The sequence below is a fragment of the SAR86 cluster bacterium genome (assembly GCA_023703615.1).
Taxonomy (GTDB): Bacteria; Pseudomonadota; Gammaproteobacteria; order Magnimaribacterales; family D2472; genus MED-G85.
In genome coordinates, this window is sequence record CP097971.1 from 115,344 (window position 1) to 173,014 (window position 57,671).

At 32.2% G+C, this 57,671-nt stretch carries 52 protein-coding genes, 2 tRNA genes, 3 rRNA genes and 1 pseudogene (1 of these 58 only partly in view); 33 read left to right on the forward strand and 25 right to left on the reverse strand.

The window, feature by feature from the left end:
* A protein-coding gene (locus M9C80_00600) for an aspartate aminotransferase family protein (GenBank protein ID URQ69693.1) crosses the window boundary here: on the reverse strand, nucleotides 1-350 show its 5' end (the start). 841 nt of this gene lie to the left of the window's left edge; only the first 350 of its 1,191 coding nucleotides appear in the window; its start codon is at nucleotides 348-350; its stop codon lies off the left edge, out of view.
* A gap of 14 nt (nucleotides 351-364) precedes the next feature.
* Between M9C80_00600 and M9C80_00605 the strand changes: the two genes are divergently transcribed.
* On the forward strand, nucleotides 365-847 hold the full coding sequence (locus M9C80_00605; GenBank protein ID URQ69694.1) for a DUF2244 domain-containing protein: 483 nt from the start codon (nucleotides 365-367) through the stop codon (nucleotides 845-847).
* A gap of 2 nt (nucleotides 848-849) precedes the next feature.
* On the opposite strand, the gene M9C80_00610 is transcribed toward M9C80_00605, so the two are convergent.
* Complete coding sequence (locus M9C80_00610; GenBank protein ID URQ69695.1) at nucleotides 850-2,103, reverse strand: 6-phosphofructokinase; 1,254 nt, start codon at nucleotides 2,101-2,103, stop codon at nucleotides 850-852.
* Between the two features lie 89 nt (nucleotides 2,104-2,192).
* Here M9C80_00610 and mpl point away from each other — a divergent pair, with 89 nt between their 5' ends.
* A complete protein-coding gene (gene mpl / locus M9C80_00615) occupies nucleotides 2,193-3,458 on the forward strand; it encodes a UDP-N-acetylmuramate:L-alanyl-gamma-D-glutamyl-meso-diaminopimelate ligase (protein ID URQ70182.1) in 1,266 nt (421 codons plus the stop codon).
* Nucleotides 3,445-4,035 (forward strand): LON peptidase substrate-binding domain-containing protein, encoded by a 591-nt coding sequence (locus M9C80_00620; GenBank protein ID URQ69696.1) that lies wholly within the window; start codon nucleotides 3,445-3,447, stop codon nucleotides 4,033-4,035. Before mpl ends, M9C80_00620 begins: the two co-directional genes overlap by 14 nt.
* A gap of 2 nt (nucleotides 4,036-4,037) precedes the next feature.
* Here the strand turns inward: M9C80_00620 and M9C80_00625 are convergent, their stop codons facing one another.
* Nucleotides 4,038-4,466: a PGPGW domain-containing protein gene (locus tag M9C80_00625; protein URQ69697.1), complete on the reverse strand. Its 429-nt coding sequence runs from the start codon at nucleotides 4,464-4,466 to the stop codon at nucleotides 4,038-4,040.
* A gap of 72 nt (nucleotides 4,467-4,538) precedes the next feature.
* Between M9C80_00625 and rsfS the strand changes: the two genes are divergently transcribed.
* Genes rsfS through M9C80_00660 form a run of 7 tightly spaced genes read left to right on the forward strand, consistent with a single transcriptional unit; the run spans nucleotide 4,539 to nucleotide 11,138 of the window.
* Complete coding sequence (gene rsfS / locus M9C80_00630; protein URQ69698.1) at nucleotides 4,539-4,883, forward strand: ribosome silencing factor; 345 nt, start codon at nucleotides 4,539-4,541, stop codon at nucleotides 4,881-4,883.
* Complete coding sequence (locus M9C80_00635) at nucleotides 4,884-5,348, forward strand: 23S rRNA (pseudouridine(1915)-N(3))-methyltransferase RlmH (GenBank protein ID URQ69699.1); 465 nt, start codon at nucleotides 4,884-4,886, stop codon at nucleotides 5,346-5,348.
* Complete coding sequence (mrdA, locus tag M9C80_00640) at nucleotides 5,345-7,183, forward strand: penicillin-binding protein 2 (protein URQ69700.1); 1,839 nt, start codon at nucleotides 5,345-5,347, stop codon at nucleotides 7,181-7,183. Before M9C80_00635 ends, mrdA begins: the two co-directional genes overlap by 4 nt.
* Nucleotides 7,180-8,277, forward strand: coding sequence for a rod shape-determining protein RodA (gene rodA, locus M9C80_00645; GenBank protein ID URQ69701.1), 1,098 nt, complete (start codon nucleotides 7,180-7,182; stop codon nucleotides 8,275-8,277). Before mrdA ends, rodA begins: the two co-directional genes overlap by 4 nt.
* A complete protein-coding gene (gene mltB / locus M9C80_00650) occupies nucleotides 8,274-9,158 on the forward strand; it encodes a lytic murein transglycosylase B (protein URQ69702.1) in 885 nt (294 codons plus the stop codon). The genes rodA and mltB overlap by 4 nt, the downstream gene beginning before the upstream one ends.
* On the forward strand, nucleotides 9,155-10,324 hold the full coding sequence (locus M9C80_00655; protein URQ69703.1) for a D-alanyl-D-alanine carboxypeptidase: 1,170 nt from the start codon (nucleotides 9,155-9,157) through the stop codon (nucleotides 10,322-10,324). Before mltB ends, M9C80_00655 begins: the two co-directional genes overlap by 4 nt.
* Nucleotides 10,311-11,138, forward strand: coding sequence for an aminotransferase class IV (locus M9C80_00660; protein ID URQ69704.1), 828 nt, complete (start codon nucleotides 10,311-10,313; stop codon nucleotides 11,136-11,138). The genes M9C80_00655 and M9C80_00660 overlap by 14 nt, the downstream gene beginning before the upstream one ends.
* Here the strand turns inward: M9C80_00660 and M9C80_00665 are convergent.
* The 6 genes and pseudogenes from M9C80_00665 to M9C80_00690 form a co-directional block, all read right to left on the reverse strand.
* Nucleotides 11,131-12,006: a DNA-directed DNA polymerase gene (locus tag M9C80_00665; GenBank protein ID URQ69705.1), complete on the reverse strand. Its 876-nt coding sequence runs from the start codon at nucleotides 12,004-12,006 to the stop codon at nucleotides 11,131-11,133. The genes M9C80_00660 and M9C80_00665 overlap by 8 nt on opposite strands.
* 91 nt (nucleotides 12,007-12,097) lie before the next feature.
* Nucleotides 12,098-12,541 carry a hypothetical protein gene (locus M9C80_00670; protein ID URQ69706.1) on the reverse strand — a complete coding sequence of 148 codons (444 nt, stop codon included), beginning with the start codon at nucleotides 12,539-12,541 and terminating at the stop codon, nucleotides 12,098-12,100.
* 23 nt (nucleotides 12,542-12,564) lie between these two features.
* Nucleotides 12,565-14,982: a leucine--tRNA ligase gene (gene leuS / locus M9C80_00675; protein ID URQ69707.1), complete on the reverse strand. Its 2,418-nt coding sequence runs from the start codon at nucleotides 14,980-14,982 to the stop codon at nucleotides 12,565-12,567.
* A gap of 94 nt (nucleotides 14,983-15,076) precedes the next feature.
* Nucleotides 15,077-15,178: pseudogene (locus M9C80_00680) on the reverse strand (acetyl-CoA carboxylase).
* A 4-nt stretch (nucleotides 15,179-15,182) separates the two neighbouring features.
* Nucleotides 15,183-15,617: a type II 3-dehydroquinate dehydratase gene (gene aroQ, locus M9C80_00685; GenBank protein ID URQ69708.1), complete on the reverse strand. Its 435-nt coding sequence runs from the start codon at nucleotides 15,615-15,617 to the stop codon at nucleotides 15,183-15,185.
* Nucleotides 15,618-15,657: 40 nt separating this feature from the next.
* Nucleotides 15,658-16,071, reverse strand: a complete 414-nt coding sequence (locus M9C80_00690; GenBank protein URQ69709.1) for a protein-disulfide reductase DsbD N-terminal domain-containing protein — start codon at nucleotides 16,069-16,071, stop codon at nucleotides 15,658-15,660.
* Between the two features lie 90 nt (nucleotides 16,072-16,161).
* On the opposite strand from M9C80_00690, the gene M9C80_00695 reads away from it, so the two are divergent.
* From M9C80_00695 to rho, 6 genes are all read left to right on the forward strand, one after another.
* On the forward strand, nucleotides 16,162-17,133 hold the full coding sequence (locus tag M9C80_00695) for an alpha/beta hydrolase (GenBank protein URQ69710.1): 972 nt from the start codon (nucleotides 16,162-16,164) through the stop codon (nucleotides 17,131-17,133).
* Entirely contained in the window at nucleotides 17,130-18,725 is a 1,596-nt protein-coding gene (locus M9C80_00700; protein ID URQ69711.1) for an ABC transporter ATP-binding protein, read from the forward strand. The genes M9C80_00695 and M9C80_00700 overlap by 4 nt, the downstream gene beginning before the upstream one ends.
* Before the next feature lie 24 nt (nucleotides 18,726-18,749).
* Entirely contained in the window at nucleotides 18,750-20,411 is a 1,662-nt protein-coding gene (ilvD, locus tag M9C80_00705) for a dihydroxy-acid dehydratase (protein URQ69712.1), read from the forward strand.
* A gap of 4 nt (nucleotides 20,412-20,415) precedes the next feature.
* Nucleotides 20,416-21,411, forward strand: coding sequence for a porphobilinogen synthase (gene hemB / locus M9C80_00710; protein URQ69713.1), 996 nt, complete (start codon nucleotides 20,416-20,418; stop codon nucleotides 21,409-21,411).
* A complete protein-coding gene (gene trxA / locus M9C80_00715) occupies nucleotides 21,404-21,730 on the forward strand; it encodes a thioredoxin (protein URQ69714.1) in 327 nt (108 codons plus the stop codon). The genes hemB and trxA overlap by 8 nt, the downstream gene beginning before the upstream one ends.
* A gap of 114 nt (nucleotides 21,731-21,844) precedes the next feature.
* On the forward strand, nucleotides 21,845-23,125 hold the full coding sequence (rho, locus tag M9C80_00720) for a transcription termination factor Rho (protein ID URQ69715.1): 1,281 nt from the start codon (nucleotides 21,845-21,847) through the stop codon (nucleotides 23,123-23,125).
* On the opposite strand, the gene M9C80_00725 is transcribed toward rho, so the two are convergent.
* Genes M9C80_00725 through rsmD form a run of 3 tightly spaced genes read right to left on the reverse strand, consistent with a single transcriptional unit; the run spans nucleotide 23,114 to nucleotide 25,215 of the window.
* Complete coding sequence (locus tag M9C80_00725; GenBank protein ID URQ69716.1) at nucleotides 23,114-23,770, reverse strand: uroporphyrinogen-III synthase; 657 nt, start codon at nucleotides 23,768-23,770, stop codon at nucleotides 23,114-23,116. The genes rho and M9C80_00725 overlap by 12 nt on opposite strands.
* The gene (gene hemC / locus M9C80_00730; protein ID URQ69717.1) at nucleotides 23,757-24,665 is read right to left on the reverse strand and encodes a hydroxymethylbilane synthase; all 909 of its coding nucleotides are present in this window, start codon (nucleotides 24,663-24,665) and stop codon (nucleotides 23,757-23,759) included. The genes M9C80_00725 and hemC overlap by 14 nt, the downstream gene beginning before the upstream one ends.
* Complete coding sequence (gene rsmD / locus M9C80_00735) at nucleotides 24,655-25,215, reverse strand: 16S rRNA (guanine(966)-N(2))-methyltransferase RsmD (GenBank protein ID URQ69718.1); 561 nt, start codon at nucleotides 25,213-25,215, stop codon at nucleotides 24,655-24,657. The genes hemC and rsmD overlap by 11 nt, the downstream gene beginning before the upstream one ends.
* 51 nt (nucleotides 25,216-25,266) lie before the next feature.
* Here rsmD and M9C80_00740 point away from each other — a divergent pair, with 51 nt between their 5' ends.
* Nucleotides 25,267-25,731, forward strand: a complete 465-nt coding sequence (locus M9C80_00740; protein URQ69719.1) for a flavin reductase family protein — start codon at nucleotides 25,267-25,269, stop codon at nucleotides 25,729-25,731.
* Nucleotides 25,732-25,765: 34 nt separating this feature from the next.
* Nucleotides 25,766-26,170: a DUF4399 domain-containing protein gene (locus M9C80_00745; protein ID URQ69720.1), complete on the forward strand. Its 405-nt coding sequence runs from the start codon at nucleotides 25,766-25,768 to the stop codon at nucleotides 26,168-26,170.
* Here M9C80_00745 and M9C80_00750 read toward each other — a convergent pair.
* Nucleotides 26,160-26,774, reverse strand: coding sequence for a TetR/AcrR family transcriptional regulator (locus M9C80_00750; GenBank protein URQ69721.1), 615 nt, complete (start codon nucleotides 26,772-26,774; stop codon nucleotides 26,160-26,162). The two genes, M9C80_00745 and M9C80_00750, sit on opposite strands and share 11 nt — an antisense overlap.
* A 103-nt stretch (nucleotides 26,775-26,877) precedes the next feature.
* Here M9C80_00750 and M9C80_00755 point away from each other — a divergent pair, with 103 nt between their 5' ends.
* Complete coding sequence (locus M9C80_00755; protein ID URQ69722.1) at nucleotides 26,878-27,843, forward strand: efflux RND transporter periplasmic adaptor subunit; 966 nt, start codon at nucleotides 26,878-26,880, stop codon at nucleotides 27,841-27,843.
* A 5-nt stretch (nucleotides 27,844-27,848) separates the two neighbouring features.
* On the forward strand, nucleotides 27,849-30,911 hold the full coding sequence (locus tag M9C80_00760) for an efflux RND transporter permease subunit (protein URQ69723.1): 3,063 nt from the start codon (nucleotides 27,849-27,851) through the stop codon (nucleotides 30,909-30,911).
* Between the two features lie 220 nt (nucleotides 30,912-31,131).
* Here the strand turns inward: M9C80_00760 and M9C80_00765 are convergent, their stop codons facing one another.
* Nucleotides 31,132-31,941 (reverse strand): outer membrane protein assembly factor BamD, encoded by an 810-nt coding sequence (locus M9C80_00765; protein ID URQ69724.1) that lies wholly within the window; start codon nucleotides 31,939-31,941, stop codon nucleotides 31,132-31,134.
* Between the two features lie 79 nt (nucleotides 31,942-32,020).
* On the opposite strand from M9C80_00765, the gene M9C80_00770 reads away from it, so the two are divergent.
* The 9 genes from M9C80_00770 to M9C80_00810 all read left to right on the forward strand — a co-directional run bounded on the left by M9C80_00770 (nucleotide 32,021) and on the right by M9C80_00810 (nucleotide 41,890).
* Nucleotides 32,021-32,956: an RluA family pseudouridine synthase gene (locus tag M9C80_00770; GenBank protein URQ69725.1), complete on the forward strand. Its 936-nt coding sequence runs from the start codon at nucleotides 32,021-32,023 to the stop codon at nucleotides 32,954-32,956.
* Between the two features lie 75 nt (nucleotides 32,957-33,031).
* Complete coding sequence (locus M9C80_00775) at nucleotides 33,032-34,768, forward strand: acetolactate synthase 3 large subunit (protein URQ69726.1); 1,737 nt, start codon at nucleotides 33,032-33,034, stop codon at nucleotides 34,766-34,768.
* On the forward strand, nucleotides 34,768-35,055 hold the full coding sequence (locus tag M9C80_00780; GenBank protein URQ69727.1) for an ACT domain-containing protein: 288 nt from the start codon (nucleotides 34,768-34,770) through the stop codon (nucleotides 35,053-35,055). The genes M9C80_00775 and M9C80_00780 overlap by 1 nt, the downstream gene beginning before the upstream one ends.
* 19 nt (nucleotides 35,056-35,074) lie before the next feature.
* Nucleotides 35,075-36,118: a ketol-acid reductoisomerase gene (gene ilvC / locus M9C80_00785; protein ID URQ69728.1), complete on the forward strand. Its 1,044-nt coding sequence runs from the start codon at nucleotides 35,075-35,077 to the stop codon at nucleotides 36,116-36,118.
* A gap of 163 nt (nucleotides 36,119-36,281) precedes the next feature.
* Nucleotides 36,282-37,816, forward strand: a 16S ribosomal RNA gene (locus tag M9C80_00790).
* A 192-nt stretch (nucleotides 37,817-38,008) separates the two neighbouring features.
* Nucleotides 38,009-40,896 (forward strand): 23S ribosomal RNA (locus tag M9C80_00795).
* Nucleotides 40,897-40,960: 64 nt separating this feature from the next.
* Nucleotides 40,961-41,076, forward strand: a 5S ribosomal RNA gene (rrf, locus tag M9C80_00800).
* The 16S, 23S and 5S rRNA genes sit together here, the layout of an rRNA operon.
* Nucleotides 41,077-41,132: 56 nt before the next feature.
* Nucleotides 41,133-41,729 (forward strand): dephospho-CoA kinase, encoded by a 597-nt coding sequence (gene coaE / locus M9C80_00805; protein URQ69729.1) that lies wholly within the window; start codon nucleotides 41,133-41,135, stop codon nucleotides 41,727-41,729.
* On the forward strand, nucleotides 41,726-41,890 hold the full coding sequence (locus M9C80_00810) for a DNA gyrase inhibitor YacG (protein URQ69730.1): 165 nt from the start codon (nucleotides 41,726-41,728) through the stop codon (nucleotides 41,888-41,890). Before coaE ends, M9C80_00810 begins: the two co-directional genes overlap by 4 nt.
* Nucleotides 41,891-41,906: 16 nt before the next feature.
* Here the strand turns inward: M9C80_00810 and secA are convergent, their stop codons facing one another.
* From secA to M9C80_00850, 8 genes are all read right to left on the reverse strand, one after another.
* Nucleotides 41,907-44,630, reverse strand: coding sequence for a preprotein translocase subunit SecA (gene secA / locus M9C80_00815; GenBank protein ID URQ70183.1), 2,724 nt, complete (start codon nucleotides 44,628-44,630; stop codon nucleotides 41,907-41,909).
* 20 nt (nucleotides 44,631-44,650) lie between these two features.
* A complete protein-coding gene (lpxC, locus tag M9C80_00820; protein ID URQ69731.1) occupies nucleotides 44,651-45,568 on the reverse strand; it encodes a UDP-3-O-acyl-N-acetylglucosamine deacetylase in 918 nt (305 codons plus the stop codon).
* A gap of 12 nt (nucleotides 45,569-45,580) precedes the next feature.
* Nucleotides 45,581-46,309 (reverse strand): 23S rRNA (guanosine(2251)-2'-O)-methyltransferase RlmB, encoded by a 729-nt coding sequence (gene rlmB, locus M9C80_00825; protein URQ69732.1) that lies wholly within the window; start codon nucleotides 46,307-46,309, stop codon nucleotides 45,581-45,583.
* Nucleotides 46,306-47,784 carry a VacB/RNase II family 3'-5' exoribonuclease gene (locus tag M9C80_00830; GenBank protein ID URQ69733.1) on the reverse strand — a complete coding sequence of 493 codons (1,479 nt, stop codon included), beginning with the start codon at nucleotides 47,782-47,784 and terminating at the stop codon, nucleotides 46,306-46,308. The genes rlmB and M9C80_00830 overlap by 4 nt, the downstream gene beginning before the upstream one ends.
* Nucleotides 47,785-47,789: 5 nt before the next feature.
* Nucleotides 47,790-50,384, reverse strand: a complete 2,595-nt coding sequence (locus tag M9C80_00835; protein ID URQ69734.1) for a TonB-dependent receptor — start codon at nucleotides 50,382-50,384, stop codon at nucleotides 47,790-47,792.
* 109 nt (nucleotides 50,385-50,493) lie between these two features.
* On the reverse strand, nucleotides 50,494-52,650 hold the full coding sequence (locus tag M9C80_00840) for a TonB-dependent receptor (GenBank protein URQ69735.1): 2,157 nt from the start codon (nucleotides 52,648-52,650) through the stop codon (nucleotides 50,494-50,496).
* Nucleotides 52,651-52,689: 39 nt separating this feature from the next.
* Nucleotides 52,690-52,947, reverse strand: a complete 258-nt coding sequence (locus M9C80_00845; protein ID URQ69736.1) for a hypothetical protein — start codon at nucleotides 52,945-52,947, stop codon at nucleotides 52,690-52,692.
* A 48-nt stretch (nucleotides 52,948-52,995) separates the two neighbouring features.
* Nucleotides 52,996-54,126: an iron-containing alcohol dehydrogenase gene (locus M9C80_00850; protein URQ69737.1), complete on the reverse strand. Its 1,131-nt coding sequence runs from the start codon at nucleotides 54,124-54,126 to the stop codon at nucleotides 52,996-52,998.
* 43 nt (nucleotides 54,127-54,169) lie between these two features.
* Between M9C80_00850 and M9C80_00855 the strand changes: the two genes are divergently transcribed.
* On the forward strand, nucleotides 54,170-54,613 hold the full coding sequence (locus M9C80_00855) for an HPP family protein (GenBank protein ID URQ69738.1): 444 nt from the start codon (nucleotides 54,170-54,172) through the stop codon (nucleotides 54,611-54,613).
* 16 nt (nucleotides 54,614-54,629) lie between these two features.
* Here M9C80_00855 and M9C80_00860 read toward each other — a convergent pair.
* Nucleotides 54,630-54,706 (reverse strand) — tRNA-Thr (locus M9C80_00860).
* 92 nt (nucleotides 54,707-54,798) lie between these two features.
* On the opposite strand from M9C80_00860, the gene M9C80_00865 reads away from it, so the two are divergent.
* Together M9C80_00865 and M9C80_00870 are read left to right on the forward strand one after the other, a co-directional pair.
* Nucleotides 54,799-55,515: a hypothetical protein gene (locus M9C80_00865; GenBank protein ID URQ69739.1), complete on the forward strand. Its 717-nt coding sequence runs from the start codon at nucleotides 54,799-54,801 to the stop codon at nucleotides 55,513-55,515.
* 76 nt (nucleotides 55,516-55,591) lie between these two features.
* Entirely contained in the window at nucleotides 55,592-56,221 is a 630-nt protein-coding gene (locus tag M9C80_00870) for a hypothetical protein (GenBank protein URQ69740.1), read from the forward strand.
* A 5-nt stretch (nucleotides 56,222-56,226) separates the two neighbouring features.
* Here the strand turns inward: M9C80_00870 and msrA are convergent, their stop codons facing one another.
* Both msrA and M9C80_00880 read right to left on the reverse strand, forming a co-directional pair.
* Nucleotides 56,227-56,781, reverse strand: a complete 555-nt coding sequence (gene msrA / locus M9C80_00875; GenBank protein ID URQ69741.1) for a peptide-methionine (S)-S-oxide reductase MsrA — start codon at nucleotides 56,779-56,781, stop codon at nucleotides 56,227-56,229.
* Entirely contained in the window at nucleotides 56,778-57,524 is a 747-nt protein-coding gene (locus M9C80_00880; GenBank protein ID URQ69742.1) for a biotin--[acetyl-CoA-carboxylase] ligase, read from the reverse strand. The genes msrA and M9C80_00880 overlap by 4 nt, the downstream gene beginning before the upstream one ends.
* Nucleotides 57,525-57,581: 57 nt before the next feature.
* Between M9C80_00880 and M9C80_00885 the strand changes: the two genes are divergently transcribed.
* A tRNA-Tyr gene (locus M9C80_00885) sits at nucleotides 57,582-57,665 on the forward strand.
* The last annotated feature ends 6 nt before the right edge of the window (nucleotides 57,666-57,671 follow it).

Below are 57,671 nucleotides of genomic sequence, written 5' to 3' on the forward strand. Positions count from 1 at the left end.
TAAAATTTTCTTGCAGTTTTTATTGATGCTTCGACAGCCTCTGCTCCAGAATTACAAAAAAAGACTTTTTCAGCAAAAGTTTTTTTACATAGCTTTTTGGCTAAATTTATTGAAGGCTCATTTATATAAAGATTTGATAAATGTATAACTTTTTTTGATTGATCAGCAATAATTGATGATAAAGTTTTGTTGCTATGTCCAAGATTAGTAACGGCGATTCCAGCGGTAAAGTCTATGTATTTTTTATTATTTTTGTCCCAAACCAATGATCCTAGTGCTTTTTTAACTTTAAAGCTTGCAGGTGCATAAAAAGGCACCATATATTTAGTATAATCATTGATCTCATTCATAAGTAAATTGTAACGTGGTTTCAGTAGAAAATATTAATCAAAAAGATTTTTTAATTACATTAAGTCCAAATAATTCATTAACAAATTTTCAGAGAATTATTTTTTTATCTAGCATATCTTTTTTATGTATATTCATTGCAATTATTTTTTTTATACTAGGAGCAACTTTAATATTGCCATTTGCTGGTTTAGAAGTTTTTTTTGTATTACTAGCTTTTTACTTAAATTTTAAGTGGAGTAGCAAAAGAGAAAAAATATTCTTGTCACAAGAAAAAGTTAAAATTGAAAAAGGGAGAAAACATATAGAATTTAGCTGGGAAGAATTTAGAACTTTTGCGTATTTTAATGTTAACAAAAAAGACATGGATTCTCTAAAATTAAGTTTCACATCTAAAGGAAAAGAAATAGAAATCGGCAGCTTTTTAAATGAAGAGGACAAAAAAAGCTTAAAAAATAATATAAGCGATATTATCAACACTTTAAATTCTCACAACTGAAATTAACACCAATTAGGTAGTTTTTTCTTAATCTCAATTAACTTCAATTTTTTAATTTCTGGTATTCCATTTTTGAATTTAGGAAAAGACTCTCCTTTAATCAAAGGTAATAAATAATTAATAGCTTTTTTTGTGACGTCAAAACCGTTTTTTGAAATATAGGAGCTAGGTAGTTTTTTTTCAACATTAGCAATCTTAGATAATTTTTCTGGCTTAACAGCCCATGAATAATTTTTTTTATTTGTTCGCACAATAATTGGCATCACACCATTTAATCCATTAATAGCATACCTTACTGCATACTTACCTACAGCTTTTGCATGCTCGAAATCTGTTTCTGATGCAATATGTCTTGCACTTCTTTGAAGATAATCAGATACAGCCCAATGATTTTTTAATTTTAATTTTTTAGTAATCAAGTCAGATAAATATGGGGCAACTCCACCTAATTGAGCATGCCCAAAAGCATCTTTTGTTGACGATTCGGATAGAAATTTTCCTTCCACATTTTTTATGCCTTCAGATGCAACGATAACGCAGTATTTATTTTTTTTAACGATCTTAGTAATTTCTTGTAAGAATTTCTTTTGATTAAAAATTATTTCTGGCATAAGAATAATATGTGGAGCATCATTTGAATCTGATCTTGCAAGGGCAGAAGATGCAGCCATCCAACCTGCATGTCGACCCATCACTTCTAAAATAAATACTTTTGTAGAAGTTTCAGCCATTGATTTAACATCTAATGAAGCCTCTTGTATTGATGTTGCAATGTATTTAGCCGCCGAGCCAAAACCTGGACAGCAATCCGTATATGCTAGATCATTATCAACAGTTTTTGGAATTGCAATACAATTTAAATCATAATTCAATTTTTTGCTTATCTGAGAAACTTTTAGAGCCGTATCCGCTGAATCATTGCCTCCATTATAAAAAAAATAACCAATATTGTGAGCTTTAAAAACTTCTATTAATCTCTGGTACTGTTTTTTATCTTCTTCAATTGTACTTAATTTATATCTGCATGACCCAAAAGCACCGCCTGGAATATATTGCAAAGATTTAATATTGGATATCGATTCTTTTGATGTATCAATTAATTCTTCATTTAAAGCCCCGAGAATTCCATTTTTACCAGCATAGACTTTACCGATATGTTTTTTATTTTTTCTAGCTTCAATAATTAATGAGCTTGCTGTTGCATTTATTACAGCCGTAACACCACCAGATTGTGCATAAAAAGCATTTTTCTTCATTTATTTAGTCTCATAAGTTTTGAAATAAAATTAGGTATCGTATTATAACTAATATGAAGATACATATCTTAGGTATTTGTGGTACTTTTATGGGAGGCCTTGCTCAAATACTCCAGGAGTCTGGACATGAAGTATCTGGTACAGATCTTCAATTTTATCCACCGATGTCAGATCAATTAAATTCTATGGGAATTACTTTAATTTCTGGATATGAATCTTCAAATCTTCCTAAAGCAGATTTGTATGTGATAGGAAATGCACTTTCAAGAGGAAACGAATCAGTAGAATATATTTTAAATGAGAAGCTGCCTTTTAAATCTGGCCCAGAAATCTTAGGAGAAATTTTAAAAGAAAAAAATGTTATCGCAGTTTCTGGAACACATGGCAAAACAACCACTGCATATATGATAGCTCATATTTTAAAACAAAATAAGAAGGATATTGGTTACCTAGTTGGAGGCATTTCACCAAATTTTAAGGATTCTGCATCATTAGGTTCAGACAATATTTTTGTTATAGAGGCCGATGAATATGATTCAGCTTTTTTTGATAAAAGATCTAAATTTATTCATTATTCTCCAAATACTTTATTAATAAATAATATCGAATTTGATCATGCTGATATTTTTAAGAACATAGACGACATAAAAAAACAATTTCATCATTTAATTAAAATAATTCCATCACAAGGAAACGTAATCTACTTTGCAGAAGACAAAAATAGTCATGAGCTAATTAAAATGGGATCTTGGTCAAAAAAATTAATGGTAGGAGAAGGCAACAATAAGATCGATTATAAAAATAAAGATTTTTATTATAAAAATAAAAAATATTCTTTATCTGAATTACCTCTTATAGGTGATCATAACTTTAAGAATTATGTATCTGCAATTATTGCAGCAAGCTTGCATTCAATTCCAATTGAAAACTCTATAAATGCTCTAAAAAACTTTGAAGGCGTAAAAAGAAGACTTGAGTTTAAGGGAGCTTTCAAAAATATAAAAATTTATGATGATTTTGCACATCATCCAACTGCCATAGCATATACATCCAACGCAATAAGAACCAAATATAAAAATAAAAAAATTTTAGCTTTAATAGAGCTGGGCTCTAATACAATGTCATCTGGATATCACGGAAATTCAATCATTGATCAAACTCGTAAACTTGATAATACGTTGTGGCTAGACTATAAAAATGTTTTATCAAATAATAAAAAAACTTTTAATAATGATAAAGATTTTATAGAATCTGTTAAAAAAATTGTTTTTGATTATGATATTATTTTGTTGATGACTAATAAAAATAGTCAAAAATTATTAACACCTTTAATTAAGTATATTGAAAAAGAATAATATTCCGTTATTTCCTCTTGGTTTAGTTTCTCTACCAGGAACAATGCAATCTCTCCAGATTTTTGAACCTAGATATATAAATATGGTTAAGTCATGCATGCAAAATAATAGTGGCTTTGTTATTACTTTGAGTACTCAAAAAAATAATGAAACAAATTATGGAATATCCAAAAATGGCACTTATGTTGAGATTATAGATTTTAATAACTTGCCTAATGGATTATTAGGTATAACTGTAAAGTCAATACATAAAGTAAAAATAAATAATATCACTGAGTTGGATGATGGCCTGCATATGGCAGATGCAGAGGCGTTAATTGACCCAGAAGTTGATGACCAGGCTATTTTAGCTGAACATCCTGATTTAATTAATATACTAATGCAATTGGTTAAGCATCCAAAAATCAATGATAAGTATTTAAAAGTAGATTTTAATTCAGCTGATTCTGTAAGTTATCATCTTGCTGGGCTGATACCACTTACTTCAAATGAAAAGCAAAGTTTATTAGAAGCTTTTGATGCAAATCAAAGAATGAAAATTCTATCAAGTTATATAAAAAAACTTTCATCTCAATAGCATCAATTAAACTTAAGAGATTTTTTACCAGATTTTTTTCTTATAGAGTTTATAGTTCTTAATATTATTGATGATTGAATAATTTTTTTTTCTATATTATATTTGCCTGGATAATCGCTCAGAATCATGCCTATAAAAATCGTTAGAATACCTTGGCCTGGTAACACAAGCATTAAAATACCCCCAATTATCAATAAGTAACCAAGTGAGTTTTTAATAAATTTAAAAGCAATCCAATAAAGAAAATATTTTTCTTTTAAGACAGAGCTTTTCTTTTCTTTAAAGTAATTTTCAGGTATCAATAAAACAAGCCATCTAATACTTAGAATGCTAATGATAAATATAGTCAAGGAAACTAGACTTATCCAAAAAATAAAGTTTTTATATGTATTCGTATATTCAAGTAGATTATTTAATAAGCTAATTTCCAAATTACTTACCTTTTTTTTAAAATATGATTTAGTATTAACATTAGAATAAATTGTTTAATTTATAAATCAACTTTGCCAAATAATAAGCTTAAAAAAATCTGCATTAAATCATTAGAAGAAAATAAAGCTAAAAATTTACTTGTTCTTGATGTAAAAAAAATATCTGCTTTTGCAGACTCATTAATAATTGTTTCAGCAACTTCTAATAGACATGCAAAAACTCTTTCTAACAAATTGGTTGATTTAATAAAACTAAACCAACTTTGTATTTTAGGCATTGAAGGAGACGTAGAATCAGGATGGGTGCTTGTAGATTGCGGAGAGATTGTTATAAATATAATGACTAAAGAGACAAGGGATTATTATGACCTTGAAGGACTTTGGGGTGAAAAAACTCTTTTGAACACTTCAGCCTAAATGGTCATCAAAATAATTTCAATTACTAACAAATTATCTAATTGGGAGCATCAAGGCTTGAAACATTTCACAAAACAATTTCCAAAAAGTATAAAAATAGATTTTATAAACTTAAAGAGTCAACAACATGTAAAAAGATCAAAGAAAGAAATTATGCATCTTGAAGAGAAGCTTATTTTGCCAAAATTAGCTAACGTAGACTCTATTATTTCATGGGATTGCTCTGGACAGCAGATAAATTCATTTGAATTTAGTAATTTCATTAAAACAAACATTATAAGTAAAAAAAATATTACATTTATAATTGGGGGTTCTTTTGGTTTAACTAAAAAAATTATTAAAGAATCAGATTTAGTTTTTTCTGCATCAAACTTAACCTTCCCACATAAAATCTTTAAAATATTGGTTGTAGAGCAAATATACAGAGCCTTATCAATAATAAATAATTCGCCTTATCACAAATGATTGATCTTGATGAAAGAAGAATCGAAAAAAAAAGTTTTTTTAATAGACTTCTTTTCATTTATTTAATTTTTGCTCTGCTATTTTTATTTTTTCTAGTAAGAATATATTCATTACAAATCTCAAGCTATTCAAGTTATGAATTAGCATCTTTGCAAAATAAAACAAGAGATTTATTAGTTCAGCCTATTAGAGGTCAAATATATGATAGGAATGGCAATGTGCTTGTAAAAAATGTTTCAAGTTACAACTTAATTATTAAAGCCTCAGAAATACAAAATATTGAAAAATTCATAATAAATATTAAAGAAATCTTGCCATTAAATGATCAAGAAATTGAATATATAAATAAAAATTTTGCAAAAAAAGCTCTTTTTAATAGGGAGCTAACCATAAAGAAAAATCTCTCAAAGGAAGATATTGCAAAATTCGAAGTTAGAAAATTTAATTTTCCTAATGCTTTTATTGATGTTAGATACTCTAGATTTAATATGTATCCATATTTATTTGCACATTCTTTGGGTTATGTTGGTGTAACTAGTGATGAAGAAATAAATTCAATTTTGGATGCTCAAAATTTAACTCAAGTTGAAACTATCTTTAAATATTCAAATGGATTTCTTAAAGGAAAAACAGGAATTGAGAGCACATATGATAATACTTTAAGAGGTGATTTTGGAAAAATAACATATGAGGTTGACGCTACTGGAAGATTTTTAGATGAGGTGAGCTTCTTACCTCCAAATAATGGAAAAAATATATATCTTGCGCTCGACTTAGAAGCCCAGCAAGAAGCTTTTAATCAAATAGATGGAAGAAGAGGTGCAATTGTTGCGGTTGAAATTAATACAGGAAAAATTGTAACTTATTTAAGTTCGCCAACATTTTCAATTAACAAAATTACCAGTGGTATATCAACAAAAGAATTTAATGATTTGCTAAATGATTTAAGTAAACCTTTTTTTGATAGAGCTGGACAAGGTAGATATTCACCTGCCTCAACAATCAAACCCGCAATTGGTTTATATGGTATTGATAATAAAATTATTGATTGGAATTATACAATTGATGATCCAGGATATTTTATTTTACCCGAAGATCAAAGAGTTTATAGGGGCTGGAAAGAAGGTGGTCACGGCATAATAAATTTAAATGATGCAATTGTTGAGAGCTCTAACACTTTTTTCTTTTCACTAGCATACAATTCAGATATTAACTCTTTAATTGAACATTTATCTAACTTTGGTTTTGGTAAAAATGTTTGCGCAGATTGTTTCTACCCAGATAATGCGCTGTTGCCAAGCCCGCAATGGAAAATAAATAACATTAATAGCAGTTGGTTTAAGGGCGACACGGTAAATTTAGGAGTTGGGCAAGGCTATCTTAGCGCTACTCCATTACAATTGTCCTACTATGCTGCTTTCCTTGCAAACAAAGGAAAGTTAAAAAAACTATCCTTTTTAAGTGATTTAGATCAACAAGAGACTCATTCATTAGTTCCAAAGAATATTACAAATAGCGATTGGAACAATCTTCATCAAAGCATGATTGATGTAATAGAGCATCCCAAAGGAACTGCAAAAAGACTTAAAAAAAACAAAGAATTTATTGTAGCTGCAAAATCTGGAACCGTAGAACTAGTAAGTTTAGATAGTAAAGAAGATTATGAAATTGTTAGAGAAAACAAAGGTAAAAGGGATCATGCAATAATTGTAGCATTTGGCCCAATGCCAGATCCTAAATATGCAGTAAGTGTTGTAATTGAGAATGGTGAAAGTGGTGGTTCTGTCGCAGGCCCAGTTGCAATAGAAGTTTTGAAAAAATTGATAAAAGAATGAAAATATTAAAATTTAAAAATTTTACAATTTATTTTGATCAGTATTTGTTTATTACGATATCTTTAATTTCTGTAATGGGATTATTTTTTCTCTACAGTGCTTCTCAAGGAAACTTAAATATCGTTATTAAGCAGGCTATGTTTGTCGCATTTGGTTTATTCTTAATGTTTTTTGTTAGTCAGCCCGATCCAGATTTTTATAAGAATACTTCTAGCTTATTCTTATTAATATCTTTCATATTAATTATTATGACAATTTTTTTTGGCAAGGAAATGAATGGAGCAAAAAGATGGCTTAACTTTGGTTTTTTTACTCTTCAAACTTCTGAGATAATAAAAATATCTCTCCCAATTTTTTTAGCATCTTATTTATATAGCAAAAAACTTCCCATTAGTTTAAAAAACGCATCTATTTCAATAACCTTAATAGTTATAATTTTTTTATTGGTTGCAAGCCAACCAGATCTAGGAACCAGCATAGTAATTTTTTTAGCTGGTATGTATATATTATTTTTGGCAGGATTAAGTTGGAGGTTTATTGGCGCAGCATTTGGAATTTTAATTTTATCAACGCCTTTTTTATGGAATAACTTCTTAGAGCCTTTTCAGAGGCAACGTATCCTTACTTTATTAAATCCAAATGAAGATCCTTATGGAACTGGATGGAATATAACTCAATCAAAAATTGCAATAGGCTCTGGAGGAATAAATGGCAAAGGATATCAAGAAGGCTCTCAAGCATATTTAGATTTTCTGCCGGAAACAGAAACAGACTTTATTTTTGCTGTAATTGCGGAGGAATTTGGTTTTCTTGGAGTTTCAGTAATTTGTTTATTGTTTTTCTTTATTTTAGTTAGGTGTTTATATTTAGCATATAACGCTCGTGATAGATTTTGTAGATTGAGTATTGGAGGGCTTAGCTTAATTTTTGCTTCAACGCTTTTTATAAATCTAGGTATGGTGGTTGGCATTATTCCAGTTGTAGGCATGCCATTGCCATTTATAAGCAAAGGAGGGTCATCTTTGCTATCATTCTATATTGCTTTTGGAATAATTATTTCGATGGCAACACATAAGAAGTTAATGCAAAGATGAGAATAATTCTAATAACAATTTTTTTTATATCTCAGCTTCAATCTGATTATTCCAATCATCCAGAAGCTGAAGCTATAATTGAAGAGCTTGTAAACAAACATAATTTTGAGAGCACTTACGTCATAGAAGTCTTATCCAAAGCTAAAAAACAACAAAAAATATTAGATGCCATCTCTAGTCCAGCTGAATTCACACTAACTTGGGATAGATACAAAAAAATATTTATTGAAGAAAAGAGAATTAGAAATGGAAAAAAATTCATTAATGATAATTTGCTGATACTTAACAAGGCCGAAAAAGAATTTGGTGTCCCAAAAGAAATTATTACAGCTATTATTGGAGTTGAAACTAGATACGGATCAATACAAGGAAGGCATAAAGTTCTAGACAGCTTAACAACTCTTGGTTTTGATTATCCAAAAAGAGCAAAGTTTTTTAAAAGTGAATTAATAAATTTTTTTCTATTAACAAGAGAAAATGATATAGATATTTTAAATGTAAAAGGATCTTATGCAGGTGCCATGGGTTATGGTCAATTCATATCATCTAGCTATAGAGCATATTCAGTTGATTATAATAATGATGGGATTAGTGATTTATTTTCTTCGACTGAGGATGCAATTGGAAGTGTTGCAAATTATTTATATGTCCATGGATGGAAAAGGGAAGGTAAAATTGTTACAAAAGTTTATCCAAATAATGTTAGAAAAGTATATAAACCAAATAAAAATCTTTCAAAATTTATTCCATTAAGTTTTAATGAGGACGAAAAAGAAATTTATTTTGTAGGAGATGATAATTTTGTTGCTATAACCAAATATAATATAAGTCATTTTTATGCAATGGCTGTTTATTATTTGTCAGAAGAGTTGAAATTATGAAATATTTACTATTAGTTTTTTTATCCTTTGGGAATTTTTTATTTTCTCAAAATTTTATTCCTAATTCTCCTGAATTAGACGTTAAAAGTTATATCCTCTATGAGCCTAATACTGGAAAAATAATTGCAGAATATAACTCTGACGAATTAATTGAGCCTGCAAGCATGACAAAAATTATGACAAGCTATGTTCTTGCAGAACAAATTGAGACTAATTTATTGGATTTGAATGAAGAAGTAAAAATTAGTGAGAGAGCATGGAAAGTTGGGGGATCTTCAAATTATTTAGAACCAAGAGATAAAGTAAATGTAGACCAACTAATTAAAGGAATGATCGTAGCATCAGGAAATGATGCTGCAGTAGCTTTGGCTGAAAAGGCTGGTGGAACTGAAGATGGGTTTGTAGACATCATGAATGCTTACGCAAAATCAATGAACTTATCAAATACTAATTATGTAAATTCTACTGGTATGCCAGAACCTAACCATTATACTAGCGCCAAAGATCTTTCTATTTTGACAGCAAACTTGATAAAGGATTATCCTGAGCACTATTCATTATATAAAGAAAAATATTTCACTTGTGAAACATGCAGATGGGGTAAAAGACAAAAATCAACGAATATACTTTTATGGCAAGATGATTCTGTTGATGGAGTTAAAACTGGTTTCACAGAATCAGCTGGCTGGTGTTTAGTTTCATCAGCCGAAAGAGGATCAATGAGATTGATTTCAGTTATTGCCGGAGCTGAGGACGAAACATCAAGAATTCAATCAACAAGAAGGCTTCTTGAGTATGGGTTTAAATTTTTTGTTACTCAAAAAATATTAGATGCAAATGAAGAATACAAAGAGGTCACTGTATGGGGAGGTCAAGATGATACGCTAGCTTTGGGCGTGGCAGATAATGTCTCTATTACAATTCCAAGAACTAGTTTTAAAGATCTTAAAATAAACTACACATTTAAAAATAACATTCAAGCTCCAATAAGCTTTGGTCAAAAAATTGGTACAGTAGATATACTAAGCAATGATCAAATTATTTTATCTAAAGATTTAGTTGCATTAAAAGATATTCAAGCAAAAGGTTTTTTTGGAAGACTATGGTCTAAATTTGTTTTATGGATATTTAGTTTATTTGGAATGACAGATAGTGAATCAAATTAATGCTTTCTACAATGGAGTATTTGATTTACTCGAAAATATCAAGGTATCGCCTTTAAGTAGAGCATATACATTTTCTGATAGTGTCTATGAAGTAGTTCCATTTGTGAGAGGTAAATCAATCGCGCACTCATTGCATATGGATAGATTAAAAAAAAGTTCTAAAAATTTAAATATTACTTTTAACTTGAACTTAGTAAGTTCTGAAATAAAAACTTTAATTGACAATTGCAAAAGCAAAAATGGATACGTTTACTATCAAATTTCTCGAGGAATAGATGAAATAAGGTCGCACATTCACTCTTCAAATATTACTAATGAAACTTTTGGATATGCAAAGCCATATGAATTTAAAATAAAAGGAATTAAAGTTCTGATGTGTGATGATTTGAGATGGGGTAGATGCGATATAAAATCAACTTCTTTGCTTGGAAATGTAATGCAAATGAATGAGGCAAGTAAATATAATTGTGAGGAAGTAATAATGTTTAAAGGAAAAAATATTACAGAGGGCGGTGCGTCTAATGTATTTTTTGTTAAAAATAATGAAATATGTACTCCTTCTTTATCTTCAAATATTTTGCCTGGCATAACAAGATCTTTGCTTATTGAAAATCTCAAGAAAAAAAATATAGTTGTAAATGAGAGTAAATACACACTCAAAGACATAAAGGAAGCGTCATCAATTTGGTTTACTAGCTCAACCAAACCAATTGCGCCAGTCATAGAAGTTCGAGATATTAATAAATCATTTGATCTAAACGATGATCTTTATTTAGAAAGTTTAGACATCCTAAAGGAAATCTACTTTATTTAGCAGTCAGCTTAAGAACCAACATGCTTATTTCATTCCAAAAATTCTTTTGACTTAAGCCTTTAACTGCAAGATCGAGTTCGAAAACTTTTTTTTGAATTTTGATTAGTTCATTATGGTTAAATCCATTGATAAAATTTAAATATAGAGTAATTTTATTTTGCCAAACTCCAGATTCTTGTAAGCTTTTTTTGGGATAGCTGCTTGTTACAGCACTTATAGATGTATTAATAATTTTTCCAATTATCCAAATTAAAAGAGGGCCATAATGATCTTCATTCTTTTTTATAGTATTGAGTATTCTTAAAGAAGATTTAGCATTTTTGTTAATGATTGCGTCTTCCAATTCAAATGGAACAAATTCTGAAGAGTCATTGAATTGTTTTATAGGAATTTCTGACTTAGAAAGATTAAGCAGTTTAAGCACTTCAATTTCATTTTTTTGTGCTGCTAAATTCCCAACATTCATATTTGAAATAATTTCAACGTATTCATTTACTTTAGTATCTTGCAAAAAATTTAACTTGCTTTTAAGCCAAATTTTTTCTTCGAAGGATTTTAATTTTTTGCATTCAATTATTAAGCCTTGAGCATCAATCTTTTTTATGAGTTTAGTTGTTTTAGATATTTTTTCAGCTTGTGAATTGATTATGATGGCAATATTTTTAGATACTAACCCCTTTTTTTCAAAAACCATATTTAAAGAATCTGGTAATCTACCCTTAGCAAGCTCAATATCAATTATCGTTTTTGATCCAAACAATGAGCCACTAGAATTCTCAATAATAGTTTTTTCAATCTCATTAATCTGACTTGAATCTAAAAAAATCTTTTCAGAAAAACCTGATTTCTCCAAAAATTTTTTAATCATCTTTTTTGATTCATTTTTTAGAACTATCTCAGACCCGTAAATAAAATATATTAAAGGTGATTTATCAATATATTTATTTAACGATGTAGCTTCACAAATCAAATGTATCGACCTCTATTATAATTTTTTTTATAACATCATTTTGTAGTTCTTTTTCTAAAATTTTTATCATTTCATTTTCTGCAAGTGGATTTAGCTCATTTGTTTTATACCTTCGAATTGAAACGATACTTTTTCTAATCTCTTTTTTATTATTTTTAATTAACAGATTCACTGAAAGTTTTATTTCACCCTCTAATGCTCTTATAGATGGACTTCCAAATACTTCATATTTACTCATACGATAGTCATTTATTTCTGCATCCAGTAAATTAGAATAAGTATTATTTGATTTAAAAGCTGAAGAGATACTCAATGGAATTGAATTATCAAAATTAAAATTAACAAAGTTTGAAGAAGTTCCAATTTCTAATTGTTTATAGTTACAACCAAATAATAGGAATAATGAAAATAAAGAAATAAAAATAAACTTCATAAATATATATTAAAGCCGATTTCTCAGATAACAAAATTTAATATCTTTTCTTCAATGTAGATAACTTTTTTAATTTTTTTGTTTTGAAGATTTGAACCAACATTTTCTATTTTTTTAGCAAGCTCTTCAATTTGATTCTGACTTGTATCTTTCATAATCTTAATCTTTCCCCTTACTTTTCCATTTATCTGAACTACTAATAAAAAATCCTCTTTTTTAATTAAATCTTCATCAAATACTGGCCAAGAGCTTTCAATATTTCCTAGTTCTTTTTCGTCAAAAAATCCATCCCACAGATGTTCTGATATGTGAGGTGAAATTGGGTAAAGCATTTTTAATATTGAAATTATAAGTTCATTTAAACAATATTTTTGATTTTCATTGGCATCATCTTTTTTGAAATCATCCGGTATATAATTTAGTAACTCCATTATTGATGCGATAGCTGTATTAAAACCAAATCTGCTCTCAAAATCATTTGTTACTTTTCTTATTGTTTCATGTGTTTTACGCCGCAAATCTCTCTCATTTTGTGTAAAAGACTTTGGTATTGAAATTTCACTATACTTTTTAGTGACTACCAGCGACCATATTCTTTTTAAAAATCTATATGCACCTTCAACTGATGATTCAGACCACTCTAAGCTTTGTTCGGGCGGAGCAGTAAACATCATATAAAGTCGTATCGTATCAGCCCCATATTTATCAATGTAAGACTGAGGATCAACAGTATTCCCCTTTGATTTTGACATTTTTGCACTATCTTTAAGAACCATACCTTGCGTAAGTAATTTTTTGAAAGGTTCATCTCCCTTAACCAAACCAAGATCTCTCATTGCTTTGTGAAAAAATCTTGAATATAACAAATGAAGAATGGCATGTTCTATCCCTCCTATATAGAGATCTACGGGAAGCCAGTATTTTGAATTATCATCAAATATTGAGGATTTATTTTCAGAAGAGGTAAATCTAGCATAATACCAAGACGAATCCATAAATGTGTCAAATGTATCTGTTTCTCTTTCAATATTTGAAGAGATTTTTTTAAATGAGTCATTTTGGCTTAGTGGAATTGGCCCAGTTCCTTTTTTAAGTTTAGGAAGCTTAATTGGTATATTGTCATCCTCAACAAGTTTAGGTATTCCATCTTCATAAATCACAGGTATTGGACAACCCCAGTATCTTTGTCTACTTATACCCCAATCCCTCAATCTGAATTGTATTAATGGATTTCCAAGATTTTTATTTATTAAGTCACTAATAATTTTTTCAGACGCATCGTCAGAAGTCATACCATCATAAATATCAGAATTAATTAAAATACCTTTATTAATAATTGGAATAACCTCCTCTTTATTATTTGTTGTAATTACTTGTGGTATTTCAATATCATACTTTTTTGCAAATTCATAATCCCTTTGATCATGACCAGGCACACCCATTACAACACCAGTCCCATATTCTAATAAAACAAAGTTACCAATCCATAGAGGCAATTTATTACCTGTTAATGGATGAATAGCATTTATTTGAGTTTTAATACCTAACTTTTCAGCTTTAGCCATGTCTGCCTCAGCAACTTTTTGTTTTTTACATTTCTCTAAGAACTTTTTTATATCTTTATTTTCTTTTGCTAGCTGTATGGATATTTCGTGATTTGGAGAAATTGCGAGAAAGCTCACCCCAAAAATAGTGTCTGGTCTTGTGGAGAAAACTTTTAGGGGACTATCTGATTTATCTACCTTATATATTATTTCTGCACCTTTTGACTTACCTATCCAATTTCTTTGCATTAATTTTACTCTTTCCGGCCAGTCAACGTCATCAAGAGAACTTAATAATTCTTCAGCATAATCAGTAATTTTTATAAACCATTGATCAATTTCCTTAATTACAACTTTTGCGCCTGATCTCCATCCTAAACCATCTATGACCTGTTCATTCGCTAGAACAGTTTCATCGACGGGATCCCAATTAACCAAAGCTTTTTTTCTGTAAATCAAATTATTTTCATAAAATTTCTTAAATAAATGCTGTTCCCATTTAAAATAATTTGGGTCGCAAGTACTTAGCTCTTTAGACCAGTCGTAGCCAAGACCCAGAGAAATCATCTGTTTTTTCATATATTTTATGTTCTCATTAGTCCATTCTTGTGGAGTTACATTATTTGCAATTGCTGCGTTTTCTGCAGGTAGACCAAATGCATCCCAACCCATAGGCTGGAATACATTGTAATTATTCATTCTTTTAAATCTTGAAATTACATCACCAATTGTATAATTCCTCACATGGCCCATATGTAATTTACCAGATGGATAAGGAAACATTGAAAGACAATAAAATTTTTCTCTGTCGTCAGGTTTGGCTTTAAACCTTTCTTCCTTGATCCATTTGTCTTGAACAAGAGCTTCTATTTTTTTGAAATTATATTCAGGAACCATATTTTTATAAGTTATTTGACAATATCTATTGTTCGAATTTCTTTATCACTATTTCTTCTTCAGTTGATTTAGATTCATCATTTTTAATATTTTTTTTACTTAATCTAACTGACGTATCTCCATCTTTTACTTCAATTTCTGCCAAGTTAGACTCTTGAAGCATTTCTATTAAAGTTTTTATCTTTCTTATATCCATATTTTTATCTAAAGTTTCCTATAACTTCTTTTAGGGCATTTTCATAACCATCGACGCCTTCTCCAATAAAAGACTTTTCAGCAATATCTGAAAAAAATGAATTATGTCTAAATTTTTCTCTTTTATATATATCAGTAATATGAACCTCATAAAAAGGTATTTTGGTTGCCAAAAATGCATCTCTCATTGCAATACTGGTATGCGTAAATGCCCCAGGATTTATAATTATTGCTGAATAACCTGATGTTTTCGCATCTTGTATCTTGTTAATTAACTCATGTTCTGCATTAGACTGAAAAGACTCAACTACGCAATCATTCTCCTTTGCAGTTTTCTCAAGTTTTGATATGACTTGCTCAAGAGACTTCTCACCATAAATATCATTTTCTCTTTTTCCCAAAAGATTTAAGTTTGGTCCGTTTAAAACTAAAATTTTCATAATGTTGACTTTAACAGATTTTAAATAGATTTAAGAGATTTTAGGATTGAATAAGTATCTTTTGCATGGGATAACAAAAACCTGATTCAGAACATCCTTGAAAATGAATTTCAAATTTTGCTTTTAAATTTTGTTCAGGTTTGATTTGAATTATAAGCTTATTCTTAATAATCTCGGTTTCACCAAAAAATGGATCTGTGTACATAATTTTATTATCATCAAGAATGTCAAAATTTACTGAACCAGTCTCTAAACTTTTAACTTTTATGGAGTCACTGTAGAGGTAATAGCCTTTCTTTATTTGCCATTCAACTGCAATCTTATTTTTATTAATTATTTTTTTTACCACAAATGCTTCATTGGCTGGTAATATCTCTCCCTCTTTAAATATATTTTCTCCAATTATTGGAAGAATTAATGTATAAGATAAGAGAATAAAAATTACATTTCGCATTTATGCTAAAAGAATAAGCTTGTATTTCCATAAATGAAAGAATTTTTAAAAAAAATGTTACGTAAATTTATATTAAAGAATTTCTTTTATATGCCAAACTGGGTATTTAATTTAATTCCTTTTTTTAAAGCGCCATCGAGAAGAAATCAGTTTCTTGATAATCAATCCTTCGTATTTCTTAAATTAATGCCAAAGATTAAATTTAAAGAAATGTCTTATGAAGCTATAAAAAAAATGAGAGATCTTATTATTGACAGAAGAACAAAATATCCTATATCAGAAGAAATTCAAAATGAATTAAAAAAGACAGATCATTTAATTGAAAATAAACAATTAACCATAAGAGAGTACGAACCTGAAAAAATTAAGTCAAAAAAAGTAATTCTATATTTTCATGGAGGTGGTTACGTTCTAAATTCAATTGATACTAATGACCCTATGGTCAGTTATTTTTCTGAAATTTTGGGAGTAAAAATTTTCTCATTGGGATATAGTCTTTCGCCAGAATCAAAATTTCCAAAAGCAACTTTAGAAGCCGAATCTGCATTTCAATGGTTAATAGACCAAGGTTATTCTAGTAAGGATATAAGCTTATGTGGAGATAGTGCCGGAGCTCATTTGGCTGCATCCTTAGTGCATAAACTTCTCGAAGAAAAAAAGTCACTGCCTTGCAACCAATTTTTAATTTATCCGATGTGCGATCCTAATTGTAAATCAGATTCACATAAGGTTTTAAATGATGGATACGTTCTTGATCAAGAATCAATGTTATGGTTTTGGGATAAATTAAAAAACTCTGATGATGATTTAATAGATCCTAAATTCAATTTGTTAAAGATAAATAAATGGGATGAAATGCCTAAAACTATAATTATTACAGCTGGTTTTGATCCACTATGGGATGAAGCAGAAGACTATGCTTCGATTTTGTTAGAGATGGGCGCAGATGTAAAACAATTTCATTATCCTGGTATGTTTCATGGATTTGTATCAATGACTAAATTACATGAACCAAAAGCAGCTGTTTTAGACTTCTTGAATGAATATAAAAAAATATTATGACGCTATTAGATATAAAAAATTTAAGTGTTGAATTCCATACAAGACAAGGTAATTTTATAGCTGTAGATGATATATCTTTTGAAATTAATACTAATGAGACTTTAGCGCTTGTAGGTGAATCAGGTTCAGGAAAATCAGTTACAGCAATGTCTATACTTCAATTACTTCCTAGACCTCAGGCTGAGTATTCTAAACTTTCTTCAATTCAATTTCAGGGAGATGAAATTATAAATGCGTCTGAAGAGAAACTTTTAAGTATTAGAGGAAATATTGTTTCAATGATCTTTCAAGAACCAATGACTTCTTTAAACCCTTATCACAAAATTGGCAATCAAATATCAGAGTCAATATTGTTGCATTCAGACATTTCAAAAAAAGATGCAAAAATAAAAACACTTAATTTAATGAAATTAGTAGAAATAGATTCAGTTGAGAGACGATATGATTCATATCCTCATGAGCTTTCTGGAGGACAAAGACAAAGGGTTATGATTGCAATGGCATTGGTCAATGAACCTAAATTATTGATTGCAGATGAACCTACAACAGCATTGGATGTAACCATTCAGGCACAGATACTAGATTTAATGAATAAACTTAAAAATGAGCTAGGAATGTCAATATTATTTATAACTCATGATCTTGGATTAGTTGAAGAGTTTTCAGACAAAGTTTGTGTTATGAAAGATGGAAAAATAGTTGAAAAAGGGCAAACAAAAGAAGTTTTTAATAATCCAAGCCATTTTTATACACAAAAACTTTTAAATGCTGAACCAAAAGAAAAACAAGAGCTAGTAATGAATGAGCAAAGTTTAATACAAATAAATAATTTAAATGTCTATTATCCAATCGTTTCAAAAAATTTATTCAAAAAAGAAAATTTTCATGCATTAAAAAATATTTCACTCAACATTCAAAAGAATTCTACAGTAGGCATAGTTGGTGAGTCTGGTTCAGGAAAATCTACTCTAGGCAAAGCAATAGCAAATTTAGTAAATTATGAAGGAAGTATTATTTTCAACAATACTGAACTCAATTCAAGATTATCTAAACAATCTAAGAGCGTTAAAAAGCATATTCAGATTGTATTTCAAGATCCATATGGATCATTATCTCCCAGAATGACTATTAATGAGATTGTTGGCGAAGGACTTGATGTTCACTTCAATTTATCAAAAAAAGATAGAAATATAAGAATTGATAGCGCACTTGATGATGTTGGAATTGAAAATTCATCAAAAAATAAATATCCTCACGAATTTTCTGGAGGTCAAAGACAAAGAATAGCAATAGCTAGATCGCTAGTAATGAATCCTGACTTTATAATTCTTGATGAACCAACTTCAGCACTTGATAGATCAATTCAAATCCAAGTTATAAATTTACTTAAAAATTTACAAGAGGAATATGGCTTAACTTATTTATTTATTAGTCATGATTTAAAAGTAATAAGGTCAATGTCGGATTATATTTTTGTAATGAAGGATGGAATGATAGTAGAATCTGGTTCCTCGGATAGCGTATTTGAAGAACCTAAAGAGGATTACACTAAAAAATTGCTATCAGCTGCGTTAAAATATGCAGCTAACTAAAGATAAAATTAGAAAATTATAGAAATGGCTAATAGAAAATATTCAAAAACTCTGGTTGATGGACCAAGCCAAGCTGCATCTCGATCAATGCTCAGAGGAGTTGGTTTCAAATCAGAGGATTTTGAAAAATCTTTTGTTGGAATTGCTTCAACTGGAGCAAAGGTAACTCCGTGTAATATGCATATCAATGAGCTAGCTGAAATTGTAGAGGAATCTATTAATTTAAATAATGGTAAAGGTGTTCTTTTTAACACAATTACCGTATCAGATGGAATTTCGATGGGAACTCAAGGCATGAAATACTCTTTAGTCTCAAGAGAAGTTATTGCTGATTCTATTGAAACAGTTGTAAATTGCTTGGGTTATGATGGTCTAATTGCAATTGGAGGCTGTGATAAAAATATGCCTGGTTGCTTGATAGGTATTGCAAGATTAAATAGACCTTCAATTTTTGTTTATGGCGGCTCTATAAAACCAAGCGAAGAAAATACAGATTATGTTACAGTTTGTGAAAAAACTGGTGAATTTTCAAAGGGTAGCATTCCAGAATCTGATCTAATTCATGTTGAAAAAGTTTCCGTCAAGGGTCCAGGATCTTGTGGTGGCATGTATACAGCAAATACAATGGCATCTGCTATTGAAGCTTTAGGTATGAGCCTTCCAGGAAGTAGCAGTCAAGATGCAATATCATCTGAAAAAAAACAAGATTGTGAAGATGCTGGATTAGCAATAATGAAACTTTTAGAAAAAGATATTAAGCCAAAAGATATAATGACAAAAAAAGCATTTGAAAATGCAATTACAATGGTAATTGCACTTGGTGGATCGACTAATGCAGTTCTTCACTTACTAGCAATGGCAGACGCTATTGGAGTAGACCTTTCATTAGATGACTTCACAAGAATTGGAAAAAATACTCCTGTTCTTGCCAATCTGAAACCTTTTGGTGATTATTTTATGTCTGAATTAAATGCAAAAGGTGGTATTCAACCTTTGATGAAAATGTTGCTTGATCATGACATGCTTCATGGTGATTGCTTAACTGTCACAGGTGAAACATTATCAAAAAATCTTGAGACCATAAAAAGTTATGATCAAAACCAAGAGATCATAAGTACTTTGGATAGTCCTATAAAAGCATCAAGTCATCTGAGAATTTTATATGGTAATTTAGCTGAAGAGGGAGCTGTTGCAAAAATCACTGGAAAAGAAGGAACTTCATTTGAAGGTAAAGCTAGAGTATTTAATTCTGAAGAAGAAGGAGTAAACGCAATCCTTTCAAAAGAAATTAAGGAAGGAGATGTAGTTGTAATTAGATATGAGGGTCCAAAGGGAGGTCCAGGAATGAGAGAAATGCTTAAACCAACCTCGGCAATCATGGGTCAAGGATTGGGAGACAAGGTTGCCTTTATAACTGATGGAAGATTTTCTGGAGGAACACATGGTTTTGTTGTTGGCCATATAACTCCAGAGGCAGCAGATGGTGGAAATATAGCTTTGATTGAAGATGGAGATGTCATTTTAATTGATGCAAAGAATGATCAATTAAGTCTTAAAGTTTCAGATGAGGAAATAAAGAAAAGAAGAAATAGCTGGAAAAACCCAAAAGACACGCCCACCAAAGGTGTTTTAGCAAAATATGCAAAAAGTGTAAAATCTGCAAGCCTTGGTGCTATAACTGATTAAAAAAATGAAAAGAAAATTCCCTAACTCAAGACTCAGAAGGCTCAGACTTAATTCTTCAATAATTGATCTTGTAAGTGAAAATACTCTTAACTCAGCTGATTTAATTCAACCAGTTTTCGTAAAAGAAAATCTAAATGGTTCTGAGCCAATTGAATCAATGCCAAACGTTAATAGGTATGGTATTGATAATATTTTAAAAGAAGTTGAATCAGTAATATCTTCTGGTATTAAAACTATTGCTATATTTCCAGTCATTGATTCAAATAAAAAAGATGATCTTGGCAAAGAGGCGTTAAATGAAGAAAATATTATTTCAAAAACAATAAAACTAATAAAAAAAGAATTTCCTGAATTAGTAATAATTGCTGATGTTGCATTAGATCCATACACATCTCATGGGCATGATGGGTTGCTAATCAATAATTATGTTGATAATGATGCAACTTTAGAATCATTAGTTTCACAATCCTTAATACTTGCAGCTTCTGGAGCAGATATCATTGCACCTTCAGATATGATGGATGGAAGGATAGGAAAAATAAGAGAAGCTCTAGAAAATTCAAATTTTAAAAATACTTTGATTTTGTCTTATGCTGCAAAATATAATTCGAAATTTTATGGACCTTTTAGAGACGCAGTGAATTCCTCATCAAATCTTGGCAAATCCTCTAAATCATCCTATCAAATGTCTCCAGCAAATAAATCTGAAGCTATGCACGAAGTAGCAATGGATATTGAAGAGGGCGCAGACATTGTGATGATAAAACCCGGCATGCCATATTTAGATATTTTATCTTCAGTAAAAGAGACTTTTAAGATACCAACATTTGCTTATCAAGTAAGTGGAGAATACAGCATGTTAAAACTTGCTATAGAAAAAGGTTGGCTTGATAAAGATGTTATACTAGAAACATTAGTATGTTTCAAAAGGGCTGGTGCGGATGCAATACTTACATATTTCGCAAAAGAAATTTCAATGGAGATAAATAAAAATGAGTGACGTAACTGCTATTATTAATGAAGAACAATTTACATCAGATGTCTTGCAATCTGAAAAACCAGTTTTAGTTGATTTTTGGGCTGAGTGGTGCGGTCCCTGTAAACAACTATCTCCAACAGTTGAAGAAGTTGCGTCTGAACAAAAAGATAATCTCAAGGTATGTAAAATGGATGTAGATACTAATAGAGAGGTTGCTGCAAAATATGGTATTAGATCAATTCCAACACTTATAATTTTTAAAAATGGGGAACCTGCGGGCACAGAAATTGGAGCTTTAACTAAAGAACAGCTTGAAGTATTTATAAAAACAATAGTTTAAATTTATGCAATAAACTTTGCATCTTAATAAAAAAAGTTCTATTATTTTGATATCTAGGACTAATAGGCTCCCAAACACTCAGTATTTATACGTTAAGAACACTTTATATAATTAATGAATCTTACAGAAATAAAAATTAAATCAATTAACGAATTGGTAGGTATTGCTACCGATCTTGGTATTGAAGATGTTGGTCGCTTAAAGAAACAAGACATAATTTTTAAAATTTTTAAACACAAAGCCTCAGAGGGAATCGATATTTATGGTGGCGGTGTTTTAGAAATTTTAAATGATGGCTTTGGTTTTTTAAGATCACCAGAAGGGTCATATTGTGCTGGGCCTGATGATATTTACGTTTCGCCAAGTCAAATTAGAAAATTTAGTCTTAGAAAGGGTGATTCTGTTGCAGGAAAAATTCGAACCCCTAAAGATCAAGAAAGATATTTTGCGATGGTGCAAGTTGACACTATTAATGGTGAGGAGCCTACTAAAACTAAAAATAAAATTCTTTATGAAAATTTAACACCTCTTTTTCCAAATGAAAGACTTTTACTTGAGCAAGGCACTGGTTCAAATGAAGACCTTTCATCAAGAATAATTGATTTAATAGCTCCAATAGGTAAAGGTCAGCGTGGTTTGATTGTATCGCCCCCAAAGGCTGGTAAAACGCTGATGCTTCAAAGTATCGCACATTCAATTAAAAGTAATAATCCTGAAGTTGAGTTAATAGTTTTATTGATTGATGAAAGACCTGAGGAAGTTACTGAAATGTCTAGAACTGTTAAAGGCGAGGTTGTAGCCAGTACATTTGACGAACCGCCTTCAAGGCATGTTCAAGTTGCAAATATGGTAATTGAGAAGGCAAAAAGACTTGTGGAACATAAAAAAGACGTTGTTATACTTTTAGATTCGATCACCAGATTGGGACGTGCATATAATTCTGTGCAGCCAGCATCAGGAAAGATATTAAGTGGTGGTGTTGACTCTAATGCTCTAGAAAGACCAAAAAGGTTTTTTGGTGCTGCTAGAAACTTAGAGGAGGGTGGAAGTTTAACAATCATTGCAACCGCATTAGTAGAAACTGGTTCGAAAATGGACGAAGTCATTTATGAAGAATTTAAAGGAACAGGTAACATGGAAATTCATCTTGAAAGAAAAATTGCTGAAAAAAGAATTTTTCCAGCCATCAATATTAGAAGATCTGGGACAAGAAGAGAGGATCTTTTAACTGCAGAAGATGAATTGCAAAGAATGTGGGTTCTCAGAAAAATTCTCGACGATATGGAGGATGCGCAAGCAATTCAGTTTTTAATCGATAGATTAAAATCGCATAAAACAAATGACGAGTTCTTTTCATCAATGAAAAATGGCAATGGTAAGAAATCAACTAAGTAAATTTTTTATTGATTTCTCAACATCATCAGAAAAATAGTCTATTAAGTAAGCTTCGAATCCTAAAGTATTAATAAAACTTTTAATTCTTTCAGATATCACAAAATATCTAGCCCTTAAATCTCGAGAAAATATCTCTTCAAAAAAAATTTTTGCAGCAAAAGTACTTGGAAATATAATCGCATCTGATTTCTTAAATAATTTTTTTATTTCTTCATAACTATCAAATTTCATTCTTTGGTAGCAAATAATTTCGTGAACTTGCGCATCATTTTTTATTAAATAATTAAATATTTTATTTAGTCCGCCCAAACCTTTAACAATTAAAAACTTTCTATTTGATAGATTTTCCTTTAGTAGCTCACTAAGAGCAAAAGATCCAGGAAAAACAGGACTTACAGAATCAATCCCTTTGTCTGCAAGAGATTTTTTTGTAGATACTCCCATCGAAAAAACTCTTTTATGCTTTAATAAATTAATGTCATTAAAAAATTCTACAGACGGAGTACTTTGAAAAATAATATCCGTGTAATTCTTTGATTTCAATTCATAACTTAATGGCTCAAGCTTAAAAAGAGGAATGTTCTTTATGGCGCCCTTGTTATAAGGACTTAAAGTATTTACTGTTCGTGTATCAATTATGTTCATTTAACAATTCTAAGCCGCCTTTTTCTTTAATTGTTTTTATTGCATCACTCACTTTGTTTGCATAAAAATAAATATATCTATTTCTACCGTATATTTCTCCAACAATATCTGTTGAAGATTCATCACATTTTACTTCTAAAGCAATAGCAGAATTACAATCGGCATTTAATTCTTTTAAGACCTCATGGCCAGTTTTTATTTCTTTAGTTCTGTTTATATCGTAAGTAGACATATCTAAATTGTATTTTTCTTTCATTTCTCTCATAGCGCCACTCCACATTTCTCTTACATGCTCTGATTCAGTTTTCCATTGCACAGCCAAAGTACCCTGAGCAAAGTTTGTGTAATGTTGTAATCTTATAAAATTTAATTCTTTATTTATCAAATCTAATCTTCTTAATCCAGCTTCAGCAAGAATAATACAATCACATATGCCATCTTCAAGTTTTTTCAGTCTAGTTGTAACGTTGCCATTAAGAGAAACAATATTTGAAGCATTTAGATGATGCTTAGCCTGCATTTGTCTTCTTAAGCTTGATGTCCCAATTCTTAAATGCTCTTTAAAAATTGGATCCAAATCTTTTCGAAAGATTAAAACATCGTTTCCTATTTGTTTTTCTTGAGAAAAATAGGATTGAGCAATTGTAGGAGATTGGATTGCAGGAAGGTCTTTTGCAGAATGAATAGCAACATCGACTTCTCCTTTTAGAATTAATTTTTCAATGTCCGATATAAAATTAAGTTTATCGAATTGAGTTTTTCCCTCATTACTTAATTTATCGCCTTTTGTTGTAACTTTTATAATTTCAAAATCTTTAATTGATTGATAATCAAGAAATTCATCAACCTGCAGTAATGCTAATTTTGAGGATCTAGTAGCTATTTTAATTGTCATTTTTTTGAATCAATATTGCTCTTACATCTCCAATATTTTTCTCTTTTAATATTGAAAAATTATCAGGCATATTTATGTTTATGAACTTACTATGTTCTAGATAGATTTTACAGGAAGATTTTAATTTATTATATTTTGAAAAAAATTTTAAAATTTTTTCTTCATAGTTTGCACTGAAAGGAGGATCTAAAAAAATGAAATCAAAATCAGATAAATCAAAGTTTTTAATCCAAATAAAAGCATCCTTCAGAAATATTTTTGGTAAATTTTTTAATTGAAGTTCTTTAATTGTCTTATTTAAGTTTAAGAAGTTTTTTTTATTTATTTCAACGAAGACCAGCTTTTTAGCGCCCCTTGAAATAGCTTCAATACCTATAGAACCAGAGCCTGCAAAAAGATCTAAGCAATTAGTACCTGAAATTTCAAACTGAAGCCAATCAAATAAAATTTCTTTTAATTTGCTTGTTGTTGGTCTTAGGCTTTGACTATTCTCAAATACAATTTTTTTACCTTTAAGCATTCCCGAGGAAATTTTAATTTTTTTCTTCATAATGTAAATTAAACACTCTTATTTAAAAATAAATCAAAGTATAATCAATGTATGTCTGATCAAGGTGATTTTAGAAAAGCAATGAGAAACTATATTTATTCTGTGAGTATCTTATCAAATAAAAATATAGATGGTGAATTGAATGCTATAACAGTATCATCTGTGACATCTATATCTATGGAGCCGCCAAGCTTACTTGTTTGTATAAACAAAAGCTCAAGAATTCATGATACATTAATTAAAAATTCTGATTTTTGTATAAATCTTTTAAACAAAAATCAACAAGAAATCTCAAATATTTGCTCAACAGACTCTTTATATGATCAAAGATTCGATCATGACAAATGGAACACTCAAACAATTCCATTTTTAGAAGAGGCTCAAGCAAATATCTTTTGTTCCATTGAAGATTTAGTGCCATATCATACTCACACAATTGTTATCGGTAGAGTATTAAATGCAATTTCTAATGATAAAATAAATACTCTTAGTTATGTAAATGGTAAGTATGTTTAAAACTTTAATCTTCTTAAGTATTTTAATTATAAATATGCTAGTTATCGCAGATGATTATAAAAATATTGATTGTAATGGCTTAGCAAAAGTTTATTTTAAGAATATAAACGATGGGTTTATTTCAAATGATAATAATCTCTTAATAGAGTTCGGATCGGAAAATATTAATATATTACCAATTACAAAAATGCCAGATAAAAATGCAAAATGTGTTTCTGGGCATCATCACTTAATAGTGGATTCAGAATTGCCTAATCTGAAAAGACCAATACCTTCTGGTAAAAATTATTTACATTTTGGCAAAGGACAAGAAGAGGCAAGTATTTTTCTCGAAGAGGGTACTCATACTCTACAATTGCTGCTTGGAGATTATTCTCATACACCACACGATCAACCAGTTTACTCTGAGAAAATTTTGATTAAAGTTATTAACCCTTAATAATATTTGTTAGAACAATATCTAAATGTGCATCAAGATTTTTTGCAATCATATTTGCACCAGCCATTGGACCTTCTGATTCCTTATAACTTTCACCTGCAATTCGTACCTTTCTAAGAATACCAACAAGGCCATGAAGCATCGACCATAAAATTATGCATTTGTGACTAATTACTTCTTCTGAGTCATTAGCTAATTTTTTAAAAGACAATCTAAAATTATCATAAGTAGCATTTGCTGAAATTAAAAGATCTGGATAATTAGAAAAGCTTCCTACAGCAGTTCCAAACATCAAATCATATGTATTAGCTGAATTTAAACCAAATTCTATATATTTTCTTCCAGTTTTTATAAGCTTCTTTTTTGTTATTTTTTTTGATGGATCCATATGACATGCCTTTCCTAACTCACTAAAACCCTGGACTGCAACTGCTGCATATAGATCGCTCTTAGTACTAAAATGCCTGTATGGAGCAGATTGCGAAACCCCACTTTCTTTAGCTAAACTTCTTATGCTTAGGTTTGTATATCCATCCTTTTCACACAGTTTGCATGCACATATAATAAGTTCTTTTTTTAAATTTCCATGATGATAAGATTTCATACAATTCTTCTTAATGTTGACACTGCATACATTTTGCGTATTATGTTTACACTGCAAACATTAATTTTTTTATTATTAAAAGTCAAATTATCATAAAGAAGCTATGAGCAAATTTTTTAAAATATTTTGTATTTTTTTATTAAGCTTCAATGTTCTATCACTTGAAGTTCTTGAAGTTAAAATTTTGGATTCTTATTTAATTACTAAAGAATTTCCAGGAAAGCTTGTGCCACTTGAGCAGTCAAAATTAGCTTTTCAGGTGACGGGCAAAATACAAAAGATAAATGTAGATATAGGCGATGAGGTTGCAAAGGGTGATGTGCTTGCTGAGCTGGATAAAAGAGAGGCCATTTCTCAACTCAACCAAGCCAAAGCAAAATTTGATCTTTCGTTGCAATTGCTTAGCAGGTACGAGGATCTAAAAAAAGATGGCCATATTTCAGTTCAGGAACTAGATAGAGTTAATTCGGAATATTTGATAGCAAAATCCCAATATGAGTTATATAAAGTCAAAGTTGAGCAAACAGATCTAATAGCACCTTTTAATGGAGTAATACAAAGTAGATTTCTTGATACAGGCACGGTAATTAACGCTGGCGCACCAATACTAGAAATTCTAGATTCAAACTATGTTGAGGCTCACATATCTGTGCCAATAGAATTTTTAGAGAATATGAAAATAGGCACTAGTTATGGTTTTGAATTTGATAACAAAACAGCAAATGGCACATTTGCAAGATTAGCACCCATGTCACCAGGAGGGTCGGACAGTAGATTAGCAATATTTAAATTTGAAAGTTTTTTTAATCCAGGATCTACAGCAAAATTAAAATTAAGTGTAAATAAAAAATCTAAAGGGACTTGGGTTCCTTTAAGATCTTTATCCCAATCTGAACAAGGAATCTGGGCAGTTTATACAATAAATGAAAATGAGATAGTGGTTCGTGATTTTGTAGATATTATATATTTTGAGGATGAATATGCTTTTGTTAATGGCACACTGCAAGATGGAGATCTTATAGTCCTTGGTGGAGCTTCAAAAATTATTGAAGGTAAAAAAGTTAATTAGAAGCCATGAATTTTATTAATGTTTTTTTAGATCGCCCTAGAATACTTTTTTTAACTTTAGCTTTCATACTTCTTGCTGGTATATCGTCTTCAGGATCCGTTCCAATTCAAGACAACCCCGAACTTGCAAAAAGATGGGGCCATATCGATATTTTTTATCCTGGTGCAACTCAACAAAAACTTGAAACAGAAGTAGTAAATGATCTTGAAATAAAAATCAGAGAAGTCGTTGAAATCTATGAATTATTTTCAATTATATCTGAAGGATTTGCAAAAACTCGAATCGAATTAGAACAATCTGTTCCACCAAATTTGATCAATGAAACATGGTCAAAAATTCAAAATAAGCTTAATCAAATATATTTACCTGATGGTGCAAGAGCAGTACTTGATGTAAGTAGTGGACCACCAATAACTCTTCATTATGCTTTCTTCTGGAATGGTACAGGTGAAGTTCCTGTAATAATGATGTCTAGACTGGCACAACAATTAGAGAGAAGATTGGGTTCTATTGGACTTACTGAAGTTACTGCAATATATGGAGAAGCAGAGGAAGAAATTTTTGTAGAAGTTGACTCAGTAAAGATGTCCTCTCTTGAATTAAGTTATTTAGATATTGTTGGTGCATTGGATGCTTTTGATAATAAAAAACCAATAGGAGTAGTCTCTAATAATGATGCTGAGTTTGGAATAAGGCTGAAAGACAATATTCAAAGCATACAATCTATATCAGAAATTCCTATAAAGGTTTTAAATAATTCAGAAATCATAAGGTTACAAGATATTGCCCAAGTATCTATGAAACCCGCATATCCATTAGAAGATTTATATTTATACAATGGTAAGCCTGTTATATCTGTTTCCACAACTGGAACAATGTCACAAAGGATTTTTGATTATGTAGTTAGAGCAGAGAAAGTTGTGAATGAAATGAGAGCTTCGTTACCAGAAGAATTTTCAATACAACTCATATATGACGAATCATTGTATGTTGCTGATAAATTTAACGAATTGATAAGAAGCTTTTCTTTAGCTGCTTTTTTTGTTTTGAGTTTGAGCTTTTTTATTCTTGGCATAAGGCCTGGACTTATTGTTACAGCAATTTTACCCTTTTCAGTATCCTTAGTTTTATTAGGTTGTAATTTAATAGGATTACCTCTTCATATAACCTCGATTACAGGAATAATAATCGCACTTGGTCTTTTGATTGATAATGGAATTATTGTTGTAGAGGATTATAAATTTAGGCGTTCTCAAAATTTGTCCATCAAAGAATCGATTAATCAAACTTTAACTCAACTTACAACGCCTTTGGCAGCAGCCACTGGAACCACTGTATTTGCATTTTTGCCAATTGTTACCGGTGAAGGGTCAAGTATTGAATATGTTGGCGGCCTTGCAATAACTGTAATTATGTCAATCGTATCGTCACTTGTGCTAGCACTAATAATGGTACCTGTTTTGATGAGTTATATGGAAAAAATACCAATATTTGCAAACATCAAGGTTCATGAAGAGGGCTATAGAAATGAAAACCTCCTAAAAAAATATAGAGCATTTCTAACGTGGTGCTTTGAAATTCCCAGAAGAGCAATATTGATTGCTGTGTCTTTGCCTGTAATTGGCTTTATGTTTTTTACCACAATACCTAATGATTTCTTTCCAGCCAATGACAGAGATATGTTTAGAGTGAATATCGAGCTACCACAAAATTCATCTACTTTAAAAAGTCAAAAAAAGGCAGAAATAGTCAGGCAGCAGATAATCGAAAGTGGTTTGATAGATATCAGGCAAGATAATTGGTTTGTTGGAAGAAGGATGCCGAGAGTGCTTAACAATGTTGTTGGTGGAAAAGAAAAACAAGGAGCAAATAATCTTGCTCAAGGTGTTTTTTATGTGAACGATTATGATCAGATGATGAGAAATCTTCCGCAATTATCAAAATATCTGGTTGCAGAAAATCCTGATATTATGATTTATGTTGATAGTTTCAATACAGGCCCGCCAATTTTTGCTGATATAAGCTATAAAATTTTTGGTGATGATCCTTTTTTACTAAGATCTCTGGGTGAAGAGCTTGAGCTGATAATAAATAATGCCCCAGACATTAGCCATACTAATTCTGAAGCTTCATTTTCAAGAACAAATATTGAAATAGATTTTGATAGCTCAAATGTTTCGCTTTCTGGAAAAAATACGGATATTCTTGCACAACAACTCTATGCTGCAAATAATGGAATTGTTGTTGGATCGATGCTCGATGCAAATAAGGAGATACCTATAAGAGTAAAAGGTATTTCAAGCTCTAGCGACATTACAGGAGAAACTAGCTTTTTATCTATTCCAACAAATAATGGTGTTCAGTTAATTAGTAGTTTTGGCAAAACTTATCTAAATAAAGAATTTGGTGATATAAAAAGGATTAATGGGCAGAGGGTAAACAATGTGGAAGGTTGGGTGTGGACTGGAACTCTTCCATCCGCTACAGAAAAATTTATTAAAGAAGAAGTTGAAAATTTCAAGAAAAAATTACCACCAGGATATACGTTAAAACAAGGTGGTGAGGCGGAGACAAGAGGTGAATCACAATCACAGATATATTCGTCTGCAGCAATATACTTAGTCCTAATTACAATTGGATTAGTTTTTGCTTTAAATTCCTTTAGACAGACAGGCTTAATATTATCTGTAGCAATACTTTCAATTGGCTTATCCTTTGTTGGACTTTTAGTAGGGAGACAAAATTATGGTTTTATTGCAACAGTTGGAGCTATTGGATTAATAGGACTTTCAATTAATGACTCAATAATTGTTTTATCGCATATTAAAGAACGAGCAAAACAAAAAGTAATGACAAAAGCAGATTTAATAGAGGTCGTTATAAGATCAACAAGACACATCGTTACAACTTCACTCACTACATTAGGTGGTTTTTTACCATTAATTTTCTCAAGTATATTTTTTGCGCCTCTCGCTTGGGGAATGAGCGTCGGTGTTCTTGGAGCAACTTTGACTGCATTGCTGTATATACCAGCAATGTTTATTTATCTTGCTAAAATTAAGAATTAGAACATTGTTTGGAACAAAATTTCATATCGCGCTTCCTAAAAAGAAGATCTTCATGAACAAATGTTCCACAATTATCGCAACTAAACATTTCATTAAATTTTGAAGTTTTTTTCCTATAGAAATTTTTTTTTAGTTGTGTAAAAAATATTCTAAGAAATAAAAATAAGAAAAATGGAATTATGATTGGGATTATTTTAAAAAACATAAAATACTAAAAGTCTCAGGGCCTTAAATTTTTTAACAAATTCCACGACCAATTATTATTTTGCTCCTCTTCAGTATTTTGAGAAGTTTCATCGGCGTAGTTTAAATTAATTATTAATTGAATGTCTTCAAGTAAATCTGGATATCCTAAATTAGAATAAGCTACTTCTAATATTTGCAAAGCTCTTAAGTTTTCACTTGAATTTGGAATATTTTCGATTACATAGTTGGCCCTTCGCAAAGCTGCCACATAAGCCTCTCTTTCAATATAATAGTCTGCTGCTGCTAATTCATTCCTTGCGATCATATTTCTTAGATATATATTTCTTTGTTTTGCATATGGCGCATACTGACTTTCAGGAAATCTGGTAAGAAATTCTGATAACTCTGAAAATGATTGTTTTGCCCCAGCTATATCTCTGTTTGAAAGATCTGTTTTTGTGACTCTTACTAAAAAACCTTTATCTCTTGTATAGCTAGCCAGTCCTTTCATGAAATAAGCATAATCAATATTTGGATGTCTTGGATGTAAACGTATGAATTTTTCAGCTGCAGCATGAGATGCTTCAGGTTCAGAATTCATTAAATGTGCGTAAACAAGTTCTACTTGAGCTTGCTCTGCGTATCTGCCAAAAGGATATCTTGTTTCAATAGCCTGTAATGCTTCTATTGCACCAAAAAAATTATTAGTTGCCATTCTTTGTTGGGCTTGGTCATAGTATATTTTTTCAGGTTGTTCAATTTCTTCACCATTCGAATTACATCCCACTAAAAATAATGAAGCTATCAGACCAATCAAAATATTATTATATTTATAATTATTCATTAGTTGCACATTTTACCTGCTTTATAGTATTTTAGTTTTAAATCAACTAATTAGATTATTTTTTTTTCACAAAGTTCAAATGCAAATTACTAAATACATCAACTCAGATCTCAATGATTTAAGATTAGATATAGCAGCTACAAAGATTTTTAAAGAATATTCAAGAACACAAATTAAAAATTGGATATTAAATGGATGTCTGTTAGTTAATGGTGATGTTTCAAAACCTAAAGACTTGGTTCAAGAAAATGACGAGTTAGAATTAAATCCAATTGTTAAAGATAAAATTTCTTGGGAGCCCCAAAATATTAATTTTAAAATAGTTTTTGAATGCGAAGATTATTTAATAATAAATAAACCAATAAATTTAGTTATGCATCCTGGAGCAGGTTGTCATGATAAAACACTAGCAAATGGGCTTTTGTATAAGTATCCTGAACTTTCAAAACTTCCTAGATGCGGAATCGTTCATAGATTGGATAAGGATACTTCAGGCATTCTTGTTGTAGCAAAAACAGATAAATTTCGAAATCATTTCATTAATGAGATGCAAGCGAGGAATATTGAAAAAAAATATTTTGCAGTTGTATCAGGTACAAATTTAGGCAGTCTAAAAATTAATGATTCTATTGGCAGAGATAAAAAAAATAGAACTAAAATGTGTGTTAGAGAGGATGGTAAAGAAGCCTTAACAATAGTTAATGTTAAAGAAACTATTGGCAATTATTCAATTCTTCATTTAACGATAATGACAGGACGTACTCATCAAATAAGAGTACATTTAAGCTCAAAAAAGCTACCTATAATTGGAGACAAAACATACAATCCAAGCGGCCAGATTTCCAAAGGCTCGTCTCTGGAATTAATCAAAGTAATCAGAGCTTTTCCAAGGCAAGCGCTTCATGCAGAATATATCTCTTTCAAATGTCATAAATCTGGAGAAGACTTATCTTATAAAGTTTCTATACCTGACGACATGAAATCTTTAATTCAAAATATGAAAAATTGCCTATAAAATATAAGAAAAACTTGTTTTTTAGCAAATAAAATAATATAAACCATAGTCTTTAAACCTTTTAGGAACGGTATTTTGAAATTATCTGGCGCTGACATGTTAATGCGATCTCTCAACGAAGAGGGAGTTGAGCTTATTTTTGGCTATCCCGGTGGAGCAGCATTGCATATATATGACGCTATCTTTAGACAAACTGACATTGATCACATACTTGTGAGACATGAACAAGGTGCAACGCATGCTGCGGATGGATATGCTCGTGCCACAGGTAAACCTGGCGTAGTTTTGGTGACTTCTGGCCCAGGAGCAACGAATGCTATAACAGGAATCGCAACAGCTTTTATGGATTCTATTCCAATGGTAGTAATCTCAGGACAAGTTCCATCTCATTTGATTGGAACTGATGCTTTTCAAGAAACTGATATGATTGGAATATCACGCCCAATAGTAAAACATAGCTTTACAGTTCAAAGCGCATCTGAAATTCCAACAATTGTAAAAGAAGCTTTTTACATTGCAACATCTGGAAGACCTGGACCAGTTGTTATTGATATTCCTAAAGATACGACAGCTCCTGATGCATTATTCGAATATGTAATGCCTCAATCAGTAAATATCAGATCATATAATCCACCTGTAGAACCCCACGCAGATCAGATTAAAAGAGCTGCAGATGCAATATTTGAAGCAAAAAAACCAGTAATTTATGCAGGTGGCGGAGCAATTAATAGCAATGCAGCGTCTGAATTATTTGAATTAAATGAAATATTGAGCATACCAGTTACAAATACTCTAATGGGTTTAGGAGTATATCCCGCAACCGATAAAAGATTTTTAGGAATGCTTGGCATGCATGGAACTTACCAAGCAAATATGGCAATGCACAATTCAGATTTAATTATTGCAATTGGCGCTAGGTTTGATGACAGGATAACCAACACACCTAAGCTCTTTGCTCCAAATGCAAAAATTATTCACTTCGATGTCGATCATTCCTCTGTTTCTAAAATTATTGAGGCAAATATTGCTGTTTTTGGGCAAATCAAAAATTCCTTAAGAGCATTAATAAATGAAATTAAATCCGCAAATAAAGAATATGATATAAATCAAATTGAATCATGGAGGAATGAAATAAAATTATGGAAAGAACAGCATGGCTTAAATCATGATTTATATCTATCTGAAAATGATGATGCTGAAATTCTACCTCAACAGGTTGTTCAACATGCATACCATTTGACGAATGGAAAGGCTTATGTAACATCTGATGTTGGACAACATCAAATGTTTGCAGCTCAATATTATCATTTTGATGAGCCTCGAAAATGGATTAATTCTGGCGGGTTAGGGACAATGGGTTTCGGTCTACCTGCTGCAATGGGTGTTAAATTAGCTTTTCCTAAGGATGAGGTAATATGTATCACTGGTGAAGGAAGTATCCAAATGTGTATTCAAGAACTTTCTACTTGTCTTCAGTATGGATTACCAATCAAGATAATAAACATTAACAATGAAGCTCTAGGCATGGTTAAACAATGGCAAGATATGAATTATGGCGGCAGACACTCTGAGAGCACTTATCAAAGCTCGTTACCTGATTTTATAAAACTTACAGAATCGTATGGTCATGTTGGAATTAAAATTGAGAAAAATTCTGAACTAAAAAATGGTTTAGCAAAAGCATTTTCAATGAAGAATAAATTAGTTTTTATTGATGTATATGTTGATCCAAATGAGCACGTATATCCAATGTTAGTGGCTCCTAATGGAAGTTTAAAAGACATGTGGTTAGATAAGGATAAGAAAGTTTAATGCAAAGAAAAATTTCAGTTATTTTAGAAAATAAACCTGGTGCTTTGGTAAGAGTTGTTGGTTTATTTCATCAAAGAGGATATAACATTGAAAGTCTTCATGTTGATCCTGTTGAAGATACCTCTGAATACAAATATGTTGAAGAAATGTTGAACATTAAATTAGAGGAAAATGAGGTTTCCCATTTGTCTATAGCTACAACTGTATCGGATGATTTATTAAGACAAATATTAAGGCAAATTAACAAATTAATTGACGTTCTTGTAGCTGTTGAGGATAAAAACTAAATTTACAAAAGGAAATATTATGAAAATATATTATGACGAAGACGCGAATATAGAAATTTTAAAAAATATGAAAGTTTCAATAATTGGTTATGGTTCTCAAGGTCATGCACACGCAAACAATCTGCACGAATCTGGAGTAGATGTAACAGTTGGACTAAGGAAAGATTCAAGTTCGTGGATTAAAGTAGATGAAGCTGGTCTTAAAGTTGCAAAGGTTTCAGATGCAGTAAATGATGCAGACATTGTTATGATCTTAGCTCCAGATGAGTTTCAACAAAATATTTATGATTCAGAGATAAAACCTTTTTTAAAAAAGAATGCAATTCTTGCTTTTGCTCATGGTTTTAATATACATTTTAAGAAAATTATTCCAGAATCTACAAATAGTGTGATTATGATTGCTCCCAAGGGTCCTGGTCATACTGTAAGAAGTACTTATCTTCAAGGTGGAGGTGTTCCATCTCTTATAGCTATATATAGAGACTCAATTTCTAATGAATCATATTCTGCAAAAGATGTTGCATTGTCTTATGCAAAAGCAAATGGTGGAACAAAGGCAGGAGTTTTAGAAACAACTTTTAAAGAAGAGACGGAAACAGATTTATTTGGCGAACAAGCTGTATTATGTGGTGGCATGACAGCGTTAATTAAAGCAGGTTATGAAACTTTAGTAGAAGCAGGATATAGTCCTGAAATGGCTTATTTTGAATGTTTGCATGAAACAAAATTAATAGTTGATCTTATTCAAGAAGGGGGTATTTCAAATATGCACTATTCTATTTCTAATACTGCTGAATATGGAGATTACTTAAGTGGGCCTAAAATAATTACTGATGAAACCAAGGAGTCTATGAGAGAAATTTTAGAAAATATACAATCAGGTAATTTTGCAAATCAATTTTTGAATGATTGTAGAAAAAGCAATGATGGGTCTGGAGGACCTTTCATGAAAAGCAATAGAGAAGCTACTAAAAATCATCCAATTGAGAGTGTTGGACAAGAGTTAAGATCTAAAATGAAGTTCCTAAAAACACAAAAATTAGTAGATAAAAAAATTAATTAAAATATATTCATAAAACCCTTTCTTCTTCTCAATAAGAAAGTTAGAATACGCGTCCGTTCTTAGAGACGGTTGTTCTTTAAAAATATTTAGTTACTCGTGTGGGTGTTCAAAATACGAGAAAAAAATTTAGATTTTTATATTAAAAATCAACAAACATGATAAATAATTGAAGAGTTTGATCATGGCTCAGATTGAACGCTGGCGGTAGGCTTAACACATGCAAGTCGTGCGAGAAAGTATCTTCGGATACGAGTAGAGCGGCGGACGGGTGAGTAACGCGTAGGAATCTACCTAGTAGAAGGGGATAGCCCGGGGAAACTCGGATTAATACCGTATACCTCCTTTGGGAGAAAGAGGGCCTCTCTTTGAAGCTTTCGCTACTAGATGAGCCTGCGTAAGATTAGCTTGTTGGTGAGGTAACTGCTCACCAAGGCTACGATCTTTAGCTGGTCTGAGAGGACGATCAGCCACATTGGGACTGAGACACGGCCCAGACTCCTACGGGAGGCAGCAGTGGGGAATATTGGACAATGGGCGCAAGCCTGATCCAGCCATACCGCGTGTGTGAAGAAGGCCTTCGGGTTGTAAAGCACTTTAAGCAGGGAGAAAAAGTTGTAAGTTAATACCTTACAACCGTGATGTTACCTGCAGAATAAGCACCGGCTAATTCCGTGCCAGCAGCCGCGGTAATACGGAAGGTGCAAGCGTTAATCGGAATTACTGGGCGTAAAGCGCGCGTAGGTGGTTTGTTAAGTTGGATGTGAAAGCCCTGGGCTCAACCTAGGAACTGCATCCAAAACTAACTCACTAGAGTACGATAGAGGGAGGTAGAATTCATAGTGTAGCGGTGGAATGCGTAGATATTATGAAGAATACCGGTGGCGAAGGCGGCCTCCTGGATCTGTACTGACACTGAGGTGCGAAAGCGTGGGTAGCGAACAGGATTAGATACCCTGGTAGTCCACGCCGTAAACGATGACAACTAGCTGTTGGGAGACAACGTCTTTCAGTGGCGCAGCTAACGTTTTAAGTTGTCCGCCTGGGGAGTACGGCCGCAAGGCTAAAACTCAAATGAATTGACGGGGACCCGCACAAGCGGTGGAGCATGTGGTTTAATTCGATGCAACGCGAAAAACCTTACCTACTCTTGACATACTTGGAAGCTCTTGTAATGAGAGTGTGCCTTTTGGAACCAAGATACAGGTGCTGCATGGCTGTCGTCAGCTCGTGTCGTGAGATGTTCCGTTAAGTCGGATAACGAGCGCAACCCTTACCCTTATTTGCCAGCGATTCGGTCGGGAACTATAAGGGGACTGCCGGTGATAAACCGGAGGAAGGTGAGGACGACGTCAAGTCATCATGGCCCTTACGAGTAGGGCTACACACGTGCTACAATGGGGAATACAGACGGACGCTAAGCCGCGAGGTGGTGCTAATCCTAGAAAGTTCTTCGTAGTCCGGATTGGAGTCTGCAACTCGACTCCATGAAGTCGGAATCGCTAGTAATCGCGAATCAGCATGTCGCGGTGAATACGTTCTCGGGTCTTGTACACACCGCCCGTCACACCATGGAAGTGGATTGCACCAGAAGTAGATAGTCTAACCTTCGGGAGGGCGTTTACCACGGTGTGTTTCATGACTGGGGTGAAGTCGTAACAAGGTAGCCGTAGGGGAACCTGTGGCTGGATCACCTCCTTAAAAAGAAATTCGTTTTTAAACGCCCACACGAGTAACTAAATATTATAAAAACAAACTGTTTTGTAAAAATAATTGGTATGTAATTTTCTAGTGTATATAAATTTATATACATAAGATCACTGCAATTAAAAAGTAATTAATAATATTTTATTAAGTTACTCTCAAAAAAAATAACCTTTTTTAAGGTTATATGATCAAGTAAAGGAAGAGCACAAGGCGGATGCCTTGGCAGCATAAGGCGATGAAGGACGTTATAACTTGCGATAAGCTTCGGGGAGCTAGTAAATAAGCTTTGATCCGAAGATTTCCGAATGGGAAAACCCAATGTACATAAGTACATTATCTTATACTGAATACATAGGTATAAGAGGCAAACCTAGGGAACTGAAACATCTAAGTACCTAGAGGAAAAGAAATCAATTGAGATTCCGGTAGTAGCGGCGAGCGAAACTGGAACAGCCCTTAAGCTTTTTTTAGTCCAGCAAAATATTCTGGAAAGTTTAGCCATAGTAGGTGATAGCCCTGTATGTGAAAGACTATTAAAAGTGAAATCGAGTAGGTCGGGACACGTGAAATCTTGACTGAACATGGGGGGACCATCCTCCAAGGCTAAATACTCTATGCTGACCGATAGTGAACCAGTACCGTGAGGGAAAGGCGAAAAGAACCCCGGCGAGGGGAGTGAAATAGAACCTGAAACCTTGTGCTTACAAGCAGTCGGAGCAGACTTGTTCTGTGACGGCGTACCTTTTGTATAATGGGTCAACGACTTAATTTTAGTAGCAAGCTTAACCATTTAGGGTAGGCGTAGGGAAACCGAGTGTTAATAGCGCGTTCAGTTGCTGGAATTAGACCCGAAACCGGGTGATCTATCCATGGCCAGTGTGAAGGTCGAGTAACATCGACTGGAGGCGCGAACCCACTTATGTTGAAAAATGAGGGGATGAGCTGTGGATAGGAGTGAAAGGCTAATCAAACCCGGAGATAGCTGGTTCTCTTCGAAAACTATTTAGGTAGTGCCTCGTGTATTACCATAGGGGGTAGAGCACTGTTTCGGCTAGGGGGTCATCCCGACTTACCAAACCGATGCAAACTCCGAATACCTATGAGTATGAGCACGGGAGACAGACTGCGGGTGCTAACGTCCGTAGTCGAGAGGGAAACAACCCAGACTGTCAGCTAAGGTCCCTAATTATGATTAAGTGGGAAACAATGTGGGAAGGCACAAACAGCTAGGAGGTTGGCTTAGAAGCAGCCATCCTTTAAAGAAAGCGTAATAGCTCACTAGTCGAGTCGGCCTGCGTGGAAGATATAACGGGGCTAAATCATAAACCGAAGCTACAGATCTTTGTTTCAAAGATGGTAGAAGAGCGTTCTGTAAGCCACTGAAGGTAAGCTGAGAGGCGAACTGGAGGTATCAGAAGTGCGAATGTTGACATGAGTAACGATCAAAGAGGTGAAAAACCTCTTCGCCGAAAAACCAAGGGTTCCTGTCCAACGCTAATCGAGGCAGGGTGAGGCGGCCCCTAAGGCGAGGGCGAAAGCCGTAGTCGATGGGAAACAGGTTAATATTCCTGTACTTTTTACAACTGCGATGGGGTGACGGAGAAGGTTAAACTAGCACGGCGATGGTTGTCCGTGCTTAAGATTGTAGGCTGGTGTTTTAGGTAAATCCGGAACACTAAGGCTGAGAATTGATGACGACCACTCTTTGAGTGGGAAGTAGTTGATACCATGCTTCCAGGAAAAACCTCTAAGCTTCAGGTTGTAAGAAACCGTACCCTAAACCGACACAGGTGGTTAGGTCGAGTAGACCAAGGTGTTTGAGAGAACTATGGTGAAGGAACTAGGCAAAATAGCACCGTAACTTCGGGAGAAGGTGCGCCGCATTTGGTGATGAGACTTGCTCTCTAAGCTGAATGTGGTCGAAGATACCAGGTGGCTGCGACTGTTTACTAAAAACATAGCACTCTGCAAACTCGTAAGAGGAAGTATAGGGTGTGACGCCTGCCCGGTGCCGGAAGGTTAATTGATGGGGTTAGCTTATGCGAAGCTCTTGATCGAAGCCCCGGTAAACGGCGGCCGTAACTATAACGGTCCTAAGGTAGCGAAATTCCTTGTCGGGTAAGTTCCGACCTGCACGAATGGCGTAACGATGGCCACACTGTCTCCACCATAGACTCAGTGAAATTGAAATCGCTGTTAAGATGCAGTGTACCCGCAGCTAGACGGAAAGACCCCGTGCACCTTTACTACAGGTTCACACTGGACTTTGACTTTATTTGTGTAGGATAGGTGGGAGACTTTGAAGCTGAGACGCTAGTCTTAGTGGAGTCGTCCTTGAAATACCACCCTTGTAAAATTGAAGTTCTAACCTAGGTCCATTATCTGGATTGGGGACAGTGTGTGCTGGGTAGTTTGACTGGGGCGGTCTCCTCCTAAAGAGTAACGGAGGAGTACGAAGGTATCCTCAGCACGGTCGGACATCGTGCAAAGAGTATAAAGGCAGAAGGATGCTTGACTGCGAGATCGACGGATCGAGCAGGTAGGAAACTAGGTCTTAGTGATCCGGTGGTTCTGAATGGAAGGGCCATCGCTCAACGGATAAAAGGTACGCCGGGGATAACAGGCTGATACCGCCCAAGAGTTCATATCGACGGCGGTGTTTGGCACCTCGATGTCGGCTCATCACATCCTGGGGCTGGAGCAGGTCCCAAGGGTATGGCTGTTCGCCATTTAAAGTGGTACGCGAGCTGGGTTTAGAACGTCGTGAGACAGTTCGGTCCCTATCTGCTGTGGGCGTTTGGAGATTTGAGGGAAGCTGATCCTAGTACGAGAGGACCGGATTGGACGAACCTCTGGTGTTCCGGTTGTCACGCCAGTGGCATTGCCGGGTAGCTATGTTCGGAAAGGATAACCGCTGAAAGCATATAAGCGGGAAGCCTCTCCCAAGATTAAATCTCCCAGAGACTTTATGTCTCCTAAAGAGTCGTCATAGACTATGACGTTGATAGGCAAGATGTGTAAGCGTTGTGAGGCGTTGAGCTAACTTGTACTAATAACTCGTGAGGCTTGATCATGTAACCTTAAGAAAGGTTTGTGAATTGAGATATATGCAGTGAAATAAAATTACTTACCAGTTTGCCTGATGACAATAGCAACTTGGAACCACCTGATCCCATCTCGAACTCAGAAGTGAAACGGGTTAACGCCAATGGTAGTGCAGGGTCTCCCTGTGTGAGAGTAGGAAATCGTCAGGCTTTTTTATTCAAAGGCTTCCATATTTGGAAGCCTTTTTTTATGGGATAATATAATTATGATTATTGGTTTAACTGGTGGAATAGGTTCTGGCAAATCCTTAGCAGCAAGAATGTTTACTGATCTTAATATTGATGTTATTGATGCGGATCTATTAGCAAAAAAAGCTTTAAATAAAAATAGTATTGGATATGACCAATTCTTAGAAAAATTTGGAAATTCATTTTTAAATGAAGACTCAGAAATCAACAGACTTAAGTTAAGAAATTTTATTTTTTCTGATAATAAAAAAAAATCAGAATTAGAAGAAATAATTCATCCAATTGTTGCAGAAGAGATCTCAAAATTTATAGATTGCTCACAATCTCCTTATTCAATAATAATGGTACCTTTAATTTATGAGACAAGAACTATGGATTTTTACGAAAAAATTATTGTTATTGATTGTGACTTAGATACTCAATTAGAAAGAGCAGCAATAAGAGATGATCAAAAAAAGGAAGAAATTTTAGCAATAATTGAATCCCAAGCTTCCAGAGATGAGAGAAATTCAATCGCAGATGATATTATTTTAAATAATTCATCAATTGAGAATCTAAGAGCTCAAGTAGAAGCCTTACATAAGAAATACATCATTAATTTAGAAAAAAGATGAAAACTTGTCCAAGATGTGAAAAAAAGACAGACCTTTCAGAGAAAAATCCAGATAGACCTTTTTGTTCAGAAAAATGCAAGTTGCTGGATTTTGGAAATTGGGCAAATGAAGAAAATAGAATATCCAGGCCAATAAAATCAGAGGATTTTTATGAAGACTAGCAATTAAATGATTTCTTTATACTATCCGCCACCCTTCATCTTTAATTAAAGATTCAGCTTTTTTAAACTTCATCTCTTTGGTTTCTTGACCATTAGTAACTTTAACTATTTCATTTCTTCCAAATTTTGGCGTTTCCCGTTTAAAAGTTTTTCCCGAATCACCTTCATGATTCTTTTCATTTGGTTGGTTTAATTCGTCAGCATTATAATTTTCCTTTTGAAGAACTATTTCTTCATTATCTTGAGTTTTTTTAGTTTTATTTTGAAACTCTTCTTCAGATGAAATTTGTAAAGAGAATAAAATTCGTATAGTTTCACTATCAATTTCACTCAACATCGATTCAAACATAGAATAAGCTTCGCGCTTAAATTCATTTTTTGGATTTTTTTGCGCGTAAGCTCTTAATCCAATACTTCCTCTTAAATGATCAACCTCTGATAGATGCTCTTTCCAGTGAACGTCTAGCACTTGCAACATTACTTGTTTTTCAATTTGCAGTCTGTTTTCACCTAGAGCGTCATATTTTTGAGAATATTTCTCTCTAGCAATTTTTACGAGCCTTTCAGCAATACTGTCAGGAAGAAGATCTTTGTTATTTTTTATCTCATTATTTAGATTAGTATCTAAATCAAAAGTTTCTTTTAAGTATGTATCTAATTCTTTTGATTTCCATTGTGACTCTATTGATTCAAGTGGAATATAATTATTTGAAATTAAAGTAAATTGATCTTCAATCAAATTTTCTATTGTGAGGCTAATATCATCCTCTTCAAGAAGCTGATTCCTTAATGAATATATTGCTTGCCTTTGATCGTTTGAAACATCATCGTATTCAAGAAGATTTTTTCTAGCATCAAAATTTCTACTTTCTATTCTTTTTTGTGCATTTTCAATACCACGAGAAAGCATTCTATGTTCAATATGGTCTTCTCCCATTCCAATCCTATCAAAAAGAGCTCTTCTGTTATCAGAAATAAAAAGTCTTAACAAGTCATCCTCTAAAGAAAGGAAAAATCTTGAGTAACCAGGATCTCCTTGACGACCAGATCTACCTCTTAATTGATTATCTATTCTTCTTGACTCATGTCTTTCTGTTCCAAGAATATGCAAACCCCCAGCATTTAGAACTGTTTTATTATTTTTATTCCATTCATCTGAGGATTGATCATCTTTTTTTCCACCAAGCACAATATCTGTTCCTCTTCCAGCCATATTAGTTGCAATTGTTACCATTCCTGGTTTACCTGCATTTGCAATGATCATAGCCTCTTTTTCGTGATGCTTTGCATTTAAAATTTGATGAGGTATTTTTTTTGCTTTTAAGTACTCTGAAACCTCTTCCGAAGATTCAACTGACACTGTTCCAACGAGTATTGGTGCAGACTTATCTCGTACAGATTCAATTTCATTTATAAGAGCTTTATATTTAGCTTCTTTTGTAAGAAACACAAGATCATTATGATCATCCCTAGCCATTGGAACATTTGTTGGAATTATTATTACACTTAATCCATAAATTTGATTAAATTCAAGTGCTTCGGTATCAGCAGTACCTGTCATACCGGATAATTTATTAAATAACCTAAAGAAATTTTGAAAGGTTGTTGAAGCAAGTGTCTGTGATTCTTTTTGAATTGGAACATTTTCTTTGCATTCAAGCGCTTGATGAACACCCTCGCTTATTCTTCTGCCAGGCATTGTTCTTCCAGTATGTTCATCTATGAGCAAAACTTCATTATTTCTAACAAGATAATGCACATTTTTTTTGAATAGAAAATGAGCTCGTAAGCTTGCTTGAACAAACCTCATAATTTTTATATTTGAAACAGAATACAAACCATCAGATTTGCCAATTATTTCAGCTTCTTCCAATAATTCTTCTACTAAAATATATCCTTCATCTGTAAGTTCAACACTTCTATTTTTTTCATCAATCAAGTAATGACCCTTTTCATGATCTTGCAATGGCTCCTCTTCAGTTTCTTCTCTTTCTTGTAATATTAACTTAGGAATAAATCGTCGAATTTGTTTATACATATCAGAACTTTCAGCAGAGGGCCCTGAAATTATTAGTGGTGTTCTTGCTTCATCAATTAAGATTGAATCAACTTCATCAACTATTGCAAAATCCAATGAGCACTGAACCCTATCCTCTACTCTGTGTGACATATTATCTCGCAGATAATCAAAACCTAGTTCATTGTTTGTGGCATATATAACATCACACTTATAAGCTTTAATTTTTTCTTCTATTTCTTGATTAGAATTAACAACTCCTACTGAGAGTCCTAAGAATTCATATATTGGCCCCATCCATGCTGCATCCCTGCTGGCTAGATAATCATTAACAGTAACTAAAATTGCTTTATTACCAATACATGAATTTAAATAAGTTGGTAACGTTGCTACCAATGTCTTACCTTCGCCTGTTTTCATTTCAGCAATATTACCTTCTGCCAATGCAATACCACCTAAAAGCTGAGAGTCAAAATGTCTTAATCCAATAGTTCTTTTGCTTGCTTCTCTTACTGCTGCAAAAGCAAGAGGTAGAATTTTGTACATATCATTATTACTATCTTTATAAATCGATAAAATTTCTGATTGTAATTCTTTAAAATAATCATCTGGTTTGCTTTCTAATTCTGATTCAAGTGCATTAGCTTCAATCACATAGGAGGACATTCTTTTTAAAACTCTACTATTCTTAGAGCCAAAAATTTTAGAGAAAATATCGAAAATATTCATTTAAATATTAGCTTTTAATTTAAATCACCAAAAGGGGGTCTAGCATATGATATTGGAGCATTTTTTGAATCTTCAAATTCAATAATCTCATAAGCATTATCTTGTTCAATAATTTTTTTAAGAAGTTGATTATTTAGTGCATGTCCCGATTTAAAACCAGAGAATTCTCCTATTAAATTATGCCCAAGTAAATATAAGTCCCCGATAGCATCTAACATTTTATGTTTAACAATTTCATCATTAAACCTAAGACCTTCTTCATTTAAAATTTTATCATCACCAAATGCAATAGCATTTGATATACTTGCACCTAGAGCAAGATTTTGTGATCTTAATTCTTCAAGATCACGTGCATTGCCAAAAGTCCTTGCTCTGCATACCTCCTTCACAAACGAAGTAGTTGAAAAATCAATAATTGATTCACTGGGGAGACCTTTGTGAACAGGATGATCAAAGTCAACTTTATAGGATACCTTGAATCCATTAAAAGGCTTAATTTTTGCGTATGCATCTCCACGAGTTACGGATATTTCTTTCTTAACTTTTATAAATTTTTTAAGAGAATCTTGTTCTTCAATTCCAGCAGATTGAATTAAAAAAACGAAAGGACTTGAGCTTCCATCCATAATTGGTATTTCTGGTCCATCAACCTTTATCAAGCAATTATCAACACCTAAGCCAGCAATTGCTGAAAGTAGATGCTCAATTGTAGAAATTTTTATATCATCTTTGACTAATGCAGTCGATAAAGTAGTATCTCCAACATTTTCTGCGCTTGCTGAAATTACATTTTCTGGATCAATATCAGTTCGTATAAACGAAATACCTGTATTTATATCAGAAGGAAGTAGCTCCATATTTATATTCTTTCCAGTATGAAGTCCAATTCCAACTGCTTTAATAGGATTTCTTAACGTTCTTTGTTTTAACATAAAAATAAATTTTTAAATTTTTCTTTGTCTTATAGCTTCAGAAAGTATTATCCCAGTTGCAACAGAAACATTAAAGCTTTTGAATATATTATTATTACTCAAATTAATTTTTTGATCACATTTGTCTAAAGTCTTTTCCCGAATACCTGATTCTTCAGAACCCATAACAATTGCTGATCCATTATCAAATTCGCAGTCAAGGTAACTTTTACTTGAATGTTCACTTAAACCATAAATTTTTATATTGATGTTTTTTAAATACTTTAAGCAATTTACTAAATTACTTACATGAAAAATATTTAAAGTTTCTATACCACCAGCTGATACTTTATGAACTAAGGCATTAATAGGCGCACATTGGTGTTTATTAATTATCAAAGCATCAATGCCACTAACAGCAGCTGATCTGATACATGCGCCTAGATTTCTTGGATCTATAATATTATCTAAAATTAATATCAGTGGATTCGTTTTGGAGCTCGCTTCTATGAATTCTTTTAAATCTTTAAAATTTCTATTGTCTTCATGCCTTATTTGAGCAACAGGCTCTTGCTTAATTTTTTTTGATAATTCGTATGGGATATTATTCCTGTTCAACAACTTAATTAAGATATTTATTCGATCATCGTCCCTATTAGCTGGAAGAAAAACTTTTTTAATTTTATGAGGATTATGCTCAAGTATGCTTTCTATGCTATGAAAACTAATTCTTGTATCTATTTCTTTATCTGATTTTCTCATTTTGACAAAGGGACCAAAGTAATTTTTCTTTCATCCGGAATGACATTAGCTATTCTAACTCTTATCTCTTGACCTATTTTATAAGTTCTTCCAGATCTTTTTCCGATAAGGTAATTGGATTCTTTATTGTAAAAATATCTATCTCCGGGCAAATCTGTAACATGAATTAGTCCAGAAATATAAAAATCTTCAATTTCAGCAAATAAACCAAATTCTGTTATACCTGTTATGACCGTATTGAACTGATTACCAATATATTCTTTTAGTAAATAACAAATCATTTGTTGAATAACTTGTCGTGATGATTTTTCTGCAATTCTTTCACATTCCGACATAGCAATACAATCCTCTTCAATTTTATCTTTGCTAAATTTTATTTTTCCTTTATTAACAATATTTTTTATCATTCTATGCGTCATTAAATCCGGATATCTTCTAATAGGAGAAGTGAAATGAGAATATCTTTCCAGTTGAAGACCAAAATGACCAATTTCTTTAGTTGAATATTCTGCTCTTTTTAAGCTTTGTAAAATAAGAGTCTGAAGAACTTTTTTCAAATTATTTTTTTTTGCAAATTTTATACATTCAGTTAATGTTCCTAGTGAATTTTTACTAGAATTAATAGAGAATCCTTTTAAATGAAAAAAGTTTTTTAAAGTTTCTAACTTAATCTCATCAGGTTCCTCGTGAACTCTATACACTCCATAAGAGTAATTTTTCTTCATAAAATTAGCAGCGCATATGTTTGCAGAAAGCATCGCTTCTTCAATCATTTGATTGGAAAAGTAATGCTTTGGAAGAACTATTTTATTTACCTTACCATTTTGGTTGATTTTAAGAGTTGGTTCTTGACTATCGATTTCTAATGCATGTCTTTCACTTCTTTTGGTTAAAAGAATTTTTGTGAGAGAGTTTAAGTTATCTAAAGATAAACAAATATTTTCATTTATATCAGATTTAATATGATTTAAATATTCATCAACTTGTTTATAGGTCATTCTGAGGTGTGATTTTATTTTTCCTTCAAAAAAACTATAAGATTCTATTTCACCACTTAAACTAAAAAATATGTCACAAACAACTACATTTCTATTTTCATTTGGAACTAATGAACATAGGTCATTTGAAATTTTTTCTGGAAGCATGGGAATAACTTTTGATGGAAAATATATTGAGGTGCCTCTTTTTTGAGCTTCTTTATCAATTTCAGAATTATATTTAATAATTTCTGCAACATCTGCAATAGCAACACTTAGAATATATTTTGAGTTATTTCTCCTGCAGAAAATAGCGTCATCAAAATCTTTTGCATCCGGACCGTCAATCGTTATAAATGGAGTTTTTGTAAGATCTTTTCTTGATTTTTTTGAGTCTAATTCAATATCTTTTAGTTCAAAAGATATTTTCTCATTCCATTTATATCTGAGATTATTTTCTTTAATTATTTGGAGTACAGTATTTTCTAATTGACTCATTTTGTTTAATTTTTATATTCGAGGTATAGACCTAGCATTCTGCCTCTTGGATCATGAACTCTTGTATCAAAACTAAAATCTGGAGCATCATAAAGTCTTGGTGCAGATTCATCTAATATATTTATTACTGAAAATTTAAATTGCATTTTTCCTGAATACATTTCATAAGTTTTACTTAAAGAAAAATCAAACACTAAAAAAGAATTGATTTTATTTTGATACCCATAATCTAATCCAAGACCTGTTACTGGCCTATTATTTTTGTAGCTATCAATGTAACGAGTATTAAAATTGATATTCAAATCATTAATAGCCCAATTTATAAAAGAATTTATTCTTCTTTTTGGTAAAGAGTGCGTATGAGCATCGTAATTAAATTTACCAACCCTATTAATCATTTTGCTTGTATTTCCATCATCTGGAGTCAAGAATTTATTCAGGGAAGTTCCCTTTAAGGCAAACTTAATTTCTCCATATTTTTTAAACTTAATAAAAATTTTTTCAAAATTTATATCAATTCCTGATAATTCAGTTCGTTCTTCATTAAAATATGATGTGGTAACACCAATCAAATCACCAATTTCATTTCTCGTAATTCTTAAACCATTTGGATTTTCATTTAGTATTGCTTGCGCGCTTTGGATTTCAATTCTATCCTCGTAATCAATCTCCCAATAATCAAGAGTTATTTTGGAATTTGAATTAGTATAAATAATTCCTATATTTGTATTATCTGAAAAAGCTGGTTTTAGATTAGGATTCCCTATTTGAGCTTGTCTTACAAAGGGAGAATTCCCATTAAAATCACGGACACTACCTAAATTAATATTACTTGAAAACATTTGTGCCATTGAAGGCATTGAAAATGAAGAGCTTCTTGATGCTCTTATAGAAAAATTGTCACTCAAATAAGCTTTAAAAGATGCTTTAGGATCGAATGATGAATCATTGCTGAAATCCTCATATCTACCGGCTAAGTTAAAATTTAACTTATTTTTGAAGTTTTTCTCTATTTCAAAAAAACCGGCAAACTTATTTCTAGATTTATCAACATTAATCCCACCACCTAAAAAAAATAAATCAGCGGTTTTTATAATTTTTCCATCCGAATCAAATTCTGCTCTACTTATATCATCATAAAAGATGTCTAGATTCTCTTGATTAGATTGAAATCCGTAAGCAATTTGGTATCCAGATAAAGAGGAGGTCCTAAAAATAAGGTCAATACTTCTTAGACTTGCCTCTTTTGTTGAGATTTCTGCACCAGTGACGTAATCGAGAAGAGCTTTAGAATTTTGAGATGAATCAAATATGTTCCAAAAAATAATATCTCCACCTTGAACATTCATTGACGTGCCATTAAGAGATTCTAAAAATCTTGAATCTATAATGTCAGGTCTAAAATGATTATTTGAGTGACTGCTAGCAGAAATTGAAAATTCAACTTCAGTACTTTTACCAATATTTGAAAATATCTTTTGGCTAAGGTGATATTGTTCAATATCTTTAGGTGATTTAGGAGAAATATATTCTGAGCCAAGTGGCCTACCATACCAAGTTACAGGCACATTAAAAGGGCTTCCTCCTTCTCCAGGTTGAATTTTTCGACTTAAAAAGGGTAATGCTGGATATGAAGGAGACTGCGGATTGTCATTAACATTTACTTTAGAGTAAATGTAAGTTAATTCAAAATTATAATTTTCTAATTGATGATTTACATTTGAATAAAACTTTTTATGACCCTCATCATTAACTATATTAAATCTATTGCCATATAAAAAACCACATGTATTTGCATCTCTGAAAACACCTCCATTGGCTATACAATCTGGGTCAGGTATTTTTTGATTACTTTGATAAGTGCCTGCCCATAAACCACTACTAACAACATCGGCTTCAGTAACTTTAAAAGATCTTCCTAGCCCACTAATTGCAAGTTCAGCAATACCAGGAATCTCAGATGCCGATAGAGATGATCTATCAAGGATATTAATCCCAAGGACATAATTTCCCTTTTTATAATTTGAACCATATAGTAAACCAATCGAATTATCATTTTGATTATAATTGGAAGTAGTTTGACGATTTATTTTAAGCTTTACTCCATCAAAATTTTTATAAGTAAAAAAATTAACTACGCCTGCAACAGCATCAGATCCATATGTTGAAGTAGCACCTTCTTTTAACACCTCGATTTTTTGCAATGCAATTTCTGGAATAATATTTACATCAATATATCCTTCTCCATCATTCGATGGCGTGCCAGCAAATGTTTGTCTTTTTGAATTTATTAAAAGAAGCGTTGATGCATGATCTAGTCCTCTAAGAGTTACTGAAGACATACCTTGATCCACGCCATCCAACGTATTTGCTTGAAAATGCGAACCAGATGAAGCTGTAATATATTTGCTTATTTCTGCAATAGTAGAAATATTAAGATTCTCAAAATTTTCTTGCGTTATTATCTCAATAGGTGATGAGTCTAATTCACTATTATTTATTAGGCTTCCAGTAACAATTATTTCTTCAATATCTGTACTTTCCAAATAAGAAATGAAAATAAAAAGAATTAAAAAAATAGGTTTTACTTTTAATATCATGCGTAAATACAATTAAGAAGCATCTTACAAGATAAAGAGAGATTTGTAATTTTTTCTCAAAAAAAATGAGCCCAGAAGGGCTCATTTTATTTTAGCAATAAGAAAAAAATTAATAGGTAAAATTAAATTTAATTCCGTAATTTCTACCTGGAAGAGGTACTTCATTTTTTACAAATGACGCGTGATTTCTTGCAGCTTCATCTAGAAGGTTCCTACCAAATAATGAAACTTTTAAATCACCCTTACCATTAATATTAAATGTTTTTGTTAACCTAGTATCAAGCATTTGATATGCTCCAGTCACAGTTTCACCTTCACCAATATCATTTTGCTTTTCAACATCTTTCATACTCAAGTTAAAAATTAAATCGTCTTGAACATACGATAGAGAATAAACATTTCTTGCTGGATTGATTCTAGGTAAATAATGCCCATCATCAAATTTAGCATTTACAACATCTCTTCCAAAAGATAATGTTAAATCGCCTGAGCTCAAGGCAAATGTTCTACCAAACTCTATTTCGTATCCATCAAATTCAGCGTCTGCTTGTTCATAGTTTGAACAAATTAACTCAGGATGCGGATGCGGATCTCCACCAGGATCTTCTACTGGATGATCATCATCCTCTTCCTCATTACATTCATGATGCTCCTCTTCACCATCCTCTTCATGATGTTCTTCATCATGGAGGGTAATATAATTATCTACATCGTTTATATATACGCTAGCAAGCGCGTAATAATCACCGTTGTCAAAGCTTAATGTAATGTCAAAATTGTTAGAGGTTTCGTTTGATAATGTAGGATCACCAACTTCAAACCTTCCTGTCGCCATATGAGGACCATTCATAAAAAGCTCAATAACTGAAGGAGCTCTTTCAACACTTGCATAACCTAGTTTAATATCAAGATTATCACTTAAATCTCTGCCTACACTCAGGGCAAAACTATTTGTATCATCTTCTATTACAAAATTGTCTATGTCACCATGATGCTCATCAGTAACACTTCCAGATCTCTCAATTTGATCCAATCTAAAACCAAAATCGACTTTAAAAAGTTCAAGATTTTTGCTGACGAAGTATCCAAGCGTAAACTCTTCGTTATTTGCAGGATTCATAAAGGCTTCTTCTCCAACAATTGAAGAATCCTCATCAACAAAATTTAGTGATATTTTTTGTGTCATATTTTCAGTAGATAAATCAAAAATTGCTCCATACTCAATTGCATCATTCATGAAAACTGTTGGCTCATCTTCCTCATCAGGATCGTGAGGCTCATCTTCATCATGTTCCTCTTCATGACCTTCAGTTAATGAATAATCCGAATCCCTAAAGTTATATGTAATGGAATTTATTAAGCTACCATTAATATTATAAGAACCTTTTATAGAAAAACTCTCTGAATCAGTTGTTGAAAAAATTCGTTCTTCCCCATGAGGTTCTGCCTCGCCTTCACCCTCTGGTTCATGTTCCTCACCATGAAAAGGAATACCATAGACACTTTCTAAATTATCAATTGAGAAACCTATGAAGCCCCAATCTCCTGTTTTTGAGAGTCCAAATTTTGAAGACTCAACCTGAAGATCAGAGTTATTTATATAACCTAAATTTTCCTCTTCCTCTTCATCTTCCTCTTCCTCTTCGTGAATTACTGCGCCATTAGGAACATCATAATTTCCAAACTCAGAGTTTTTATAACCAAAAGTTAAGTTCAATCCATTAATATTACTCTTTGCATTAATATTATGAGTGTCGCCACTATTTACTGATTGAGACTCAAGACCAACATTAATTAGGGGTTCCTCAATATCCATAGTTGCAATTGCATTGTCAACAACATTTATAATTCCACCAGTCGTTCCATTAGCATAAAGCAAAGATGATGGACCTTTTACAATTTCAATTTGTTGGACATCATTTAAATCGATATCATTTAAATGGTCTACGCCGAGTCCTGATACATCTCTATTGACCATACCATTTTTAAGAATTTTGACTCTTGGTCCTGACATTCCTCTAATTATTGGCTGTCCCACTGCTGCACCATAGTCCGCTATAGATACTCCCAAATAACTGTCAATCGCATCTCCTAGACTAGTTGTTGCATCGTCAATAATGTCTTCACCATCTATAACATATAAAGGATTTGTGATTTTATTTGAATCAACCAAAGAAGAGGTAACAACAACTTCTTCAATATCTTGTGCAAATATAAAATTTGCAATCACGCTAATTGATAATAGCGTAAATAAAAAACGTTTCATAAAAAACTCCTGTAAAAAAATAAATATAAAATTCAGTATTTATTTTTTAGGCGGTGCTCTTGATAAATTAGAAGTTTTAAAATATGAAGCAAATCTTGATAAAAGATTTGTTTTTAAAATGACCCTTTGGTGATATGAATGACTTTTAAATAGGATTACTGGAATGTCAGTATTATGTTCACACGCCTGACATTCAGTTATATATTCCTCATCATGATGCTCAAAATGAGCATCAAAACTATGAACCGATAAACCGGTTAAAAAAAGAATTGATATTAAAAGATATTTATTATTCATTTGTAAAAAAAATTTTCACATTAATTATATTATTTTCCCAGTCATTTATTACATAGCTTCAAGGAAAAGTTTTTCCCACTCTTTTTCAGTCGGTACTTTAGGTGAAGTGAAATTGCTTGGATCAGTAATAGAGTGAGCAACCAGTTCAGGAATCATATTTTCAGTGACGCCCATTTCTGCTAGACCTTTTGGGAGTCCAATCCTTTCATTTAATTTCTCAATTTCATTAGCTAAGTCAATTGACTCATTTTTACCCATTGCACGCAATATTCTTGAATATTTATTTCCAATATGGTCGTGATTAAATCTTAGTACTGAAGGCAAGATCACACCGTTTAGAGTTCCATGATGAAGTTTAAGTTCTTGGTTAGCTCCTGCTGCATGACTCATTGAATGAACAGCACCTAAACCTTTTGAAAAAGCCATGGCGCCCTCAGTCGATGCCATCATCATATTCCATCTCGCATCTTTGTCTTTTCCATCTTTACAGGCTCTGACTAAGCTTTCCTCTTTAATAATTTTCTCAATACCATCAATTCCTACAGCTTCCGCAGGAGGATCATTTATTGGAGATAAAATAGCTTCTATACAATGAGTTAAAGCATCCATTCCAGCTCCGGCCGTTAAGACTGGTGGTAAACCTTCTGTAAGCTCTGGATCACAAATTGCAGCATTTGGCATTAAGTGCGGGCTTGCAAGAATCAATTTTCTTCCATCATTCATTATAATTAAAGATCCAACGGATACTTCACTACCAGTTCCAGAAGTTGTGGGAATTGCAATCATAGGCATTGTTTCAGTTATTTTTCCATAGCCACCTTCGTTAACTGCGTAATCTAAAAGATTCCCATCATGATTTGCCATAAGCGCAACTGCTTTAGCTAAATCCATACTCGATCCGCCTCCAAATCCAACAACACCATCGCAATCATTGGCTCTATATAACTCAAGAGCTTCATTCACAGCTTTTTCTGTTGGATTTGCCGGAGTTTCTTCATAAAATGTTGGAGAAATTTCATTTGAGATAAGATCTCTAATTTTGTCAGTCATCCCTATTGAGGATAGTCCTGGATCGGTGCAAACAAGAGGGTTTTTTATTTCGAGTGTCTCTAAAACTTCCGATATTTTCCCAAGAGCTCCGTTTTCAAAATAAGGTTTATTAAAATAATTTAGTTGCATAATTTTTTGTATTTATTGAATTATAGATTATATTTGATTTCATATGATTAATAATTTACTTTCGGCATTAGGCGCCTTTTTTTGTATAACTGCATTAGCCTATATAAGTTTTTTAGATAAAACTAATTTGTGGTTAATTCCACCTTTTGGAGCAACAATGGTATTAGTTATGGCAGTTCATGACAGTCCTTTGGCTTCTCCAAAAAATATTTTTCTTGGGCACACTCTTTCGGCCTTGTCAGGAGTAATAATTTATATGTTGCTTGGAATGTCCCCGATTTCAATTGGAATTGCTGTTGCCTTGTCGGTTTGGGTAATGGCAACTACAAACAATATTCATCCACCCGCCGGAGCAAATCCAATAATTGCAATTTTAGGTGGAGAAGGGTTCGATTTTATATTAATGCCTGTTGCTCTTGGATCTATTTTCATTGTAATTTTTGCAATTTTTTATAATAGATTATTAAAACGAGATTATTATCTTTAAAGAAAATTAAATAAGATGGAGCCACCTGTCAGATTCGAACTGACGACCTGATGATTACAAATCAACTGCTCTAGCCAACTGAGCTAAGGTGGCACGGTGTGAATTTTACATCATTGTTTTAAAATATTAACGTTTTTGTTGCAATTTATGTATATTATGAGATTTTAATATTCCAAAACAAAATTATGAAATATTTATTACTTACAATTTTACTCACATCATCATTAATCATTGGGGATGATCATACAGAACCAAACTACTCCAAGTTTCAGGCAAACTATTTTTTCAGCTGCCCAAATGAGCCAGCATGTGGAGCTGCCTTTGATAAGCTTATGAATAGTCCTGAAATCAAAGAGCAAAAATTTGAAGCGTCACTCTCAAGAATTAGTATGCAAGGGTACGCAAATATTACTCATTCAATAAACTTTTATTATAAAAGCGCTGAAAGGTTTCAAAAAGCAGGAGAAATTTTTTCAAGTTCGCCTGCCTTTGGTATTTTTGGTCAAGAAATGGCTGCTGCTGGTGCAGAACCTTACTACAACAACCTTACAAGTTATCTAATAGCCGAAGGTGATGCTAGAGGCGCAAATTATGGAGTTACTTTTGTTGATCAAGTCAGCAATCCAATGGTGTACTTCCCATCATTTAAAAAAGTGGCTTCAAAAATGTTTGAAGAGTCATTTGGTGGTGAAGCATATGTTTTAAGACAACAACATCTTGGCAGTGGAAACGTTACTCACTCTGTTTCAATATATTTTAATTCAAGCTCAGAAGCACTTGAATTTCTTGCAAATTATCAGACTACCCCTCAATTTAGTACGTTTTTAGAAGAAGCTGGTGAAACTTTTACGCAAGTAAGATCATATATGGAACAAACACTGCTGCAATACAATCCAGACTAACGTTAAGACTAGCAAAATAAATTGGGAGCTTATGCTCCCTTTTTTTTATGATTAATATAAAATTAATTTAATCAAAATGTTCTTTCCAAATAATAAGATATTCATTCACATCCCAAAAACAGGTGGGAGCAGTATTGAATTTGCAATTACTGAAAATTTTTATAAGAACATTAACAAAGTTGATGAAGTGGATAGAATAAAACTTGAAGCCTTTTCATATGAAAATTTTAGTGTGCATGGTTTTTATAAAAAATTGCAAAAAGGAAATGGTGGCCATACTCACAGTTTTATCAAAGAATATGATGAATACATGGATATTGATAAATATGAAAAATTTGTAATTTTAAGAAACCCTTATGAGCAAGTTACAAGTTTATACAATCAGTTAAGAAAACAAGTAAAAATAACATCTTTGAATAATTTTATACTTGATGAAAATGGCCATAATGTATCAAAATATAGCCATTACATTGATCAATATAAATTTACGCATATCGAAAATAACCTCACTGTAGACAGGGTATTTGTATTTGACAGATATAATGAAGTTCAAAATTATGTTGAAGACGAGTTTAAGATTAAGATTAATAAATCCTTAAAGCTATGGAAAACAGAGTATACAAACGAATCAATTAGCAGCGATGCAAAAAAATATTTTGAAAGTAAGTTTTTAAACTCAATAGAACTTTTTGAAAATTATTTATAGGATAATTATATCTCGAGTGTGCAACCAGTTCCGCCGAGACCACAATATCCATTTGGATTTTTTGCAAGATATTGTTGGTGATATTCTTCAGCTAAAAAGTAATTTTTCATTAACTTGACTTCAGTGGTTATAAGATTGAAGTTATTTTTTGATAAAACCTCTTGAAAGCATTCTTTACTTTTATTGGCAGTATTTAGGTCATTTTCATTATTGCAATATATTACTGATCTGTATTGCGTCCCAACATCATTTCCTTGCCTCATACCTTGAGTGGGATCATGGCATTCCCAAAAAATTTTTAGCAATTCGTTTAATGAAATCTTATTTTTATCATAAACAACTTTAACCACTTCAGCATGATTTGTTTCCTTATAACAAACATCTTCATATGATGGGTTTTCAGTATCACCACCTGAATATCCAACAGAGGTAACCCAAACTCCATTAAGGTCCCAAAATTTTCTTTCAACCCCCCAAAAACATCCTGCACCAAAAATTATTTCATTTAAATTATTTGGATTATCATTTATGAGAGACTTTGAATTTAAAAAATGATTCATTTGTATATTCCTTTAATTGAAATTTCTCCGAATTCAATGATTTTTTCCTCATCATTCTTAAAAATTTTAATTTTTCCTTCTTTATTAATACCTTTAAATATCGCTGTATCTGTTATTTCGTTATTCCTTAATATTTTTATTTCCTTGTTCATATGAATGCACATATCTTCCCATTTAGACTGCCAATCGTAAATACCGTTATCTATGAAATCAATAAAATTTAGAATTATATTGTTAATTATTTTTGATCTTTTCGATTTAAGTTCATATTTTGAAAGATCACCCCACCAAGATTCTTTTTCTTGGAGATCAAAATTTATGCCAATACCAATAATTGAGAGGTTTTTATCGCCTTTTATCTCCCTTTCTATGAGTATTCCACCAACTTTTTTATTGGCAAATACAAGATCATTAGGCCATTTCAAACCTAAAGAACCATCAGTAACAAAATTTTTAAGAGCTTCTATGCATAAAATACCTGTTATTAGGCTCAATGGAGCATCATTAAGCTCTTTTAATGTTGCAATAGTAAGATAAATATTACCAAGATTAGGACTTGACCATTTCTTGCCAAGTCTGCCTTTACCTTTAATTTGTTCTTCAGCAATAATTATATGAATATCTGAATTTATCTTAATTCTCTTTGATTCTTCGTTAGTAGAGTCAATTTGATCGAAAATATTGATATTGACCCTTGTTCTATCTATATTTGATAAGATTTCTTTTTTATTTAATTTATTCAAAATACACAAATTAGTTGACTTAATAACATTCTAGAACAAAAATACATTCCTTTAAATGGAGAGGTGGGTGAGTGGTTAATACCAGCAGACTGTAAATCTGCCGCTTCGGCTACGTAGGTTCGAATCCTACCCTCTCCACCATTAATT

Bases quoted from the DNA above. Each gene is read 5' to 3' on its own strand.
- M9C80_00610 (URQ69695.1), bottom strand. From the start codon at position 2,103: ATGAAGAAAAATGCTTTTTATGCACAATCTGGTGGTGTTACGGCTGTA.
- M9C80_00665 (URQ69705.1), bottom strand. From the start codon at position 12,006: ATGATTAAAAAATTTTTGGAGAAATCAGGTTTTTCTGAAAAGATTTTT.
- M9C80_00870 (URQ69740.1), top strand. From the start codon at position 55,592: ATGTTCTTTCCAAATAATAAGATATTCATTCACATCCCAAAAACAGGT.
- hemC (URQ69717.1), bottom strand. From the start codon at position 24,665: ATGACAATTAAAATAGCTACTAGATCCTCAAAATTAGCATTACTGCAG.
- M9C80_00765 (URQ69724.1), bottom strand. From the start codon at position 31,941: ATGAATAATTATAAATATAATAATATTTTGATTGGTCTGATAGCTTCA.
- rodA (URQ69701.1), top strand. From the start codon at position 7,180: ATGAAAATATTAAAATTTAAAAATTTTACAATTTATTTTGATCAGTAT.
- ilvC (URQ69728.1), top strand. From the start codon at position 35,075: ATGAAAATATATTATGACGAAGACGCGAATATAGAAATTTTAAAAAAT.
- M9C80_00850 (URQ69737.1), bottom strand. From the start codon at position 54,126: ATGCAACTAAATTATTTTAATAAACCTTATTTTGAAAACGGAGCTCTT.
- M9C80_00635 (URQ69699.1), top strand. From the start codon at position 4,884: ATGGTCATCAAAATAATTTCAATTACTAACAAATTATCTAATTGGGAG.
- M9C80_00725 (URQ69716.1), bottom strand. From the start codon at position 23,770: ATGAACATAATTGATACACGAACAGTAAATACTTTAAGTCCTTATAAC.
- mpl (URQ70182.1), top strand. From the start codon at position 2,193: ATGGGAGGCCTTGCTCAAATACTCCAGGAGTCTGGACATGAAGTATCT.
- M9C80_00655 (URQ69703.1), top strand. From the start codon at position 9,155: ATGAAATATTTACTATTAGTTTTTTTATCCTTTGGGAATTTTTTATTT.
- lpxC (URQ69731.1), bottom strand. From the start codon at position 45,568: ATGTTAAAACAAAGAACGTTAAGAAATCCTATTAAAGCAGTTGGAATT.
- M9C80_00695 (URQ69710.1), top strand. From the start codon at position 16,162: ATGCCAAACTGGGTATTTAATTTAATTCCTTTTTTTAAAGCGCCATCG.
- M9C80_00830 (URQ69733.1), bottom strand. From the start codon at position 47,784: ATGAGTCAATTAGAAAATACTGTACTCCAAATAATTAAAGAAAATAAT.
- ilvD (URQ69712.1), top strand. From the start codon at position 18,750: ATGGCTAATAGAAAATATTCAAAAACTCTGGTTGATGGACCAAGCCAA.
- M9C80_00745 (URQ69720.1), top strand. From the start codon at position 25,766: ATGCTAGTTATCGCAGATGATTATAAAAATATTGATTGTAATGGCTTA.
- M9C80_00760 (URQ69723.1), top strand. From the start codon at position 27,849: ATGAATTTTATTAATGTTTTTTTAGATCGCCCTAGAATACTTTTTTTA.
- M9C80_00755 (URQ69722.1), top strand. From the start codon at position 26,878: ATGAGCAAATTTTTTAAAATATTTTGTATTTTTTTATTAAGCTTCAAT.
- M9C80_00810 (URQ69730.1), top strand. From the start codon at position 41,726: ATGAAAACTTGTCCAAGATGTGAAAAAAAGACAGACCTTTCAGAGAAA.
- M9C80_00690 (URQ69709.1), bottom strand. From the start codon at position 16,071: ATGCGAAATGTAATTTTTATTCTCTTATCTTATACATTAATTCTTCCA.
- M9C80_00855 (URQ69738.1), top strand. From the start codon at position 54,170: ATGATTAATAATTTACTTTCGGCATTAGGCGCCTTTTTTTGTATAACT.
- M9C80_00845 (URQ69736.1), bottom strand. From the start codon at position 52,947: ATGAATAATAAATATCTTTTAATATCAATTCTTTTTTTAACCGGTTTA.
- M9C80_00770 (URQ69725.1), top strand. From the start codon at position 32,021: ATGCAAATTACTAAATACATCAACTCAGATCTCAATGATTTAAGATTA.
- hemB (URQ69713.1), top strand. From the start codon at position 20,416: ATGAAAAGAAAATTCCCTAACTCAAGACTCAGAAGGCTCAGACTTAAT.
- aroQ (URQ69708.1), bottom strand. From the start codon at position 15,617: ATGAAAATTTTAGTTTTAAACGGACCAAACTTAAATCTTTTGGGAAAA.
- msrA (URQ69741.1), bottom strand. From the start codon at position 56,781: ATGAATCATTTTTTAAATTCAAAGTCTCTCATAAATGATAATCCAAAT.
- M9C80_00840 (URQ69735.1), bottom strand. From the start codon at position 52,650: ATGAAACGTTTTTTATTTACGCTATTATCAATTAGCGTGATTGCAAAT.
- leuS (URQ69707.1), bottom strand. From the start codon at position 14,982: ATGGTTCCTGAATATAATTTCAAAAAAATAGAAGCTCTTGTTCAAGAC.
- M9C80_00700 (URQ69711.1), top strand. From the start codon at position 17,130: ATGACGCTATTAGATATAAAAAATTTAAGTGTTGAATTCCATACAAGA.
- M9C80_00670 (URQ69706.1), bottom strand. From the start codon at position 12,541: ATGAAGTTTATTTTTATTTCTTTATTTTCATTATTCCTATTATTTGGT.
- mrdA (URQ69700.1), top strand. From the start codon at position 5,345: ATGATTGATCTTGATGAAAGAAGAATCGAAAAAAAAAGTTTTTTTAAT.
- M9C80_00865 (URQ69739.1), top strand. From the start codon at position 54,799: ATGAAATATTTATTACTTACAATTTTACTCACATCATCATTAATCATT.
- mltB (URQ69702.1), top strand. From the start codon at position 8,274: ATGAGAATAATTCTAATAACAATTTTTTTTATATCTCAGCTTCAATCT.
- M9C80_00780 (URQ69727.1), top strand. From the start codon at position 34,768: ATGCAAAGAAAAATTTCAGTTATTTTAGAAAATAAACCTGGTGCTTTG.
- M9C80_00740 (URQ69719.1), top strand. From the start codon at position 25,267: ATGTCTGATCAAGGTGATTTTAGAAAAGCAATGAGAAACTATATTTAT.
- M9C80_00750 (URQ69721.1), bottom strand. From the start codon at position 26,774: ATGAAATCTTATCATCATGGAAATTTAAAAAAAGAACTTATTATATGT.
- rsmD (URQ69718.1), bottom strand. From the start codon at position 25,215: ATGAAGAAAAAAATTAAAATTTCCTCGGGAATGCTTAAAGGTAAAAAA.
- M9C80_00835 (URQ69734.1), bottom strand. From the start codon at position 50,384: ATGATATTAAAAGTAAAACCTATTTTTTTAATTCTTTTTATTTTCATT.
- trxA (URQ69714.1), top strand. From the start codon at position 21,404: ATGAGTGACGTAACTGCTATTATTAATGAAGAACAATTTACATCAGAT.
- rlmB (URQ69732.1), bottom strand. From the start codon at position 46,309: ATGAGAAAATCAGATAAAGAAATAGATACAAGAATTAGTTTTCATAGC.
- coaE (URQ69729.1), top strand. From the start codon at position 41,133: ATGATTATTGGTTTAACTGGTGGAATAGGTTCTGGCAAATCCTTAGCA.
- rho (URQ69715.1), top strand. From the start codon at position 21,845: ATGAATCTTACAGAAATAAAAATTAAATCAATTAACGAATTGGTAGGT.